Below are 56,076 nucleotides of genomic sequence, written 5' to 3'. Positions count from 1 at the left end.
GCGCTGAACATTAACATGGACTTGTCTCCTTTCCTGCGTATCAACCCATGCGGCTATGCTGGCATGGTGATGACCCAGGCCAGCGCACTGGGTGGCCCCCAGCGCGTCGCCGACGCGGCCCCGATCCTAGTGACCGAGCTGGCACGCCGTATCGGCTACCACACAATAACGAACACCGAGAGTGAATCATGAGCAAACCCATTCGTATGGAGCCGGGCGTCAAGCTGCGTGATGCCGACAAGATGGCCCTGATCCCGGTCAAGTTCATGCCGGATCCCAACGAGGAGATCCTGCGCAAGCCCGACTGGATGCGGATCAAGCTGCCGCCGAGCAGCCAGAAGATCGAGCACATCAAGAGCACCTTGCGCAAGAACAAGCTGCACTCGGTGTGCGAGGAGGCCTCCTGCCCCAACCTGGCCGAGTGCTTCAACCACGGCACCGCCACCTTCATGATCATGGGGGCCATCTGCACCCGTCGCTGCCCCTTCTGCGACGTGGCCCACGGCCGCCCGCTGGCGCTCGATCCCGATGAGCCCAGAAAGCTGGCCCAGACCATTAAGGAGATGAACCTGCGCTACGTGGTCATCACCTCGGTCGATCGCGACGATCTGCGCGACGGCGGTGCCCAGCACTTCGCCGAGTGCATCCGCGAGATCCGCGAGCACAGCCCGCAGACCCGCATCGAGATCCTGACCCCGGATTTCCGTGGCCGGATGGAACAGGCGCTCGAGGTGTTCCGTGAGACCCCGCCGGATGTGTTCAACCACAACCTGGAGACGGCGCCGCGCATGTACCGGCTGGCCCGCCCTGGAGCTGACTACAAGTGGTCGCTCGAGCTGCTGCGCCGTATCAAGGAGATGCACCCCGATGTGCCGACCAAGTCCGGTCTGATGATGGGCCTTGGTGAGACCAACGAGGAGATCGTCGAGGTACTCAAGGATCTGCGCGAGCACGGGGTCAACATGCTGACCCTGGGCCAGTACCTGCAACCGAGCCGCCACCACCTGCCGGTGAAGCGCTACGTGCCGCCCGCCGAGTTCGACCAACTCAAAGAGGTGGCGATGGAGCTGGGCTTTAGTCACGCCGCCTGCGGCCCCTTCGTGCGCTCCTCCTATCACGCCGACCTGCAAGCCAAGGGCGAAGAGGTCAAGTGATCGAAAAGGGGGCGCTGCGGCGCCCCCTCTTTTTCCCCCATCCGGGCGCAGTCACGCCACCCCATTTCACGTTATCATGGCCACTCTTGTCTCTGTATGGAGCCCTGCCATGCCCCGCGTCGTCGTCATCCATGGCTATACCGCCACACCTAGCGCCAACTGGTTTCCCTGGCTGCAACAGCAGTTAGCGCAGCAGGATGTCGAGTGCCTGGTGCCCGCCATGCCGGACTCTCATCGCCCCACCGCTCCAGCGTGGGATGCAGCGCTGGACGCCGTACTGGCAGCGCCCTCACCCGATACCGTGCTGGTCGGCCATAGCCTCGGCTGCATCACGGCGCTGCGCTATCTCGAGCGACAGCCGGCCAGCGTGCATATCGGCGGTCTGGTGCTGGTCTCCGGCTTCTCGCAGCCGGTGCCCACCCTGCCTGAGCTCGATCCCTTCATGGAGCCGGCCTACCACCCTCAACGCATTCGGCGTCAGGTGCCGCAGCGGCGGGTGATCGCCGCCAGCGACGATGACATAGTGCCGTTTTCCTACTCCCAACACCTAGCCTGGGAGCTGGCCGCCCCGCTGCACCGGGTCGAGCGCGGCGGACACTTCATCGACCGTGATGGCTTTACCCGCTTTCCCCTGCTGCTAGAGACGCTGCAACCCCTGCTGAGCTGAAATGCAAAAGGCCCGGCAATGCCGGGCCTTTTCACGTCATGGGGATGCTTAGGCGACCAGTTCGATGGCGTCGCGGGCGATCACCCACTCTTCGTTGGTCGGGATCACCAGAGCAGGACGGCTCTCCTTGGTGGTGATGAGTCCCTCACCACCCAGTACGGCGGCGGCGTTCGCCTCACTGTCTACCTTGAAGCCGAGCAGGCCGAGGCGCTCGAGGATCATCTCGCGGATCATGGCGGCGTTCTCGCCGATGCCACCGGTAAAGACCACCGCATCGAGACGACCATCCATGGCGGCCGCATAAGCGCCGACATACTTGGCCACCCGGTAGGTGAAGACATCCACGGCGCGCTTGGCACCGGCATCAGTCTCGTAGTTGCTGGTCGAATAGCGGCAGTCGCTGCTCGCCTCGGTCAGGCCGAGCAGGCCAGACTGCTTGGTCAGCAGGGTATTGATCTCATCGACCGAGTAACCCAGCTTGTCGTGCAGGAAGAAGACGATAGCCGGATCGATGTCACCGGAGCGGGTGCCCATGGCCAGCCCTTCCAGCGGGGTCAGCCCCATCGAGGTGTCGACCGACTTGCCGCCCTTGATGGCGCAAACCGAGGCGCCGTTACCCAGGTGGCAGTTGATGATGTTGACCTCATCGAGCGGCTTGCCGAGCGCCTTGGCGGCCTCTTCGGCGATGAAACGGTGGGAGGTGCCGTGGGCGCCGTAACGGCGGATGGCATGCTCCTGGTAGAGCTTGTAGGGCAGGGCGTAGAGGTAGGCTTCCTCTGGCAGGCTCTGGTGGAAGGCGGTGTCAAACACGGCCACGTTCTTGTCGGCCAGTTGCGGGAACACCTTGAGTGCGGCACGGATACCGATCAAGTGCGCCGGGTTGTGCAGCGGGGCAAACGGGATGGCGGCTTCGATACCGGCAATCACTTCGTCATCGACCCGTACCGAGCTGGAGAAGCGCTCACCGCCGTGTACGATGCGATGGCCGATGGCCACCAATTGGGCTGCCAGAGTGGGATCCTGGCTCAGGATCTGATTCACGATGAAGTCGAGTGCTTCCTGGTGGGCAGCGCCGGCCCCCAGCATGGCTTCCCCTTTCACGCCATGCAGTTTCCATTTGATGCGGGCGTCATCCAGGTTGAAGCACTCGGCCAGACCGGAGAGGCAGGCGTCACCGGTTGCGGCATCCATCACTGCAAACTTGAGAGAGGAACTACCGCAGTTCAGGATCAATACCAACTTGCTCATTTTCAGATTCTTCCTGTGGTGCGGCTCGTGCCGCGTTGTTTCATCCACATGGGACAGGATCCCCGAGCCGGGGTCGTGTATGGCCGCCCAGGCAGCCAATTTTTCAATTCGTTGCGGCCATCAGGCCAGCAGGGATTTGTGTACCTTCACCACCAGCTTGCGCACCGGCGCCGGCAGCCCCTGCGTGCAGAGCGGGCGATGCAGCTCACCCGGGTAGAAGATGGCGAAGTCACCGGGACGCATGGCCAGCCAGCTCTCCTGCTCCACCTCCACAAACCAGAGATCCGGATGGGGGTGGCTGAGCCCTTCCAAGCGGTACTGCTGGGGGCCGACCCCAATCCACTCGCGACCGGAGAGCAGCAACTGGATGTCCAGATACTCCTGATGAAACTCGCCGCGGCGCTCGTCGAACGGCTCGGTGAGATCCTCCTGCACCAGGCAAAAGAGATGATCGCCATCCACATCAACACGACCGATGGCGCGCCCCTCCCAATGCTCGACGGAGATCACCACCTCACGCATGATGCGCTCGAGGACGGGGGGTAAGGTGGCACGCTCGAGTGCCTGCAGGTTACCGGTTATCATCCAGGGCCTCACTAGGGTCCATTAATGGGGTGACGGGCCTTCCGCCGCGCTGATCACTTCGTACCAACTGAAACAATGTTACCACCATCTTGCCATAGGCAATATTGACCAGAAACAAAAACGGGAGCTTGCGCTCCCATTTTTATAAACTCGTGATGCAAATCATCAAATATTTTTTGAGTTTTCTACCGGTTTTGCATACATGGTACGCCAGAGATCACGTAATTCGGTCGGTACCTTGTCCAGCCGCTCGGCATAAGCAGCCGCCTCTTCGGCGCTGGCCTTGTCACGTTCACCGGCCGCCAGGAAGTTGTTTGCAAACAGGTGGTAGCTGCTCCAGATGGAGCGATCGATGAGAGCCGCCAACCCATCCGGATCGTCAAACCCATCCAAGATCGGGGCGCCGAAGGCGACATGCACCCGCCCCTTCTGGCCGACGATACCGGCCACAATGCTCTCGATGTCCTCGAACTCGCCCTTCTCGTAGCGGCCATGATGGGCCTTCTCGTACAGCTCGCGCGCCTTGGCCAGATCGGTCGGATCGCACTCGTAGGAGATGCTGACCGGCACTATGTTGAGACGGGCCATGTAATCGGCAAACGCCAGCTTCTGCTTCTTGCCTTCCATGTAGAACATCTTGAGGATGGCCGGATCGGTGCGATCATCCCCATCCTTGGCCCGCCCCTCTTTCTGCGCAATCCAGATGGAGTGACCGCCGGCGAGCGACTCGCCGATGTAAGCGGAGAGATCCCCAAGCGTCTTCATCAGCTCGCGCGGCCCCTTGGCGGAGCGCTTGACGATAAAGCTCTTGTTGAGCTTCATCAGCTCGGTGGCACAGGGCTTGCGAAGCAGGTTGTCGCCGATGGCGATGCGCACCGTGTCAAAGCCGTTGTTAAACAGCCCCCAGTTGACGAAAGCGGGGTCCATGGCGATGTCGCGATGGTTGGAGACAAACAGATAGCCCTTGCCCGGCTCAAGGTGTTCGAGGCCGGAGAAGGTCACGCCACGGGTCGAGCCGGCGATCATGTGCTCCATGTAGCGACTGACCCCGAGCTGCACCTGACGCACCGTCGTGACGCCCGCCCACTTACGGCGCAGCACAGCACGGATCAGCGGGCGGATCGCCCAACCAAGCCAGCCGACCAGATTGCCGAAGCGATAGCGGGCAATGGCGCCGATGAATTCGTCATCTTGGACGAGGCGTTCGATGGCGCCGGCCACCTCGTCATCGTTGTAAGGGCGGATCTCCGCAAATCTGTCTACTTCTGCCACTCTCTGAGCCTTTCTCTTCGGGGAAAGGGGGCCATCCCCCCATTGCAGGGCGCAATTTTACACGCTTTTCCCCGTCCGGGTACGTGGGGCAAACAGATATATGAGATCTGACGGAGGAATTGCCGAGCTAATCGGCCAGCGCCCGCACCACCGCCGCCTCGGCATGCAGCGTCGTGGTGTCGTAGAGCGGCACCGCGCTGTGGCACTCCCCAATCAGCAGGGCAATTTCGGTACACCCCAGGATCACCGCTTCTGCCCCCTCTTTCGCCAGCTGCGCGATGATATCGAGATAGGCTTGCCGCGAAGCCTCATGCACCTGTCCAAGGCACAGTTCGTCATAGATGATGCGGTGCACCCGCTCGCGTCCCACCTCGTCCGGCACCAGCACCTCAAGGCCGAAGCGCTCGGTGAGGCGTTCCCGGTAGAAATCCTGCTCCATGGTAAAGCGAGTGCCAAGCAGCCCCACCTTGCGCACCCCGTCGGCCACCAGCCGCTCCCCGGTTGCATCGGTGATGTGCAGCAGCGGGATCGCCACCGCCGCTTCGATAACACCGGCCACCTTGTGCATGGTGTTGGTGGCGATCAGCAGAAAATCGGCGCCGCCCAGCTCAAGGGAGCGGGCCGCCTCTGCCAGCGCCAATCCCGCCGCGTCCCATTGCCCTGCCACCTGCAACCGCTCAATCTCGGCAAAATCCACGCTGTGCAGCAGGACTCGCGCCGAGTGCAAACCACCGAGGCGCGCCCGCACGCCCCGGTTGAGCGCCTGATAGTAGCTCACGGTCGACTCCCAGCTCATGCCCCCCAGCACACCGATGCAACGCATAACCCACTCCTTATGAGCAAAAAAGGCCCCGCAGGGCCAACAAGACAGACGTCTAGATCCAGATCATCAGCACACAGGCCGCCGTGGCGATCCCCATGCCGAGGTTAAACCGCCGCCAACCGCGCGGCGTGCTGATGAGGCGCCGTACCTGGGCGCCAAACACCACCCAGAAGGCGCCGGTATAAAGGCCGGTACAGAAAAAGATGGCCAGCACCCAGAGGGCGGAAGGCCAGTAAGCCTCCCCGGCCAGGGTGAAACCGCCGATGGCAGAGAGCGCCATCATCCACGCCTTGGGATTGAGCAGTTGCAGCAGTGCTCCCTGATGGGCCGCAATGAGGGGGCGATGCCCCTCCGCCGGGCCCGATGCCGTGGCCACCTTCCAAGCTAGCCAGAGCAGATAGAGCGAGCCGGCCACCTTGAGCAGCGCATGCAGCAGCGGCAGCCGCTCGAAGAGCACTCCGAGCCCCAGTGCCGTGGCCAGGATCATCAGGTTGATCCCCCCCACCACCCCCACCAATAGGGGCAGGCTGCGGCGAAATCCTTGGGCGGCCCCACTGCTGGTGAGCAACATATTGTTAGGGCCCGGGGTGCCACAGGTCACCAAGGCAAACCCAGCTAGGGGCAGTAGCCAGTTCAGATCCATCTCAACCTCATTACTACGGAGCAAAGGCACTCAATATGCAGCACCGCCTTCATCAGACGCAAGCAGCCCCTACATCCAGAGCATCACCACACACAGGGCGGTCAGCCCGCCCAGGGTGCCGTTAAGGCGGCGCCAACCACGCTCGGAGCGGATCCAGTGGCCCAACTGCTGGCCAAACAGCACCCAGACTCCGCAACTTGGCAGCGCCACCAGCACAAAGGCCCCCATCACCACCAGCTGGCTCGGCCAGTAGCCGGCCCCCTCGCGGGTGAACAGGCTGATGGCCGAGATCCCCATCATCCAGGCCTTGGGGTTGAGAAACTGAAACGCCACCCCCTCGAGCAGGGTCAGCGGACGGCTGCGCCGCACCGGATCGCCGGGCGCCCCGGCCACGGCAATGCGCCATGCCAGCCACAGCAGATAGAGGCTGCCAAAACACTGCAAGGCGAGCCGCAGCAAGGGCCAGCGCTCAAACAGGGGATAGAGGCCGAGCGCCAGCACTAGCTGTAACACCGGCTGGCCGACACTGACGCCCAGCAGGTGTGGCAAGGTGCGCCGCATCCCGAAGTTAGCCCCCGAGGCGGTCAGCATCAGGTTGTTCGGCCCCGGCGTCCCGCAGGTGAGCAGCGCAAATCCAAACAGGGTAACCACCCATTCCATCGTCATCATCTCTCGCTCCCGAACTGTGATTGCATCGATACAATCCACGTATCGCGCTATTTATTGTCTCGAATTCACGCTATATTGCCGAAATAATCCGATCAATTGTTTTATTGTCACCATGACAATCTGGACTCCCAACCTCTCGGCCCACGAGGGCCCCCTCTACCTGCGGCTGGCCCAGGCCATCGCCCAGGCCATCGCCGCCGGCCAGTTGCCCCCCGGCAGCCGGCTGCCGACCCAGCGCGCTCTAGCCGACCGGCTGGGGGTCACGGTCGGCACCATCACCCGCGCCTATGCCGAGGCCGAGCGGCGCGGCCTACTCGCCGCCCGGGTCGGCAACGGCACCTGGGTTCGGGAGCACGGCGAGTCAAAGCCTGCCGACTGGCCGGTGCGTGAAGAGCTAGAGGGGCGCATCGAGTTGTGGCAAAACCTGCCTGTGCCCATCGACAGGGCCGCCATGCTGGCCCCCCTGCTGCATCAGGTGGCCGATGAGGGGGATCTCAACCGGCTGCTTGGTTACGATCAGGAAGCAGGCCGCCCCCACCAACGCCAGGCCTTCATCGACTGGCTAGCGGGGCTCGGTATCCCGGCCAGCCACGACCGCTTCCTGTTCTGTAACGGCGCCCAGCACGGCATCATGCTGACCCTGCTCGGCATCGGCTGTGTCGGGGAGGCGATCGCCTGTGAAGGGCTGACCTATCCCGGCCTGCTGGGGGCGGCGCGCCAGCTCAACTGCCAAGTGATAGCGGTGGCGATGGATGAAGAAGGCATGCTGCCCGAGGCCCTTGATGCGGCCTGCCGTCAGCGCCGGCCACGGCTGGTCTACCTCACCCCCACCCTGCAAAACCCCACGACCGGTATGATGGGCGAGGCGCGGCGCCGCGACATTCTGGCGGTGTGCGAGCGGCACGGGGTGTGGGTGGTGGAAGATGACGTCAACGGCTTGCTGCCTGCGGGGCGACCGGCCCCCATGGTGACGCTGGCGCCGGAGCGGGTGATCCACCTCGGCAGCCTGGCCAAGATCGCCTGCGGTGGGCTGCGAGTCGGCTTTCTGCTCTGCCCCCCTTCGCTGCGCATGGCGTTGGCCCAAGCGATGCGCCTGTCGAGCTGGATGGTGAGCCCCCTGCTGCTCGAGGTGGCCGCGCGTCTGTTGGGGCAAGGGCTGACCCCGCTGCTCGAAGAGCAGCGGCGCATCCTGCATCGCCGCGCTGAACTGCTGCTCCACCTGCTACCGGATGCCCGCTGGCAACACGGCGCCATGCACGCTTGGCTGCCACTGCCGCCCCCCTGGCGTAGCCAGGAGTTTGCCGCCGCCGCCGATGCCGCCGGGGTCGGGGTCACCAGCGGTGAGCTGTTCGCCGCCGGCCAGTTTGCCGCTCCTCAAGGGGTGCGCCTGAGCCTGAGCCAGCCATCGAGCGATGCCCTGCTCGCCGAAGGGCTCACCCGGTTGCGGGATCTGCTGGCCGGCGCGCCTCCCATCCACCCCCTGCTCTAGGCCTCCCCATGAAGCGACTGCCACTGCTGCTCACCTTGCTGCTGGCCGGTTGTGCCACCCCCCAGCAGCGCCAGCTCGGCCACGTCATCAGCGTCCTGGACGATGAGCTGCACCGGCTTGAGGAGCAGCTCGCCGCCCTGGGCGGCCTGCGTTACCAGAAGGCCATCGATGCCCCGCTCTCATTGCGCCAACGCCTGGCCACGCGGGAGCAAGAGGGCATTGGCGCCCGGCTCACCGATGGTCCCGAGCTGACCTATTACTACCGGCTGCCCCGTTCACCCGAAGGGGGGCGAGTGAGCGCCGAGCCGTGCCATGACTATGAGTTCGAACTGCGCCGCCTCGGCCACTTCGGCGTGCTACACCTGAGCTGGCAGAGCCCGGCAGGAGAGGGCCACCAGATCCAGTACCAGCGCACCTGCCTCTGGCCTGCGGTCGATGCTAGCTCCTCCACGCCATCGTAGGGCCCTTGCTGTCGAAGGGGCGCCCCCATGCGGGCGGTGCGCCGCGAACCCCGGCCAAGAGGGCCCACTTCCCCTCTTTGCGCCGGCCACGTTCGGCCCTAAAATGCCGCCATCCCGATGACCAGGAAGTCTCACCATGCCCTCACGTCTGTTGATCCTGACCCTCCCTCTGCTGCTTGGCGCCTGCTCGACCCTCTCTGAGGAGGAGTGCCGCAACGCCAGCTGGTACAACCTTGGCTACCAAGATGGGGAGCGCGGCCGCACCCAGCAGGAGATCCCCAAATACCGGGAGAGCTGTAACGAATATGGGGTGAAGGTGGACGAGACGGAGTGGAAGCGCGGCTACCAGAAGGGGCTTGAGCTGTTTTGCATCCCCGAGCTGGCCTACAGCAAGGGGCGCGATGGGGTCGAGTATCTCGGGGTCTGCCCGAATGACGCCAGCTTCCTCAAGCAATATCAGCGCGGTCGCGACGAGTACCTGCTGAACCAGCGTATTGCTGAGTTGCAAGATGAGCTGCGCCGCCTGGATGACGAAATAGGCGCCGTTGAACGAAAGATGCGTAGCAGCGATGGGGACGAACTCGACTACTACCGCAGCCAGCGTTACCGCATGATACGCCACGCCGAGGCGGTGCAAGAGGAGATCTGGCGCCTGCGCAACCCACCCAAGGTGATCGAGTTCAAGCTGTAACCCAAAGAGGGCGCCGCGCTCGCCCTCTTCGCCATCAGGCCAACACCCAGCGTTGCAGCGCCAGGGCGATGCCATCCTCGTTGTGATCCGCCGTCACCTTGTGGGCCTGCGCCCGGATCTGAGACGCCGCGTTGCCCATGGCCACGGCCAACCCGACTTGGGCAAACATGCTGATGTCGTTGTTGTTGTCACCAAACGCCACGATCTGCGCCATGTCGATCCCCTCACTGGCCGCCCACTGGGTCAGCCGGTTTCCCTTGCTGCATCGGCGGTCAACCAGCTCGATGGCATAGGGCGCGGCCCAATCCTGGTTAAGTGGCAGCGGCTGCACCCGGCTGGCCACCACGTCGTGCAACTGGGCAGGATCGTCACCAAACAGCTCGAACTTCCACACCGACTCAGCCAGCAGGTCGGGGCGCGCCTCAAGCGGCAACAGGGTGATGTTCAGGTGCTCGGGCTGACGCGCCGACCAGTTGCGCATCTTGGTCACCTGCTCCTGACAGCCGAGATAGGCAATCCCCTCTGAAAGATGGATAAGCGCCCCCATGCTCTCCCCGTCCAGCACCTCAAGCAGGGTCGCCAGCGCCGGTTTGGGCAAGGGATCGCCCCGCACTATGCCGTCATGCACCGGGTCATAGAGGTAGGCGCCGTTGCTACAGATGATGGGGGTATCAAGCCCCAGCTCGTGGTGAAAGGGGCGCGCCAGCATATAGTGGCGGCCAGTAACCAGGATCACCTTGATTCCGCGGCGACGCGCCTCTTCCAGCGCCTCTCTGGTGGCTGCCGAGATGCGGTGGTCCCGGGTGAGCAAGGTGCCATCCATATCCAGTGCGATGGCCTGATAGGGGGTCATACATCTCTCCCTGCTGAAAAATGGGAGTAATAAGCTAGACCAGAACTCCGCCTGCCACCAGCATCGATGCTCGCTCCTGTGAGGTGCGATAAAAAAGGGGCGCCACGGCGCCCCTTTCCAGCCCTGAGCAGGGTCAAACCCGAAAACGCTGCACCATATCTTGCAACTGGGTTGCCAGATGGTTCAGATCGTTGCACGCCTGGGCCATCTGATTGGCCCCGGCCGCGACCTCCTCCGAGGCGTGACTGATGTTAACCACATTGCGATTGAGCTCCTCACTGACCGCCCCCTGCTCCTCGGTGGCTGTGGCTATCTGGATGTTCATCTGGGAAATGCTGCCCACGGCGCCGCTGATTTCGGCAATCGCGCCGCCCGCCTCACGGGCGGTCAGTACCGTCTCGCTCATCATCTCCTGGCTATGCGCCATGGTGCTGCCGGCCTGCTCCGCCCGTTGCTGCAACTCGGCGATGATGGCGTTGATCTGGGTCGTGGAGTCCTGAGTTCGCTTGGCCAGAGTGCGCACCTCATCGGCCACCACCGCAAAACCACGCCCCTGCTCACCGGCTCGGGCCGCTTCGATGGCGGCGTTAAGGGCCAGCAGGTTGGTCTGATCGGCGATACCGCGGATCACCTCAAGCACCACGCCGATGTTGCGGCTGTCTTCGCCCAACTGCTCGATGACACGGGCGGTGCTCTCAATGGCCGTCGCGACCTGCTCGATACGGCGAATCGACTCCTGCACCGTCTGCGCCCCCTGCTCGGCGCGCTGGCTGGCCTGACCCGCCGCATCGGCGGCATCGCTGGTATTACGCGAGACCTCCTGCACCGTGGCCTGCATCTCATTCATGGCGGTGGCAAGCTGGTTCAGCTCGTGCTGCTGGCTGTTCATGTTGCCGGCCGACTGGCTCGCCACGGCGCTGATCTCTTCGGCGGCCGAGCCCAACTGCACCACAGAGCCGGAGACCTCGCTCACCAGCCGGCGCAGGCTGTCTTGCATCTCGCCAAAGCCATGGGCCAACTGACCCAGCTCGTCGTTGTTAAAGTGCTGGCGTTCAAGGCGGCTACCCAGATCGCCGGCAGCAACCTTGCGGGTCTGATCCAGCAGGGCCATCACGGGGCGGCGCACCTGCTAGGTCAGCCACCAGGCCAGCCCCACCAGCAACAGGATGGTCAGCAAGCTGGCCCCTAGCACCATATTGCGTGACTGGGTATAAGCGTGATGACTCTCATTGGTTTGATCGAAAGCGATACGCTCGTTGATCTCGCGCAGTTGATTGGCATACCCCATCGCCTCTTCCAAGGCCTGGCGGGTCTCATTTTTTCGCAGCGCCGTTACCTTGGACAGCTCCTGCTGGCGAATGGCCGCCACCACTTGCTCATGGAGCTGGAAGTAACGATTGGTCGCGCTGCGCAGCTTATCGTAATTGCTGCGCTCTTCCGGGGTGCTGAAGGGGAGAGAGCCGTAATGTGCCAGCTCGGCGTCAAAGGTCTCTTTGAGATGGTTGAACTTACTGATCCCATCTTCGATTTCGGCCGGGTCATTGCTAATCGCTCCGATCACCGACACCAGCTCAAGGCGACGAGTATCCAGCAAGTAAGCGTTGATCTTGCCTGAGCTAGCCACAGAGGGAAGCATATTGTCGGCCAGACGCGAGGTATCGTCGTTAAGGCGTGAGAGCTGGGCACTGGAAAACCACGCCAACCCCACCACCAAGAGAGCCAGCACGGCAAAACCACAACCTAATTTCTGACCAATCGACAGATTTTTGAACATAGCTGGCATCCTTTTGCTCTTCATACCGGCGAACACGACCGGCAACACAACAGAGCATAACGTAAGAGAGTAATACACTGAACGAATGTACGGGTTAACCCTCTCTTATCGGCCGGACGACCAGGATCCTGAGTCCGTTTATTTCAACTCACCACGCGCAACTGGGCTAGGAAGTGATCCGGCTCGCCAAACGAGGGCGATAGTGGCATCAGCACGCCATCCCGCTCCACCCCCAAGGTCGGGTAGCCGTGGCCCCCGAGGCGACGCAGCCATTGCTGACTTTGGGCTAGGTGCTCATCCAGTGGCGCCGCCGCATAAGCGGCGTGAAAGTCAGCCTCCTCCACCCCCTGCTCGGCAGCCAGTGCGGCCAGGAATGCCACATCGCCCACCCATAGACCATCCCGATAGTGAGAGGTTTGGATACGCTGCAACAGCGCCAAGCCATCGCCCCCCAGAGCGGTCACCGCCATGATGGCGCGGATGGGAGGTTCAGAATCGAGGGTCAGCCGAGTATCGAGCAGCAGCGAATTGAAATAGCGCTCACCAAAATGCTGGCCCGTCAGCGCCTCAATGCGTTCATCGTGGGGGCGTACATGCTGACGCAGCGTCGCCCCCATGGGCTGGCGGCGGGCGCCGAGCCACAATCCGCCAGCGTGCAACTCGATGGCAAGGCCCGGCACACCTGCCGCCGCCTTCAAGAGAGGAGCGGCGCCATAGCACCAACCACAGAGCGGGTCGTAAACATAGTGAAGGAGGGTCGGATTCATCATTGTGCTCTCATGAGGCCGGGCGATGCCCGGCCAGTCCCCGCTTACCACTTCATCTCACCGGTCGCGACCTTGGCGCCGATAGCCAGGCCATCGTCCACGGGCAGAGCCGGGTAAGCCTGCTTCATCGCATCGATAAGAGCCGCCGCGTCCTTGCTCTTGGCCAGCTCGGCCTCGAAACGCAGTACATAGTCACGGGTGAAGCTGACGGCCTCGGCCCCCTTCATCTCCTGACCCAGGAAGTGGCCGGGGATGACGCGCTCAGGTTGCAGTGCCAGCAGTTGCTCCAGGGTCTCAACCCACTGACCGCGCGCCGCCTGAGTCTGGCTATCCGCCATCCATACATGCACGCCGCTGGAGACCGCCACCCCACCAAAGGCGGTCTTGATCGAAGGGGCCCACAGGAAGGCGCTCGGGGTATTCATCGCCTTCACCTCTATGGTCTCACCCTCCAGGGTCAACTGGGAGGCGGTCAACACCTGCGGCACCGTCAGGCTCTTGGGCGCATCTTTGCCGAGGATCGGGCCCCAGTAGGCCAGCTTGGCGTCCTTGGTCTCCTTGATGTGGTCAACCACGTGCTGGCTGGCGAGTACCTTGACGTCGGGGAAGGCGGCCAGGATCGGCTCAAGACCAAAGTAATAATCGGGGTCCCCGGCGCTGATATAGATGGTGGTCAGTTGCTTGCCGCTCTGCTTGATGAGATCGACCAGCGCCTGGCCATTTTTCACATCAAACTGCGCATCCACCAAGATGGCCTCTTTCTCGCCGGTCACCAGCTCGGAGGAAACCGGGAATATCCCCTTGTCACCGGGGTTATAAACCTGGATGTTCAACGGCGCCGCAACGGCGCTGCCCAGGGTGGAAGCCAGAGTCAGGGTCAGCAGGGTGTGTTTCATGGTGTTGCCTCATCGTGGGTCGGTGTCGATGGGAACAGTCTATTGGATCATTTTTATGCCAAATACCGCATAATAGTGACTTCACCGTTGCATATATCGAGCAAATAACATGGATAGACTGACTGCGCTGCAGGTTTTTGTCACCGTCGTCGAGCAGGGCAGCCTCAGCGCCGCCGCCGAGCGGCTCGACATGTCCCGCGCCATGGTATCGCGCTACCTGGGGGAGCTGGAGGGATGGATGGGGGCCCGCCTGCTGCATCGCACCACCCGGCGTCTGAGCCTGACCGGCCCCGGTGAAGAGACGCTGGTTCGGGCGCGCAGCATGTTGGCGCTGGGCGAGGAGATGGAGCGGCTGGCCGCTCATGCCGGCGACGCCCCCAAGGGGCAACTGAGGGTCACTTGCAGCTATTCACTGGCTGATGCCTTTCTGATGCAGGCCGCTCAGGAGTATCTCTCCCGCTGGCCCGGGACGGCTATCGACATCCTGCAACTGGATCGCACCGTCAATCTGGTGGAAGAGCGCATCGATCTGGCATTGCGCATCACCAACGACCTCGATCCCAATCTGGTTGCTCGCCGCCTCGGTTGCTGCCGCTCCGTGGTCTGCGCCAGTCCGGCCTATCTCAAGGCTCACGGAACACCGCAGCGGGTACAGGATCTCGCCCTGCACAACTGCCTGACCTACTCCTATTTTGGCAAGAGCCTCTGGCAGTTTGAGGGGGCGGATGGCCCCGAATCAGTGCCGGTCAGCGGCAACCTGAGCGCCAACACCTCTAACCTGCTGCTCAAAAGTACCCTGTTGGGCAGCGGAGTCAGCATGCAGCCTCTCTATTCGGTGGCCGACCACCTTGAGCGCGGTGAGCTGCTTCCCTTGCTGACCAAGCTGGAGCCCCGCCGGCTCGGGGTCTATGGCATCTATACCACGCGCAAGCAGATGTCCCCCCTGCTGCGCAGTTTCATCGATTTTCTGGTGGAGCGGATGGCGCAAGATCCCCTGTGGCAGGAGCCCTCACAACGAAGCGCTTCCTGGGCCCCTTCCTCCCCCGGCGCGCAATAAAAAAGCCTATCCGGTCATGGATAGGCTTATGAAGTCGCAAAGAGAGCAAAGAGGCGCCGCGCTAGATTCCCGCGACCTCCTCATAGGCACGCAACCCTTCCGATTGCCTGCGCATCGCCTGCCACACTTTCAGGCTGCGCTCCATCTCGATACGGCACAACTCACGCGCTTCGGCATGCTCTGCCCGAATGATCTGGCGCACCGGCTCAAGGGCCTGCCACAGTTCAGGGTCCTTGGCCAGACGGCGAGCGGTCGCAGCCAAGGTCACATCCAGCGCCTGCACCGCACTCCATCCCCCGTTGCGGGCCTGGATCAGCAAGCGCTGGCTCAACGCACGCAGTTGCTGCCCGACTTTTGCCTGGTGCTCATTTAGTTTCATCAAGACTCTCCTTGCCAAGGGACAACACGGCCATCCGCCCACTCATTAGCGAGTCTGATGGCGCGCCATGCCTTCCCAACCGATGCGTAGCTCACCGATGATGTTGCGCACTTCCTGCAACCCCTCAACACGGTTGCTCACGCTCACCTCAAACAAACGCTGACCACAGTAGTCATACAATTTGTGTAAATTGAGCGCCAGCTCCCCCCCTTGCTCCATATCAAGGGCGCTGTCGAGACCACCGAGGATATCCAGACAGCGGGAGACCGATTGTCCTTTACGATCAAGCTGACGGGCAATGATGTGCCCCTCAACCCGGGAGATCTCATCGAGCAGACCATCGACCAGCATCAGCACCAACTGATGCGGATTCGCACTGGCCGCCTTGGCATGGGTTGCAGCCTGTTGATAGGCCGCAAACGGATCGTCTTGTTCAAACATTAGGTACTCACTTAGAGATACTGTGCACTTTCAACCATCTGGTTCAAGGCGGTGAACTGTTTCAAGTAGCGCTGGTAAGAAGCCTCCATGCGCATATCAAACGCCTCCATCTTCTCTTCCAGACGCTTCTGGCTACGCTCTATCGTCTCTTCCCGCTGCTTGATGATGCCATCACGAGCGGTGTAGCTGTCCAGGCTCTTTTCCATACGCTTGAGCAGACCATCATCCCCCAGCATGGCCTTACCGAGGACTTCCGGGTCTTTCTCCAGCGCCTTGTTAAAGTCAGTGGAGCTGAAACTCAGTTTACCTTCGCGGTCAGTCTTAATGCCGATATCGGAAAGCGTCATGCCATTGGGCAGATCCCGCACACTGTTGCGTAATGTACTCTTCAGACCACGGGCAGTGGAGTCACCATACAAGGCGCCACCGGAAGCCGTCATCTTGTTGAGGTCATCCATCAGCTCGTTGTAATCATCAACGAACTTCTTCAGCGCCTCGGTCATCTCCTCGCTGTCCTGGCTGACTGACACCTGCAAAGGGCCGCTATCCGCCGGCTGCGCCTTGGTCAGCTCAATGGTCAGGCCATCGACCACGTTCTCGAAGGTATTGCTGCCTTGCTTGATCTCCAGGGCGCCAGGACCGCAGCCCATGACCAGAATCGCATCTTGCGCCGGGCTCAGCTCACGCATGTTATCCACGGCGCTGGCAAACGCCTCGGAAGCCTCGCTCCCGGCAACCGGGGTATAGTTGACGCTGATCTGATTCGCTTCACCCGTCTCGGTGCTGGTCATGACCAAATTGGTCTTGCCATCGGTACGCACCAGCGTCGCCTTCACCCCAGGGTTGCTGCTGGAGTTGTTAATGGCGTCGGCCAAGTCCTTCGCATTGGCATTGGACGGCAGCGTCGAGAGATCAATGGCCATCTCCTCGTCACCCACGTTGACGGTCAGAATACCATCGTTGGGGATGGCCGAATCACCATCGAGCTCAATCCCCACCTGGTGGGAGGTCGCCACCTGCTTGGACTGGAAGTTGTATTGCCCCGAGCTGGCTTCACCATTGGAGGTGACAGTCAGAAACCCCTCATCGGAGATGGTCGTCTTCTGCGCCTGCATCTTGGCGGGATCGTTCAGATCCTTGAGCATGCTCTGGAAGGCTTTGGTCTTGCTACTGAGCGAACTGTAGGCAGAGCTCTGGGCTTGCAGGCTGCTCTGCTGTTTTTGATGCAACGCATCGGTATTGAGGCGTTCAGCGGCCACCAACTGGGCGGCCAGGGAAGCGGGATTGATCTGCATAACTTAAGTACTCCATTGAGTTTTATGCGGCAGTCATAACAAAGCCGCCACGAGGCGGCTTGGTTATGACCCCGAAATGGCGCAGAGAAGGCACCCAACGCGGATGAGGGGACCAAAACAACGGGCCACCACAAGTGGTGGCCCGCCAGCAACCGGATTAGTTCAGCAGGGAGGTTACCATGCTGGTCATCTGGTTGGACTTGGACAGAACAGACATGCCGGCTTGCATCAGCATCTGGTTCTTGGTCATGCTGGTGGTTTCCGCCGCGTAGTCAGCGTCCATCACGTTACCAAGGGCCACGTCGGTGTTTTCTTTCATGTTGGACAGGTTGCTGATGGTGTGCTCCAGACGGTTGATATTGGCACCGAACTGGGAACGGGCAGTACCGATATCGTCCAGGCTATCCGCGATCTTATCCATCAAGCCACTGAAATCAGCACTACCACCAACAGCGCGAGTACCACCTTCTTCCGGCTCCTCACTACCACCGAGCTTAGCGATTGCTTCCTTGGCGCCATCGATCAGAGCGTTGACCGCTTGTACGTTGGTGCTGGCATCCAGCTCCAGCTTCTCATCAGAGTTACCACCGATCTGGAAGGTTACGCCACCCTGTTTACCGAACTTACCGTCGTCGGTCAGCAGCTGATCGCCACCGAAACGGGTGTTGTCACGGATATTTTCCAGCTCGGCAGCCAGCTCGGTCATTTCATCCACAATCGCTTGACGGTCAGCCTCACTGGCCGTGTCGTTCGCGCCCTGGGTGGCCAGATCCTTCATACGCTGGGCGATGTTGGTCATCTCGTCCATGGCGCCTTCCGCGGTCTGCAGCATGGAGATGGCATCCTGAGCGTTACGCATGCCTTGTGCTTGACCGTTGGATTGGGCTTGCAGACGGGTGGCCATCTGCAGACCAGCGGCATCGTCAGCAGCGCTGTTGATGCGCAGGCCGGTACCCAGACGCTGCATCGCGGTGCTCAGGGAGCTGTTGGTGCTGTTCAGTTGGTTCTGGGTTACCAGGGAGGAGTAGTTGGTGTGGATGGAGATAGCCATTGTCTTGTTTTCCTTAAAGTTACACGCTGCAAAGCAGCTCTCGAGTCACAAAGAAAGAGAAACGACCGTCCCTTTGAAAAAATGAAGTCTTCTGACATTTTTTATAAAAAAATCTTCTTTCTCCCCGTGTTTTTCAGACTGAGATGACATGGCTAAAACCGGATGCCCCTAGTTGAACTCCCCGTGCCGCTACGCTGGAGCCTAGAGATCTGCCCGCCCTCGCCTTTTCACTATCGCGCCATACCGAGTGCTGACCCATGCCCAAAAAGAGCAATGCACTGCTCTTCACGAAGGGGAACAAGGTGGGCAGGGGAAAGAATAAGAGAAGCGCATTAACAGGCGGCGCCGCGCTCATTGGCCTGCGAGGCTCAACGCCACCAAGAAGCGGCGCGGCAACAACACGAAGAGAGCCGTCAGAACGCGATGAGGGGACAACCGATGGGCAAGGGTGAAGCCCCCTTCACAGGGCCAGCGCCATCACCATAAAAAAAGCCGCCCGATAGGGCGGCTTTTTCATGACAGAGCCTTACTCGGCGGCCGGCTCTTCGGCAGCAACCGGCGCCGCTTCGGCGGCGGCCGGCGCAGGAGCGGCGGCATCGGCATTGGCTTCCTTGATGGAGAGACGGACGCGACCCTGACGGTCCACTTCCAGTACCTTCACCTTGACCATGTCACCGATGTTCAGGTAGTCGGCCACATTCTGCACGCGCTCTTCGGTGATCTGGGAGATGTGTACCAGACCATCCTTGCCCGGCAGGATGTTGACGAAAGCACCAAAGTCGGCCAGACGCACCACCTTACCTTCGTAGATGCGGCCCACTTCCACCTCGGCGGTGATGGCCTCGATACGGCGGATCGCTTCCTTGGCGGCATCGCCGTCCACAGCAGCGATACGCACGGTACCGTCATCATCCAGCTCGATGTTGGTGCCGGTCTCTTCGGTCAGGGCGCGGATCACGGAGCCACCCTTGCCGATGACATCCTTGATCTTCTCCGGGCTGATCTTGATGGTGTGGATGCGCGGGGCGAAATCGGAGATCTCGGCACGCGGGGCGGCAATCGCCTCGTCCATCACCTTCAGGATGTGCAGACGCGCGTCACGGGCCTGCTTCAGGGCGATCTCCATGATCTCCTTGGTGATGCCTTCGATCTTGATGTCCATCTGTAGGGCAGTCACGCCCTCGGTGGTACCGGCCACCTTGAAGTCCATGTCGCCCAAGTGATCTTCATCACCCAGGATGTCGGACAGCACGACGAAGCCATCTTCTTCCTTCACCAGACCCATGGCGATACCGGCTACAGAGGCCTTGATCGGCACACCGGCATCCATCAGGGCCAGGGAGGTACCGCACACGGAGGCCATGGAGGAGGAGCCGTTGGACTCGGTGATCTCAGAGACCACGCGCACCACGTACGGGAACTCGTCGGCGCTCGGCATTACCGCAGCGACGCCGCGCTTGGCCAGACGACCGTGGCCGATTTCACGGCGCTTCGGGCTGCCCATCATGCCGGTCTCACCCACGCAGTAGGGCGGGAAGTTGTAGTGCAGCATGAAGCGATCGGCACGGTTGCCGGTCAGCTCGTCGATGTTCTGAGCGTCACGCTCGGTGCCCAGGGTGGCAACCACCATGGCCTGAGTCTCACCGCGGGTGAACAGGGCGGAGCCGTGGGTACGCGGCAGCACGCCGGTGGCCACATTCAGGGCACGCACCATGTGCGGATCACGACCGTCGATACGCGGTTCGCCACGCACCACGCGGCCACGGACGATGCGGCTCTCCAGGTTGTGGAACTCTTCGCCGATCTTCTTCGGATCCAAGGTGGCGTCAGCCGCAACCAGCTGCTCGATAACGCGCTGCTTGATGGCGCCGATGGTCTCGTAACGCACAGCCTTCTCGGTGATGCGGTAGGCTTCACCCAGTTCGGCGGTGGCCAGCTCGGCGACCTTGTCCTTCAGAGCCTGATTGACGGCCGGAGCAACCCAATCCCACGGCTTGGCACCGGCTTCGGCAGCAAACTCGTTGATGGCGCTGATGACGGTCTGCATCTGCTCGTGGCCATAAACCACGGCGCCCAGCATGACGTCTTCCGGCAGGACGGAGGCTTCGGACTCCACCATCAGCACGGCGCTGGCGGTACCCGCCACCACCAGATCCAGTTGGCTGTTGGCCAGCTCGCTCACGGTCGGGTTCAGCAGGTACTGACCGTTCATGTAACCGACGCGGGCGGCGCCGATCGGGCCATTAAAAGGAATGCCAGAGACGGCCAGCGCGGCAGAGGCGCCGATCATGGCCACGATGTCCGGGGAAACCTGCGGGTTAACGGACATCACGGTGGCAACCACCTGAACCTCGTTGAGGAAGCCTTCCGGGAACAGCGGGCGGATCGGACGGTCGATCAGACGGGCGATCAGGGTTTCACCCTCGCTCGGACGACCTTCACGACGGAAAAAACCGCCCGGGATACGGCCAGCAGCGTAGGTACGCTCCTGATAGTTGACAGTCAGGGGGAAGAAGTCACGGCTCAGATCGGCTTCTTTTTTGCCGACCACGGTAACGAACACACAGGTGTCGTCCATGCTGACCATGACCGCGCCGGTAGCCTGACGGGCCATCATGCCGGTTTCGAGAGTGACGGTATGCTGACCGTATTGGAATGACTTAACAGTAGGATTCACGTGAATTTCCTTTTATCAATTTGGCCTTTCAATTTCGCGCCCAAGTATACTTGATTCGAGTTAAAAGGTAAGCGGCGTCGCATCAGGGTTGCATACGCCGTAACGAAAAAAGGGGAACCTTTCGGTTCCCCTTTTTGCGTGAAATCTTGCCGTCGATTAGCGACGCAGACCCAGCTTGGCGATCAGAGCAGCGTAACGCTCTACATCCTTACGCTTCAGGTAGTCCAGCAGCTTACGACGCTGGGAAACCATGCGCAGCAGACCGCGACGACCGTGGTGGTCCTTGGCGTGCTGCTTGAAGTGGCCTTGCAGGTGGTTGATCTGGGCAGTCAGCAGGGCAACCTGAACTTCCGGGGAACCGGTGTCGTTAGCGCCACGAGCGTGTTCGGCTACGATTTGAGCCTTGATTTCAGCGTTTAGAGACATGAGTCTACTCCAACAGAGTGTTTAAAGGTTCACAGCCGATCTCTAATTCAGCCGTGAAATGAGGGCGGTATCATACCATTTTTGCCGTTCTTGGCAATCACCATGGCGATACCACCTAGCCATCAGGCCTCTTCGCCGCCGAGACGCACCAGACGACGCGGTGCAACCCGCCCCTCTTCGTCGATCTCGCCAACGCCGATGAACTCGCGCTCCGGGCCAACGGTCATACGCACCTGGCCCTCTTGCGGCGCCCCTGCCACCTGAACCGCTTGGCCCTGGTTGACATAGGCGGCAACCGCCGGCAGCAGATTCACCTCGGGCAAGGAAGCCACGGCAGTGTCCATCGGCAGCAGCAGCGGATCCAGATGCTCGCGTGGCGGCACGGTCTGGGCACGGGCATGCTCGAAGATGCACTCGAGCTGCTCCAGGGTCAGCATCCGCTCATAGGGATAGCTGGCCACCTGGGTACGGCGCAGGGCAGTCACGTGGGCGCCACAGCCGAGCAGCTCGCCAAGATCATCGACCAGGGAGCGGATATAGGTGCCCTTACTGCAATGCACCTCCATCTTCACCTCATCCCCTTCCACACTGATGAGCTTGAGCTCATAGATGGTGATGGGGCGGGCCTCACGCTCAATTTCAATGCCTTCGCGGGCATATTCATAGAGCGGGCGACCGTTGTGCTTGAGCGCCGAATACATGGACGGCACCTGCATGATGGGGCCGCGGAACTTGTCGAGCGCCTCGATGATGTCACCCATGGCAACATTGACCGGGCGCTCGCTGACCACCTCGCCATCCGCATCGCTGGTATCGGTGCGTACACCGAGTTTGGCGGTCACCTGATAACGCTTGTCAGCGTCGAGCAGGAACTGGGAGAACTTGGTGGCCTCACCGAGGCAGATCGGCAACATGCCGGTCGCCAGGGGATCGAGCGCGCCGGTATGACCCGCCTTGGCCGCGTTGTAAATCCGCTTGACCTTCTGCAACACATCGTTGGAAGTCAGGCCAGCCGGCTTGTCGAGCAGCAGGATACCGTGTACTTCACGGCCCTTGAAACGACGTCTGCGAGACATCTTCAGCTTTCATCCTCTTCATTGCGACCGGATTCGGCCATACGACGCTTGTCATCCCGGATGGTGTTGGTCACCAGATTGGACATGCGCATCCCCTCGACCAGCGTCTCGTCATAGAAGAAACGCAGCTCAGGCACCACGCGCAGACGCATGGCACTGCCGAGCAGGCTACGGATGTAGCCGGCGGCCTCGCCGAGGGCGGCCAGGGCTTCCTTAATTCGCTCGGCATCGTTGTCGAGCTGCAGGAAGGTGACATAAACCTTGGCATAGTTGAGGTCACGGGAGACCTCCACGTCAGAGACGGTCACCATGCCGATACGCGGGTCTTTGACCTCGCGCTGCAAGATCAGTGCGATTTCGCGCTGGATCTGCTGTCCGACCCGACGGGTCCGACTAAATTCTCTCGCCATGTTTTTACACCTGCGATAAAGGGGGGCCGAAGCCCCCCATCTTGAACCTTCGAATTACAGAGTACGCTGGATTTCAACGGTCTCGTACACTTCGATCTGGTCGCCAACGCGAACGTCGTTGTAGTTCTTCACCGCGATGCCGCACTCGTAGCCATTCTTGACTTCGTTAACGTCATCCTTGAAGCGGCGCAGGGACTCCAGCTCGCCTTCGTAGATCACCACGTTCTCACGCAGCACACGAATACGGTTGGAACGCTTGACCACGCCCTCGGTGACCATACAGCCGGCAACAGCACCGAACTTGGGCGACTTGAACACGTCGCGCACTTCGGCCAGACCGATGATCTCTTGCTTGTACTCCGGCGCCAGCATGCCGCTCATGGCCTGCTTCACTTCGTCGATCAGGTCATAGATGACGGAGTAGTAGCGCAGATCCAGGCTCTCGGCCTCGATCACCTTGCGAGCAGAGGCATCGGCACGAACGTTGAAGCCCAGCAGAATGGCGTTGGACGCGGCGGCCAGGGTGGCGTCGGTTTCGGTCAGACCACCAACACCGGAGCCAACGATCTTCACCTTCACCTCGTCGGTGGAGAGCTTGACCAGCGCGTCGCAGATGGCTTCTACAGAGCCCTGTACGTCGGCCTTGAGCACCACGTTCACTTCGGAGACTTCGCCTTCGGTCATGTTGGCAAACATGTTCTCCAGCTTGGCCTTCTGCTGGCGAGCCAGCTTGACCTCACGGAACTTGCCTTGACGATAGAGTGCCACTTCACGGGCCTTCTTCTCGTCACGTACGACAGTGGCTTCGTCACCGGCAGAGGGCACGCCGGACAGACCGAGGATTTCCACCGGCAGGGAGGGGCCGGCTTCCTTGATCTCTTTACCCAGCTCGTCACGCATGGCACGAATACGACCGTATTCGAGACCGCACAGCACGATGTCGCCCTGACGCAGGGTCCCTTCCTGTACCAGCACAGTGGCAACCGGGCCACGGCCCTTGTCGAGGAAGGATTCGATCACCACGCCATTGGCCATGCCGTCATAAACGGCCTTCAGCTCCAGCACTTCGGCCTGGATCAGGATGGCGTCGAGCAGCTCGTCGATACCTTGGCCAGACTTGGCGGAGACATGCACGAACTGGCAGTCGCCACCCCAGTCTTCGGACATGACGTCATAGCGAGCCAGCTCGGTCTTGACGCGATCCGGATCCGCTTCCGGCTTATCGATCTTGTTAACAGCCACCACCAGCGGTACACCCGCGGCCTTGGCGTGCTGGATCGCTTCGACGGTCTGCGGCATCACGCCGTCATCGGCCGCCACGACCAGCACCACGATATCGGTGGCCTTGGCACCACGAGCACGCATGGAGGTAAACGCTGCGTGACCCGGGGTATCCAGGAAGGTGATCATGCCGCTTTCGGTCTTAACATGGTAAGCACCGATGTGCTGGGTGATGCCACCGGCTTCGCCCGCCGCGACCTTAGCCTTACGGATGTAGTCGAGCAGCGAGGTCTTACCGTGGTCAACGTGGCCCATGATGGTGACCACAGGTGCACGCGGTTTGGCTTCGGAGGTCTCGTCACGATCAGACAGTACCGCCTCTTCCAGCTCGTTCTCACGACGCAGCACCACCTTGTGGCCCATCTCTTCGGCGACCAGTTGAGCGGTCTCCTGGTCGATGACCTGGTTGATGGTGGCCATGGCGCCCATCTTCATCATCGCCTTGATGACTTCCACGCCCTTGACCGCCATCTTGTTGGCCAATTCGGCAACGGTGATGGTTTCGCCGATCACGACGTCACGGTTCACGGCAGCAGCCGGCTTGTTGAAGCCGTGCTTCATGGCGTTCGGGGTCGCCATCTTGCCACGCTTACCCTTACGGGCACGCGGGTTGCGATCATCGCGGTCATCATCACGACGGCCGGTCTTCTTGGGCCCCTTGGGAGCAGCGGCGCTACGGCGGCGGCTCTCTTCTTTGCTGTCCTGTTCGTCTTCGGCAGCCTGAGCATGCTTGGAGGTGGTGACGTGATAGTCACTGCTCTCGCTGGCACGCTTGGCCTCTTCCTCGGCCCAACGGGCCGCGTTCTCTTCTGCCATCAGACGGGCTTCTTCCGCCTTTTTGGCTGCTAATTCTTCCGCCTTCTGAAGGGCGGCCGCTTCTTGTTGGCGCTTCAGTTCTTCTGCTTCGCGCTTGGCCATCTTCTCTGCCTCTTGCTGAGCTGTGCTACCGGCTGCTTTGGCGGGCTGCTGCTGAGCCTGTCGAGCCTTCTTATCTGCCTCGATTCGCGCCTTTTCCTCAGCTTCCAGGCGAGCCTGCTCAGCCGAACGGCGAGCCTTCTCTTCAGCCTCGATGCGAGCCTTCTCTTCGGCTTCGCTGCGGGCCTTCTCTTCCGCTTCCAAACGCGCTTTTTCTTCGGCTTCCTGACGCTGCTGATCTTCCAGCGCCGAGCGTCTCACATAGGTGCGAGATTTACGCACCTCAACCTGCACTTCTTTGTTCTTGCCGCCAGTCCCCTGAACACTCAGCGTGCTCTTGGTCTTGCGTTGCAAAGTCATGCGGGCCGGGGTGACATCGCCACCATGCTGTTTCTTCAGATGAGCCAGCAGAGTCTGCTTTTCAGACTCGCTAACCATATCGTCGGCCGCGCTCTTTTCGATGCCGGCCGCGACAAACTGCTGGAGAAGACGATCAACCGGTGTGTCGATGTCAGTGGCAAGTTGTTTTACCGATACTTCTGCCATTCATTTACCTCCGTTTGATCCTGTACTCAAGACTGCTCTCCGAACCAACAGATGTTGCGAGCAGCCATTATCAGCTCACCAGCCTTCTCGGCGGTCAGCCCTTCGATATCGGCAAGGTCATCAATGCCTTGCTCGGCCAAATCTTCCAAGGTGCCGATACCGCGCGCGGCCAGCGCATGAGCGGTTTCGTTGTCCAGCCCTTCGAGAGCCAGCAGCTCTTCACTCGGCTCGACAGCTTCCTTGGATTCTTCATTGGCCAGCGCCTTGGTGGTCAAAGCGGCTTTAGCACGGCCACGCAGCTCTTCGACGGTGTCTTCATCCAGGCCGTCGATAGCCAGCAGTTCGTTCACCGGTACGTAGGCAATCTCTTCTAAGGTGGAGAAGCCTTCTTCCATCAGCATCTCGGCGAAATCGTCGTCGATGTCGAGGGCAGTGGTAAACAGGTTCATGATGCGATCGTTTTCGGCCTGGTGCTTGGCACGCATGTCCTCAACGGTCATCACGTTCAGTTCCCAACCAGTCAGTTGGGAGGCCAGACGCACGTTCTGGCCGTTACGGCCGATGGCCTGAGCCAAGTTGGCCGCTTCCACGGCGATGTCCATGGTGTGGTTATCTTCATCCACGATGATGGAGGCCACGTCGGCCGGCGCCATGGCGTTGATCACGTACTGGGCCGGGTTGTCATCGTACAGCACGATGTCGGCGCGCTCGCCACTGAGTTCAGCAGAAACGGCCTGAACACGGGCACCACGCATACCGATACAGGCACCGATCGGATCGATACGGCGATCGTTGGTCTTTACCGCGATCTTGGCGCGGGAACCCGGATCACGAGCCGCGCCCATGATTTCGATCATCTCTTCGCCGATCTCGGGCACTTCGATGCGGAACAGCTCTTTGAGGAAGTCCGGGCTGGAGCGGCTGACAAACAGCTGGGAGCCACGCGCCTCGGGACGCACCGAGTAGAGCAGGCCACGCACGCGGTCACCGGGGCGGAACATTTCACGCGGCAGCATGTCGTCACGGAAAATCACCGCTTCGGCGTTGCTGCCGAGATCCAAGATGATGTTGTCGCGGTTACTCTTCTTCACCACGCCGCTGATGATGGTGCCTTCCTTGTCCTTGAACTGCTCAACGACTTGGGAACGCTCTGCTTCGCGCACTTTCTGCACGATCACCTGCTTGGCGGTCTGGGTGGTGATACGGTCGAAGGTGACAGATTCAATCTGATCTTCAACGTACTCGCCCAGCTGGATCTCGGGTTCTTCAACCTGAGCCGCTTCCAGGGTGATCTCGGCATACGGGTTTTCCATCTCAGCCTGGTCGGCAATCACTTTCCAGCGGCGGAAGGTATCGAAGTCACCCGTCTTACGATCGATGGCAACACGCACTTCGATCTCACCTTCGTACTTCTTCTTGGTCGCGGTGGCCAGCGCGGTCTCCAGAGCCTGGAAGATCTTCTCGCGGGGTACGGCCTTCTCGTTGGAAACTGCGTCAACGACCAGCAAAATCTCTTTGTTCATGTGGAAAAGCCTCGTTAACCGAAGTGCGGCACAATGTTGGCCTTCTGGATGTTAGTGAAAGCCAGCATTTCATCCTTACCATCTACCGTCAGGGTGATCAGGTCACCCTGTACAGCCTTAATTACGCCTGTGAACTTGCGGCGGTTATTGGTAGCCATCCGGAGCGTTACCGCCGCCTCTTGGCCAATGTATTTCTCGAAATGGGCGACCTTGAACAGGGCACGGTCGAGGCCAGGAGAGGAGACCTCGAGGTAGTACTCCTCGCTGATCGGATCCTCAACATCCAGCAGCGCCCCAGCCTGATAGCTCACTTCTGCACAATTATCGACAGAGACACCCTGTTCACTGTCGATATAAATGCGCAGAGTGGAGTGCTTGCCGGCACGGGCAAATTCGATTCCCCACAGTTCGAAGCCGAGGGCCTGAATTGGCGCCTCGAGCAGCTCGGTCAGACGTTGTTCCAACGTAGCCAAAGTCACCCTCCGAAAAAACAAAAAAAGGGCATAAAGCCCAGGTCTGATCAGGTCAGCATAAAGCGCACATGACAAAAAGCCCCGATATCAAATCGGGGCTTGTCGCTTTACCCTGATTGTCGCCTCGCAGCGACCGCCTTCCTGAGCAATGGAAAGCGTGAAATTTGGTTGCGGGGGCCGGATTTGAACCGACGACCTTCGGGTTATGAGCCCGACGAGCTACCAGGCTGCTCCACCCCGCGTCCGAAATCGTGCGAGATTATAGCCACATCAAAACTCAGGTTCAAGATTTGACGGGCTTCCCGAACTAAAGCATCGGGTTACTCTCAATTGGTGCCGTGGGCGGGACTCGAACCCGCACACCCTAGGGCACTACCCCCTCAAGATAGCGTGTCTACCAATTTCACCACCACGGCATTAACTCTTAGTTGGGTACGTCAGCGTCCTTTTTTACCGGCGCTTCAGTTTTCTCAACCTGCTGAGGTTGTTGCAGGTTTTCCCACTCGCCACTCTGTTTTACCTTGTGAGTAGACAGGTTACCAAGCACCAGGCTAATCACGAAAAACACAGTCGCTAAAATCGCAGTTGTACGGGTCAGGAAGTTTCCCGATCCGGAAGAACCGAAAATCGTATTCGATGCTCCAGCGCCGAAAGAGGCACCCATATCAGCTCCTTTACCCTGCTGAACCATCACCAAGCCAATCAGACCCAGCGAAACGAGCAGATAAAGAACCAACAAAATCTCGTACATTTCACTTACCCTTTAGGAATGAGGCCCACCGGCCTTCTCAGATTCTAGATTCCCCAGCAACTTACTCGCGCCAGGCTTGAATCCTCACTCCCTTGCGAAAGCGAGGCAGATAATATCGACCACACCCACCACTGACAAGCACTTTTTTGAAGTTTTTGAATCGTTTGAGCGAGATATAGGCAAGACGGCCAAAAAGCCGCCTTGCCTGCCCCTTAAATGGCCGATTTCACCTGTTCGGCAATGCGCTGGGCCATGGAGCGAACCTGCTCTTCATGCTCACCTTCAACCATGACGCGGATCAGCGGCTCAGTGCCGGACTTGCGTAGCAGTACCCGGCCACGACCGGCCAGCTCCTGCTCAACCTTGCTGACTTCATCATGTACAGCCTGGCAAGAGAGCGGATCTTGCCCTTCACCGTAACGGACATTGATGAGGATTTGCGGGAACTTGGACATGCCGGAGCGCAGCTTGGAGAGCGGCATCTCGGCAGCACGCATGGCCCCCAGCACCTGTAAAGCTGCGACGATACCATCCCCAGTGGTGGTCTGATCCAGGCAGATGATGTGACCGGAGTTTTCTCCTCCAATGCGCCACCCCTTCTGCTCCATCATCTCCAGCACGTAGCGATCGCCTACCTTGGCACGGGCAAATGGAATACCGAGCGTCTGCAGCGCCAGTTCGAGCCCCATGTTGGCCATCAGGGTTCCCACCACGCCACCTTTGAGGCGACCATTACGCAGCGCATCACGGGCGATGATGTAGAGAATTTCGTCACCATCGATGATGTAACCGGTACTGTCGACCATGACCACCCGATCGCCATCACCATCGAAGGCGATACCCAGATCCGCCTTGCACTCAAGAACCTTGGCCGCCAGCGCATCCGGAGCGGTAGAGCCGACACCGTCATTAATATTGAGGCCATTTGGCTCACAGCCAATGGCGATGACCTCGGCCCCCAGTTCGCGGAATACGGAAGGGGCGATGTGGTAGGTGGCGCCATGACCGCAGTCCACCACGAGACGCAGCCCATCCAGATTCAACAGAGAAGGAAAGGTGCTCTTGCAAAATTCGATATAGCGGCCGGCCGCATCATCGATACGCACCGCCTTGCCGAGCAGGGCCGACTCAACACACTCCAGATCGTGATCCAGCATGTCCTCAATGGCCTCTTCTACCTCGTCCGGCAACTTGGTGCCATCGGCAGAGAAGAACTTGATGCCGTTATCGTAGAAAGGGTTGTGCGAGGCACTGATGACGATCCCGGCCTCAGCACGGAAGGTGCGAGTCAAATACGCCACGGCGGGGGTTGGCATGGGGCCAAGCAGCGTGGCCTTGAGGCCGGCTGCGGAGAGGCCGGCTTCCAGCGCCGCTTCCAGCATATAGCCGGAGATCCGGGTGTCCTTACCGATCAATACCTTCTTGGTGCCCTTCTTGGAGAGTACCTTGCCGGCCGCCCAACCTAACTTCATCACAAAATCAGGAGTAATGGGGAACTCACCCACCTTGCCACGCACTCCGTCGGTGCCGAAATACTTTCTTGCCATTGTTATCGTGCTCGTATCATTTTTGGGAAAAATCCCGGCCAGTCATGGTCATCCACGCCACCCGAAGGGCATCCATGGTGGCCTGCACGTCGTGCACGCGGATAATGCGTGCCCCCTTCTGCATGCCGATCATGGCACAAGCCAGACTCCCGGGCAGCCGCTCATCAACCGGACGGCCCAGCAGGTTGCCTATCATAGACTTTCGCGACATTCCGACCAAGAGTGGCAGTGCGTAATCGAGCAGTTGCTCCTGACAGGCGAGCAGTTGGTAGTTGTGGGCGAGGTTCTTGCCAAAGCCATAGCCAGGATCGAGCAGGAGCCGGTCACGAACTATCCCAGCCGCTTCGCAGGCCTGGATCCGTTCATCGAAGAAGGCCCGCACCTCACCGAGTAAATCCTCATAATGAGGCGCCTGCTGCATGGTTCTCGGCTGTCCCTGCATATGCATCAGGCAGACGGGGACACCGGCCTCAGCCGCAGCCTGTAGTGCGCCGGGCTCCTGCAAGGCACGCACGTCGTTGATGAGATGGGCACCCGCACGGCAACCCTCGCGCATCACGGCGGCCTTGGAGGTATCGAGCGAGAGCATGACCTCACACTCGCGGGCCAGATGCTCCACCACGGGGATAACCCGATCCAGCTCCTCCTGCTCGCTCACAGCGGGGGCACCAGGACGAGTCGACTCCCCCCCGATATCGATCAGGGTCGCCCCCTCGGCCACCATGTGACGGGCGTGGGTCAGTGCCAGATCGAGTCGATTCCAACTGCCGCCATCCGAAAATGAGTCTGGCGTGACGTTGAGAATACCCATTACGTGCGGGCGTTCGAGAGAGAGAGAAATGCCCTTGCTTTCCAGCAACATAAAACTCCTTGATGCGTCCGGAACAAAGAAAAACCCCGGGCAAGCCCGGGGTTTGATGAGATCAGTGATTACTGGGCCGGTAGATCATTGGCCTTACCGATATCGGTATCACCCTTATCCTGCGGCTCGACCGTTGGCGTGCTGTCGCTCTCAGCAGAAGCGCCCCCTTGCGGGGTATCGCCATGCTCATCATGCCAGTTGCTGGGAGCACGTACCTCACGGCGCGCCATCAGATCGTCGATCTGCTTGGCGTCGATGGTTTCATACTTCATCAGCGCATCTTTCATGCTATGCAACACGTCCATATTATCGAGCAGGATCTGCTTGGAACGGGCATAGTTGCGATCGATGACTTGCTTGACCTCTGCATCGATGACGCGAGCAGTGTCGTCGGACATGTGCTTGGCCTTGGCCATGCTGCGACCGAGGAACACCTCACCATCTTCTTCTGCATAGAGCATGGGGCCGAGACGCTCGGACATCCCCCACTGGGTGACCATCTTGCGGGCAATGTCGGTAGCACGCTCGATATCATTTGAAGCCCCAGTGGATACCTTCTCGGCACCATAGATAAGCTCTTCAGCGAGGCGTCCACCATACAGACTGGAGATCATCGACTCCAGATGCTGCTTGGAGTGACTCCAGCGATCCTGTTCCGGCAGATACATGGTTACCCCCAGCGCACGACCACGCGGGATGATAGACACCTTGTAAACCGGGTCATGATCCGGCACCAGACGACCGATGATGGCGTGACCGGCCTCATGATAGGCGGTCATCTCCTTCTCGGACTCCTTCATTACCATGGAGCGACGTTCCGCCCCCATCATGATCTTGTCTTTGGCCTTCTCGAACTCGGCCATGGAGACCACGCGGCGGCTCTCACGGGCAGAGAAGAGAGCGGCCTCGTTGACCAGGTTGGCCAGATCGGCACCGGAGAAACCCGGGGTACCACGGGCAATCAGCGCCGGGTTGACGTCATCAGCCAACGGCACTTTGCGCATATGCACCTTCAGGATCTGCTCACGACCGCGGACATCCGGCAGGCCCACCACGACCTGGCGGTCGAAACGGCCCGGACGCAGCAGGGCAGGGTCAAGCACATCGGGACGGTTAGTCGCGGCGATGACAATGATGCCCTCGTTGCCTTCAAAACCATCCATCTCAACCAGCATCTGGTTGAGTGTCTGCTCACGTTCATCGTGACCACCACCCAGACCCGCGCCACGCTGACGACCGACCGCGTCGATTTCATCAATGAAGATGATGCAGGGCGAAGACTTCTTGGCCTGCTCGAACATGTCACGCACCCGGGAGGCACCCACACCGACGAACATCTCGACGAAATCAGAGCCGGAGATGGTGAAGAAAGGCACCTTGGCCTCACCGGCAATGGCCTTGGCCAGCAGGGTCTTACCAGTACCGGGAGGGCCCACCAGCAGTACGCCGGTCGGGATCTTGCCACCCAGTTTCTGGAATTTGCTCGGGTCACGCAGGTAATCAACCAGCTCCTTGACCTCCTCCTTGGCCTCATCGCAACCGGCGACATCGGCAAAGGTGGTCTTGATCTGATCTTCACTCATCAGGCGCGCCTTGCTCTTGCCAAAGGACATGGCGCCCTTGCCACCGCCCCCTTGCATCTGACGCATGAAGAACACCCACACACCAATCAACAGCAGCATGGGGAACCAGGAGATGAAGATGGAGGTAATGAGGGAAGGCTCTTCCGGCTTGACCCCCTCAACCTTGACGTTGTGGTTGATCAAGTCGTTGATCAGCTGATCATCCTGCGCAGGAATAACAGTCAGAAAACGCTCGCCACTACGCTTGACACCATTGATGACCTTACCGTCAATCCGCACTTCCCGGATCTGTTCCTGAGACACATCCTTGACAAAACTGGTGTAATCCAGCTGTCGCCCGGCGGTATCACTGGGGCTGAAGCTGTTAAACACCGACATCAAGACGACAGCGATGACCAGCCACAGGATTAAATTTTTCGCCATGTCACTCAAATCAGTAACCTCGCAGACTGACTGTTAACGACAAAAGTTAGGGTACTACAGTTTAAAACCGGTAGCCACAATGTAGACTTCCCGTGAACGGGCTCTCGACGAGTCTGGTTTCCGAATCTTGACTGTTTTAAAAATCTTACGAATTTCATTGAGATAGGCATCAAACCCCTCCCCCTGAAACACCTTGGCAACGAAGCAACCATCACTGCGCAATACCTGATGGCACATGTCCAGCGCCAGCTCCACCAAATACATGGAACGGGCCTGATCCACCTGCTGGGTACCACTCATGTTGGGCGCCATATCGGACATCACCACATCGACTTTATCGGGGCCGACTCGCTCCAGCAGGGCGCTTAGCACAGTATCTTCGCGAAAGTCCCCCTGAAGGAAATCGACACCGACGATGGGATCCATCGGCAAAATGTCACAGGCGATCACCCGGCCCTGCTCACCCACCTGGCTTGCTGCATACTGAGACCAGCCACCAGGGGCAGCCCCGAGATCCACTACCGTCATGCCGCTACGCAGCAGACGATCCTTTCCCTGAATCTCTTCAATCTTGAACACGGCGCGTGAGCGAAGCCCCATCTGCTGGGCCTTCTTCACGTACTGATCATCAAAGTGCTCTTTCAACCAGCGTGTCGAGCTGGCGGAACGTTTCTTCTGGGTCATGTTATCCGACTTCAAAAAACCGCAAGGGTTATTACTATTGAGGGCTAAGTGGGGTTAGAATACGCCCCTTTCAACCCAGACTAACGAAGAAAATGCCATGACGCTGAACAACAAACAGAAACAGTACCTGAAAGGTCTCGCCCACAGCCTCAAGCCGGTGGTCCTGCTCGGCCAACACGGTCTGACCGAAGGCGTACTGGCCGAGATCGATATCGCCCTAGCCCATCATGAACTGATCAAGGTCAAGGTGGCCACCTCGGATCGCGAAACCAAACAGCTGATCTTTGCTGCCATCGTGCGCGAAACCAAGGCGGAAAAGGTGCAGACCCTGGGTCATATTCTGACGCTCTACCGTCAAGCTCAAGAACCCAAGATCACCCTGCCCCGCAAGTAAAGGAGAGAGCTCTGCTCTTTCCTTCTCCTCTGCCGCTTGCCAAAGCGGTTGCCAAGCTAGCGTCAGGCCTCTTAACCTGTGATGAATGCAGTGTAAAGAGGCGATCATGGCTGACGAGCCGCTCCTTACCCCCGATGAACTGGCCATGCTGCTGGGTGATGTATCCATCTCTTCGCAGGATGTCAGTTCACTGCTACACAGCGAACTCGATGCCTCGCTCCTGAGTCTGTTGCAACGCTCCAATCACCTGACCCTGGAGGCGGAAGTCGCCTCTCACCGACTGCGCTTTCCTCTGGTACTGCAACGCCAACCGGGGGGAGAGATAGAACCCCAGTTGCGGCCCCCAGCCATAGAGGATCTCACCGGCCGCCAACCCAGACCCTGGCGTCTGCATGAAGAGGCTCACCTCATCTCGCCACAATTCTGCTGGCGGGTACTGGACATGTCAGAACGCGGCATGGTGGTCGATACCCAAGACGTTCAACCACAAACCGGCGCCCTGTTGGAAGCGGCTCTCTGCCTGCCTATGCAACCCGCGCTTCCCCTCACCGGGCGCTGGGTGCGCAAGGCCTATCCCCCATCGGATTGGGCCTTGACCTTCACCATGCCTGAGCCCGAGCTCACCACCCTCAAACAGTGGCTGTTCGAGCGTCATCAAGACACCTTCATCCGCACCGACTGCATTCAATGAATGCAAACGGGGAGCCGAAGGCTCCCCGTCACCATGGCATCACGCCACTTACAGATACTGAACGTCGAGGATCTCGTACTCCACTTCGCCGCCCGGAGTCTTAACCACAGCAACGTCATCGACTTCCTTGCCGATCAGGGCTCGGGCGATGGGGGAATTGATCGAGATGAGATTCTGTTTGATATCAGCTTCATCATCACCCACGATGCGATAGACCACTTCCTCTTCGGTCTCGGTCTTGAGCAGGGTGACGGTGGAGCCGAAGATGATGCGACCATTGCTGGCCATCTTGGTCACGTCGATGACCTGGGCGTTAGCCAATTTACCTTCGATCTCCTGGATCCGCCCCTCGCAAAATCCTTGCTGCTCGCGAGCCGCATGGTATTCCGCATTCTCTTTCAGGTCACCGTGCTCACGCGCTTCGGCAATGGCTTCGATAATCTGCGGGCGAAGCACCGTCTTGAGGTATTCAAGCTCTTCGCGCAGCTTCTCAGCGCCGCGCACAGTCATCGGAGTATGATTCATAGTCGAAACCTGGGTTATCTAGAATAGAGACAGCGGCCAAAAACCGGCCACCGTCATGTAATGTGGATGCTCATCTTAATATGAAGCCACCAGAAAACCAAGTTAGGTGGTCATTCCTTAGGCACGCCAATCGGTTCGGAGACACTCGGCTTACCCTGCATGATGGCAATTTCCACTCGCCGGTTCATGCCGCGTCGCTCCTCGCTGTCGTTGGCTACCAAGGGTTTACTGTCAGCCAATCCTTGCACCACCAGTCGATGTTGATCCAACCCCTGCACCTTGATCATCTGGTGGGCCACCGCTACGGCCCGCTGGGTGGAAAGATCCCAATTGGAGCGATAAAGCTCGTTCTCGGTCGGGCTATCATCGGTGTGGCCCGACACAGTGATCTCACCCGGCACATCCTTAAGCAGGGCCGCCACCTGGTGGATTACCGGCCAGAACTGGGGCTGCAAGAAGGCAGATCCGGCCGGGAAGGCAGCCTTCTCGCGAATACGAATGATCACCTGCTGACCGAGCGCCTCAATCTCAATCGAGTGATTTTGTACCTGGCTCTTCAACTGCTCCGCTAGCTGTTTGGCCAGTGCATTTGAACGAGCCTGGGCCACTGCCTGTTCCTGCTGGGCCTGTTCTCCTCCCTGACGGGGAGCCTTACTCTCCTGCCCCCCGGCAGTATCAGCGTCACCAGGCTGGAAATCGAGCTCGGTCTGGGTCAGATCGACCGTCTGTTGCATCACTGTGTCGATAGGGGTTGGTTCGGGACGCCCGGGGCGAAATTCCTGGGCGATGACTGACGTCCCTTTGGGGATATCCTTCACTTCGAGAATATTCTGCACCCCAAAGGCCTTCTCCATCGAGCCGGCGATCTGCTTAAACTTCTGCACATCCATCTCGGCAAACGAAAGCAGCAGAACGAAGAAGCACATGAGCAGTGACATCAGGTCAGCGAAGGTCCCCATGTAACCTGGCAAACCGGGCGGGGGGCATTTGCACTTGGACATGACTTCCCCTAAGCGGCCTCTTCGCCACGTTTAGACTGATTCAGGTAGTTTTTCAGCATGCTCTCGATGACCCGCGGATTCTGACCATCCTGGATCCCCATGATGGCGTCTAGCACTAGGCTTCGGGTCAACCGCTCCTCACCGCTACGCAGCTCAAGCTTGTCGGCAATGGGGATGGCGATCATGTTAGCCTCGATGGCCCCATACAAGGTGGTCAGCAGCGCCACCGCCATGGCGGGGCCGATAGACTTGGGATCGCTCATGTTCGAGAGCATGGCCACCAGACCGACTAGAGTACCTATCATGCCCATCGCTGGCCCAAGATCCCCGAGGGTGCGAAACACCTTAATGGCGATGACGTGCCGCTCGGCTGTCAGTTCGATATCTTTTTCCAGCACAGAACGCACCACTTCGGCATCGTGGCCATCGACCAGCATGTCGATCCCTTTTTTCATGAAAGGGTTGGGGATCTCGGCCGCCTCCAGCGCCAGAAACCCGCCCTTACGGGCAGCATCGGCCAGCTCGACCGCTTTGGCGATCAACTCTTCAATCTTGTCGCCCTTGTACATGAATGCTTTGCCCGCCACCTTGAACGCCAGCAGAAACTGACTCAGGTTGAACTTCATCATGGCGATGAAGATCGATCCCAAAATGGTAATGTAGACGGAGGGCATATCCAGGTACATGGTCACCGGTCCCCCCAGCAACATGCCGTAAATTACCACCCCAAAACCCAGCACTATGCCAATCAGACTACCCAGATCCACGCCAATACCTCTGTTGTTAGCAACTCGTGCCCTGTCTGTTGAAACGATGGAGAAGCCTTGTTTGCGAAGCACCAGACCCGCCCGCCACCGCGCAGCTCAGGTTATCTATCGGCACTCACGCCGGCAAGTTTATCCGAGTTTGCTTTTTCAGCCTCCCGCCACTTCCGCTCAGGTGTTAATATAAGGCGGTTTTTTCGCAGCCAGAGAGTGATGATGGTCAGCAAGAAAAGTGATCGCCTGAGTTTTGATGCCACCCTGGCGGAGTTAGAAGCCATCGTCCATCAGCTGGAACAGGGCTCACTCCCCCTTGAGGAGGCCCTCAAGCAATTCGAGCAAGGAATCCATCTGGTGCGTGCCGGCCAGCAGAAGCTGGAGCAGGCCGAGCAAAAGATCCAGATCCTGATGGATGAGGCCAACGGCAACCCGCAACTGGCTGATTTTAGCCCCGAGCAAGGAGAAGAGTGAGTGTCATTGGCAAGCTTCAGCGCGCTGTATCGCAGCCGCATCGATGCCGAGCTGGAGCGCCAGCTCGCAACCCTGCCGCTCACTGCTCCGCGCCTCAAACAGGCCATGTCCCACGGCCTGCTGCTCGGTGGCAAACGAGTGCGCCCCTTTCTGGTCTATGCCGTCGGTGAAATGCTGGGGGTGCCTACCTCCCTGCTCGATGGCCCGGCGGCGGCGGTGGAGTGTATTCACGCCTACTCCCTCATCCACGATGATCTGCCGGCCATGGATGACGACGATCTGCGTCGTGGTCAACCGACCGTGCACAAAGCCTTTGATGAGGCGACTGCCATCCTGGCCGGGGATGCCCTGCAAACCTTGGCCTTCACCATTCTGGCCGACCACCCGATGGGGCCAGAGCTGATGGCCAACCGGGTGCGCATGCTCTCCGAGCTAGCCCGCGCCTCCGGCTATGCCGGCATGTGCGGCGGGCAGGCTCTCGACATGGAAGGGGAACGTAAGCAACTGGGCCTCTCTCAGCTTGAAGCGATCCACCGCCACAAGACCGGCGCCCTGATCCGCTGCGCCGTTACCCTGGGAGCCCTGTGCCATGCCGACATGGACGAGGCAACTCTCAGCGCCCTGCGCGACTATGCCGATGCCATCGGGTTGGCCTTCCAGGTACAGGATGACATCCTCGACATCGTTGGCGATACCGCGACCCTAGGCAAACGCCAGGGATCGGATCTGGCCCACGAAAAGAGCACCTATCCGGCCCTCATCGGTCTCGAAGGCGCCCGTGAGCTGGCCCGCGAATTGCACCAACGCGCCTTAACGGCACTGCGGGGCTTGCCTTACAATACCGCCACACTGGAAGCGTTCGCCGACTACATCATAGAGCGAACCCACTGAGCGCCGGATAAGACTACATAAAATGAGCGTCGACATTAGCCACTACCCCAACCTGGCCTTGGCCGATACCCCGATCGAGCTGAGATCCCTCCCCCGCGAGCGCCTGCCCTTGCTGTGCAACGAGCTGCGGGAATACCTGCTGCGCTCGGTGAGCCGCTCCAGCGGCCATCTCGCCTCTGGACTCGGCACCGTCGAACTGACCGTGGCACTGCACTATGTCTACAACACCCCGTTCGATCGGCTGGTGTGGGATGTGGGCCACCAGGCCTATCCGCACAAGATCCTGACCGGACGGCGCCATCGCATGCACACCATCCGCCAGAAAGATGGCCTGCACCCCTTCCCCTGGCGCGGCGAAAGTGAGTATGACGTGCTCAGCGTCGGCCACTCCAGCACCTCCATCGGGGCTGCCCTCGGCATGGCGGTCGCCGCCGAGGAGGAGGGGCTGGGTCGCAAGGTGGTGGCCATCATAGGTGACGGCGCCCTGACCGCAGGGATGGCGTTCGAGGCCCTTAACCACGCCGGTGACGTGCACAAGGATCTGCTGGTGATCCTCAACGACAACGAGATGTCCATCTCGGAAAATGTCGGAGCCCTCAACAACAACCTGGCCCGCCTGATGTCGGGCAAGCTCTATACCACCATCCGCGAGGGGGGCAAGAAGGTGCTCTCCGGGCTGCCCCCGGTGAAAGAGCTGGCCAAGCGCGCCGAAGAGCACCTCAAGGGGATGGTGGTGCCCGGCACCCTGTTCGAGGAGTTCGGCTTCAACTACATCGGCCCCATCGACGGCCACGACATCGACGCCCTGACGGAGACCCTGCGCAACATGCGCAGCCTCAAAGGGCCGCAGCTACTGCACGTCAAAACCAAGAAGGGCAAGGGCTACGAGCCGGCCGAGAAGGATCCTATCGGTTATCACGGGGTGCCCAAGTTCAACCCCGACGAGCACTCCCTGCCGAAAAGCGCCGGGGGCAAACCGGGATTTTCCGCCATCTTCGGCCAGTGGCTGTGCGACATGGCGGCGCAGGATGAGCGCCTGATCGGCATCACTCCCGCCATGCGCGAGGGCTCGGGGCTGGTCAAGTTCAGCCAGCAATACCCTAGCCGCTACTTCGATGTGGCGATTGCCGAGCAGCACGCGGTCACCTTTGCCGCCGGCCTCGCCATCGAGAATAAAAAGCCGGTGGTCGCCATCTATTCGAGCTTCTTGCAACGGGCCTATGACCAGGTGATCCACGATGTGGCACTGCAAAACCTGCCGGTACTGTTTGCCATCGACCGGGCAGGTCTGGTCGGCGCCGACGGCCCAACCCATCAGGGGGCGTTTGACATCAGCTTCCTGCGCACCGTGCCCAACATGGTGATCATGACCCCCTCCGACGAGCGGGAGTGCCGTCTGATGCTCTCCACTGGCTACCGTCACCATGGCCCCGCCGCGGTGCGCTATCCGCGCGGCAGCGGCAGCGGGGTCGAGGCCGGCCAGGATCTCGAGACCCTGCCTATCGGCAAGGGACGCGTGGTGCGCGAAGGCAAACGGATCGCCATCCTCGGCTTTGGCACCCTGCTGGCGCAGGCCCAACTCGCCGCCGAGGCGCTGGATGCCACCTTGGTCGACATGCGCTTCGTCAAGCCACTCGATGAGGCGCTACTGCGCACGCTCGCCGAGCAGCACGAGGTGCTGGTCACGGTCGAGGACAACGCCATCATGGGGGGCGCCGGCTCGGCGGTGAACGAGTTCCTGATGGGCGAGCGCCTGCTGCGCCCCGTCCTCAATCTGGGTCTGCCCGATCAGTTCGTTGAGCAGGGCACTCAGGAGGAGATCTACGCCCAGCTCGGCCTCGATGCAGCCGGCATTCGCGCCGCCATCGAGCGCTATCTGGCTTGATGGCGCAAGCGCAGTGACAACGGGCCCACGGGCCCGTTTTTTTATGGCAAAGCCAAGTAACCCATGATGGAAGATGCGCCTCAAATCAGGGGTACCGCCTTGATGCGCCGGTGCTGACCCAGCAGGACAACCTTGATGTCATGCCCCCTGCTGCGATGACAGCACAGACTCCAGATGGCCACGGCTCACCATCCGCAGTGATCTACTCTACCAGGTATTCGGCTGAAAAGAGCAAGGCCTCCCGAAGGAGGCCTTGTCGCAGGCAATGCAAACGTTTGATTTTGTTTGCCAAAAAATCAGTCGATAAGACCGTAGCCACTCAGGATATCGATGATCTCCTGCTTCGGGTTGGCGCACAGCTCAATCTTGTGGCCGACCACCTTCTCGGCAATGCCGATGTAGGTGCGGGAGATGTCCATCATCACCTCGACCGGCAGCTGATTATCGCGAGCCAGGGCGAAGCGCTCTTCCATGCGGTTCTTGTTGAGCAGGATGTCCGGATCCGGGAAGTGATTCAGCAGCCACTGACGGAAGCCCTCTTTGGACTGCTCGACAATCTTGCCTTCGCGATGGGCCGCACCATCCCAAATACGGGAGCTGTCGGGGGTTCCCACCTCATCCATGTAGATGAGCTTCTCGTTGCCGGCGGCATCCTTGACGTAGCCAAACTCGAACTTGGTATCGACGAAGATCTGATCCAGCTGAGCCAGCGCCTCACCGATCACGCCAAAGCCCTGTTTGAGCAGGGTCTCATAGCCATCGATATCCGCCGGGGAGCGAAATCCAAAGGCCGCATAGTGACGCTCAAGGTCGGCGCGCGAGACGTTGACGTCATCGGCTTCCGGCACACCGTCCAGACCGCGCAGGATCCCCTTGGTAGAGGGGGTGATGAGCAGCTCAGGCAACTTTTGATCCTTAGTGAGCCCCTCCGGCAGGGTGATGCCGCAGAACTCACGCTCACCATTCTGGTAGGCGCGCCACATGGAGCCGGTGATGTACTGACGGGCAATCGCCTCGACCAGCACCGGGCTCGCCTTCTGCACGATCCAGACGAAGGGGTGCGGAATGTCGAGGATGTGGCTATCGGCCAGACCCTGCTCCTTGAACAGCTTGAACCAGTGGCTGGAGATGGCGTTGAGCGCCGCGCCCTTGCCGGGGACGCCAGCCAAGCCCTCTTCTCCCTGCCAGATGCAGTCAAAGGCAGAGATGCGGTCACTGATCACCATGATGGCGAGCGGGGTGTCGGCCGGGACGTTATAACCCTTTTCACGGATGAGGCGTGCACTGTCCTCGGCAGTCAGCCAGTAGACGCTGCGAACCTTGCCGGAGTGGACGGGACGGTCGGTGCGGATCGGCAGATCGTCATTCACCGCCAATACTTTGTCTGCAAGACTCATGGTATTAACACTTCCTGTTTGTGGGAGGGAACAAAACAGGGGCACAAGGCCCCTGTTTTTATTCGGATTGCTCTGCCAGCGCCTTGGCAAAGGCCTGGGAAAGCGTGATGTGCATCTGCGACACCACATCGGACTTGACCGGCTTCTTGTCCTCGTCGAACAGCGTGATGGAGGTCTTGCCCCCCGCCATTTCGCCAAGCTGGAAGCGGTACTTGCCCTCCTCCAGCTTGAACGGCTCGCCGCCGATCTCGCTCCAGAAGCCCTTGCCCGGATCGTCATACTCGACGTCGATCCAGCCGAGTGACTGCTGGGAGTCCTTAATGGTGAAACCATAGCGCGGCAGCATGCGATTCATCCGCTGCCAGACCTGATCGAACGGGGCGTCGGCCACCCAGGCGCTCAGGTCATTGTTATCAAAGCCCAGCGCAAGGCCCATGCCTTCGGTCGACTTGTGCTGCTCACGCGCCTTGATCTGCTGGTCGTAATAGAGGCTGAACTGGTTCAACGCCCGCACCGCATAACGGCGTGCCTCGGTCTCGCTCAGGGTGGTACGGGTCTCGCCGTCGACGGTCTCCTCGTGCTCCACCACCTTGGCCGTCACATTGATGCCATGGCGTACCGGATCGGCCTTGAGACTGAACAGGTAACGCTGACGGATCTGGAAGTCGTCATCTTCTTCGCCCCAGCCATCCAGCGCGGCGGTATTGGTAAACCAGCCGGTCTCCAAGGTGCCGGCAGCGCGATCGAGCTGCTCGGTGGTGACCTTGTATTTGGCGAGGAAGTTCATCAGGAAGGCCCAGGCATCGCTGCTCACATCCTGTGAGGTGCTCAGGGCATAGAAGGAGACGGTCGGATCGCCGCTGCTCTGTACCACCTGGCTACCGGGTACCACGGTCAGCAACTGAGCCGGTGGACGCACATCCACGGCCGCACCGACAGGGCCCTCACGATTGCCCTCGGGCAGGGGGGGCACATCGTAGTCGCTGCTAAAGCGGGGGGCCTGCAAACCGGCAGGAACCAAGAAGGCACGCCCTTCCAGCTTGGCCTCCTCGTAATCGAAACCGCGGTTGGCCATCTTACGTTCGGCCGGGCTGCTGCAGCCAGCCACGACAGCCAGGCTGAGCAGGGCCAGCCCCGCAGTGCGTACTCTTCCGTTTGCTTTAGACACTCGCAATCAACTCCGCAGTCTGCAGCGCCTGGCGCATCGCCGCCTCCCCCTCCGGGGTCAGGTCAGTGAGCGGCAGGCGCAGGGTCGCCGAGGCGATCAGACCAAGCTGGGCGCAGGCCCACTTGACCGGGATCGGGCTCGGCTCGATGAACAGGGTCCGGTGCAGCGGCATCAACCTCTCGTTGATGGCTCGGGCGGCATCAGCCTCTCGAGCCAGCGCGGCACGGCACATGTCGCGCATCAGGGCCGCTGCAATGTTGGAGGTCACGGAGATCACCCCGTCCCCTCCTTGCAACATGAAATCACACGCCGAGGCGTCATCACCACTGTACAGCGCAAACCCCGGACCGCACAGCTCGCGCAGCAAGGGTGTGCGGGTCAGATCGCCGGTGGCCTCCTTGAGGCCGATGATGTTGGCGTGGCCAGCCAGACGCCCTACCGTTTCCGGTTTGAGGTCACAGGCTGTTCGGCCGGGCACATTATAAAGGATCTGAGGCAGACCACTAGCGTCGGCAATCGCGCTGTAGTGGCGATAGAGCCCTTCCTGGGTCGGCTTGTTGTAATAAGGGGTGACGGAGAGGCCGGCCACCACCCCACTTTGCTCGAAGCGGCGCGACAGCTCAATGGCATGAGCGGTGCTGTTGGAGCCGCAACCGGCGATGACAGGAATACGTCCGGCGGCCAGCTCGACCGTCTTCTCGACCACGGCGATGTGCTCGGCCTCGGTCAGCGTCACCGACTCGCCGGTCGTGCCGACGGCAACGATAGCCGTGGTGCCGCTTGCCACATGATATTCGACCAGATGAGCCAGGCTGGCCCAGTCCACCTCGCCGGTGGGCAACATGGGGGTGACGAGTGCGACAAGACTACCGCTAAGCATGGACTTTTCTCCCGAAATTCAGGGCCGTAATGGTAAAGTGCGGCTACCGCAAAAACAAGGAGCCACGGTGGCAAGCGTGCTACCATGGGCCAAATTTCAGGACGAGATAAGACTCATGACCCACTACCTGGTAGTGACCGCCATCGGCTCCGACCGACCCGGCATCGTCAACGAGGTGACCCGTCATGTCGCTGACTGTGGCTGTAACATCGTCGACAGCCGGCTGGGTATCTTTGGACAGGAGTTCACCTTCATCATGCTGCTGTCAGGTAACTGGAACAGTTTGATGCAACTCGAGATCACCCTGCCCCTGCGCAGTCAGGAGTGGGATCTCATCACCATGATGAAACGCACCGAGCGTCATCAACCCCGTGACTATCCGCTCTCCGCCGAGGCGCAGTTGCTGATCCGTGACGAGCCGGGCATCGTCTGCCGCTGCACCCAGCACTTCAGCCAGCACGGCTGGGACATTCACGCCATGCAGTCAGAGACCATAGAGCAGACGCCCTATAACCTGCTGCGCGCCACCTTCGAGCTCAAGCTCGCCGTCGGCGAGAGCCATCTCGATCACGAGGCCGCCTTCGCCGACTTCTGTCGTGAACTCGGTGCAGAATCGTTCCGCTTCGCCCTCACTCGGCGCCATAACTGAACAAAGGAGCAGCCATGCCCATACTGCAAGCCGGAGCCAAGGCTCCCGACTTTACCCTGCCGGATCAGAACGGCACGCCAGTCTCCCTCAGCGATCTCCACGGTAGGAAGGTGCTGGTCTACTTCTATCCCAAGGCCATGACGCCGGGCTGCACCACCCAGGCCTGCGGCCTGCGAGACACCCGCAGCGAACTTGACGCCCACAATCTGGTCGTGCTCGGCATCAGCCCGGATGCCCCGCAGCGCCTGAAGAAATTTGCCGAACGCGACGGCCTCAACTTCACCCTGCTCGCCGACGAAGATCATGCGGTGGCCGACGCCTTTGGTGTGTGGGGCCCCAAGAAGTTCATGGGCCGGGAGTATGACGGCATTCATCGCATCAGCTTCCTCATCGATGAGCAGGGGCAGATCGCCCATGTCTTCGACAAGTTCAAGACCAGCAATCACCACCAGGTGGTGCTCGACTATCTGGCTGGCCGCTGATACCACAGGGGGCCCTCATCAGCCCCCTTGCTCCCCTTCATACCCTTCCTGCCTATCTGACACACCTGCCCCCCCAGATCAAAAAAACCATCCCAGATGTGGGTTATGGTGTTTGCAGACTCCATTTCCAGTGAGACCGCATCATGAACATGAGCCACACCGAGCGCCTGATCCTGAGCAACCAGTATGAGATCTTAAGCAAGCTCAATCCGGAGCAGGCTGACGTCTACCAAAGAGCCAAGACCATCATCGAGCGCGGCTACTGCCTGCAACTGCTGGAGCTGGAGAAATCCTTCGGTCATCTGGAGCGCGATACCTGCCAGGAGGTGATCGACACCCTCGAGATGCACCACGCCATGATGGTCTCTTTCGAGAACCTGCCGACCACCGAACAAGCGGAGTTCACCCCCGCCCGCTTCAAGTTCAATGGCTACAGCCGCAGTCAGGAGCGAGAGCTGGCCGACTACGTCTGCTTCCTGCTCGAGGTGGACAAGCGCTTCCCCGAGGTGGACTGCCCGTGCGAGGAGCTCTCGAGCGACATCGCCATGCGTGATAAGTATCAGCGTATGCTGGCGGCGTGGCGGGATTGCCCGCGCAGCTACAAGCTGTCGATCCAGGAGCTGCGCAAAATCCTCAATGCCTGATGCCGATCAGAAAAGGCGCCCTCGGGCGCCTTTATGCTATGCAGCGGTGTTACTCAAACAGGAAGGTCTTGTCGAGCTTGTCAAAGGCCGCTTTGAGGGTATCGGCCAGCTCTTGGTAGCGCGGTTTAGCCACCAGTTTGCGGGAAATGCCGGCCTGCTCACGCATCTTTTCGTTGATTTCGCGGTACCAGAGCGCCAGCGAGGGAGGCAGCGGTGTCTCGGCCCTGCGCCCCAGCCAATAGAAGCCTTGCAACGGCATGCTGAGCAGGAAGATGACCGACGTGAGCACAGAGGGCCAGTAGGCAGCATCGCCAAACTGGAACTGCAACATCAGGCAGATAACCACGATGGGGGGCAACACCCGGATACCATACTCGATGGCGAGAATGATGCGATTTTCCGGGAACAGGGCATTGAGTTCAGGGCGGCGTGGCCACACCGCCAGATAGTGGCGCCCACGCTGTAATTTACTTCCAATTATGCTCATGACTGCCTACCTCCCGCCGCCAAAACCAACACTGAAGGCGTAAAACCTCAACTTAATTTGATGCAGGCCAACTATCATTGAGGATGACTTTGTTATTTTCCAACATTCAGGTTATCCTCTACGCGCCTTTTCGTGCGTGTCTGGCGCCGCCAGCAACGCCCGTCATCGGAGCCTTGTCTTCACTATACAGGGCAACGGCTGCAAAATGCCAATCCTCCCGATGACTCAACTACCTGAAACGTCAGACGCCCCGCGCCCGGGCCGGACGCCTGTACAAACCCAACCTGTAATAGGATGAATTCATGAGTAAGCTGGTTCTTGTTCTTAACTGTGGCAGCTCTTCCCTGAAGTTTGCGGTCATTGACGCCAATACCGGTGATGACCTGCTCTCCGGCCTGGCCGAATGCTTCAACCTCGAAGACGCCCGCATCAAGTGGAAGCTGAACGGCGAGAAAGGCAACGCCGATCTGGGCGCCGGAGCCGCTCACCAGGAAGCCCTGGACTTCATCGTTCACAAGATCCTGCCGCTCAACCCGGCTCTGGCTGAAAACCTTATCGCCATCGGCCACCGTATCGTGCATGGCGGCGAGCGTTTCACCGCCTCCGTTGTGATCAGCGACGACGTGATCGCCGGCATCGAAGCCGCCATTCCGTACGCTCCGCTGCACAACCCGGCCCACCTGGTTGGCATTCGTGCCGCCCTGAAGGTATTCCCGCACCTGGCTGACAAGAACGTGGCCGTGTTCGACACCGCCTTCCACCAGACCATGCCGGAAGAGGCCTACCTGTACGCCCTGCCGTACAAGCTCTACAAAGAGAACGGCATCCGTCGCTACGGTGCCCACGGCACCTCCCACCGCTACATTGCCGGTGAAGCAGCTCAGATCCTCGGTAAGGATCTCTCCGAGCTGAACATCATCAACTGCCACCTGGGCAACGGTGCTTCCGTCTGTGCCATCAAGAATGGCCAGTCCGTCGATACCTCTATGGGTCTGACCCCGCTGGAAGGCCTGGTGATGGGCACCCGTTCCGGTGACATCGATCCGGCCATCATCTTCTTCCTGCACGACAAGCTGGGTTACTCCGTCAACGAGATCAACACCATGCTGACCAAGGAATCCGGCCTGCTGGGTCTGACCGAGGTCACTTCCGACTGCCGTTATGTCGAAGACAACTACGACAGCAAGGAAGAAGCCAAGCGCGCCATGGACGTGTTCTGCTACCGTCTGGCCAAGTATGTCGGTTCCTACGCCGCCGCCATGGACGGTCGTCTGGACGCCGTCGTCTTCACCGGTGGTATCGGTGAGAACTCCGCCCCGATCCGTGAAATCACCCTCAAGAAGCTGGCTCTGCTGGGCTTCGACATCGATCACGATGCCAACCTGGCCGCCCGTTTCGGCAAGGGTGGCGAGATCTCCAAGCCGGGCAGCACCAAGGCCCTGGTGATCCCGACCAACGAGGAGTGGGTGATCGCCCACGATGCGCTGGAACTGGTCGGCGCCTAATTTCGCTGTAATGCAAGGCCGCCCAAGGGCGGCCTTTTCCTAATCCCAATACAACCAAGGGGTATAAAGTGGCACGCACTATTATGCTTATCCCGGTCGGCACTGGTGTCGGCGTGACTTCCGTGAGCCTGGGCGTGGTTCGCGCGATGGAGCGTCACGGTGTCAACGTGAGTTTCTTCAAACCCGTCGCCCAGCCGCGTCCGGGCGAAACAGGTCCCGAGCGCTCCAGCGCCGTGATCCGCGCCGCCGCCAACATCAATCCGCCCGAGCCGTTCGCCCTCTCCTACGCCGAGAACATGATCACCTCCAGCAACACCGACATCCTGCTGGAAGAGATCGTGGCCCGCTTCGAAGAGCACGTGAAGGCCAGCGGCGCCGAGGTACTGGTGGTTGAAGGCCTGGTACCGACCGACAAGCAGCCCTTTGCCAACAAGCTGAACTATGACGTTGCCAAGGCGCTGGACGCCGACATGGTGTTCGTCACCCATCCGGGCAACGACTCCAGCCAGAAGCTCAAAGAGCGTATCGAGCTGGCCTGCTCCAACTTCGGCGGCGTGCACAACAAGCGCATCGTCGGCTGCATCATCAACAAGGTGGGTGCCCCGGTTGACGAGCACGGCGTGACCCGCCCGGATCTGACCGAGATGTTCGAGGCGCACCACCAAGGTGGTGATGCCGCCCACAACCTGGAAGTGCTGCAGGTGTTCGGCAAGAGCCCGCTGCGCATCCTGGGCTGCATTCCCTGGAACACCCAGCTGATCGCCCCGCGCGCCAAGGATCTCGCCAAGCACCTGGCGGCCCAGATCATCAACAAGGGTGAGCTGGATTCTCGTCGCCTTCAGACCGTGACCTTCTGCGCCCGCTCCATCCACAACATGGTTGAGCACTTCCGTCCGGGCAGCCTGCTGGTCACCTCCGGCGATCGTTCCGACGTCATCGTCTCCGCCTGCTTGGCCGCCATGAACGGCACCAAACTCGGCGCCCTGCTGCTGACCGGCAACTACCATCCGGAGCCGCAGGTGGTCGCCCTGTGCCAGCAAGCCATGGCCACTGGCCTGCCGATCATGATGATCGGAACCAACACCTGGCAGACCGCCGTCAGCCTGCAGAACTTCAATGTCGATATCCCCGAGGATGACCGCGAGCGGATCGAGCTGGTGCAGGACTACGTGGCCGGCCACATCGACAAGCACTGGATCGAATCCCTCTCTGCCAAGTCGACCCGTTCCCGCCGCCTGAGCCCGCCGGCGTTCCGCTACCAGCTGACCGAACTGGCCCGTCAGGCCAACAAGCGTGTCGTGCTGCCGGAAGGGGAAGAGCCGCGTACCATCAAGGCCGCCGCCATCTGTGCTGAGCGTGGCATCGCCCGCCCTGTGCTGCTGGGTAACCCGGAAGAGATCCGCCGCGTCGCCGACCAGCAAGGTGTATTGCTGACTGACCGCGTTGAGATCATCGACCCGGCCGAAGTGCGCGAGCGCTATGTGCCGCGTCTGGTCGAGCTGCGCAAGAACAAGGGCATGACCGAAGTGGTGGCCCGCGAGCAGTTGGAAGACAACGTGGTGCTGGGCACCATGATGCTGGAGCGTAACGAAGTCGACGGTCTGGTCTCAGGTGCGGTGCACACCACCGCCAACACCATCCGCCCGCCGATGCAGATCATCAAGACCGCCCCCGGCTCTTCCCTGATCTCCTCGATCTTCTTCATGCTGCTGCCGGATCAAGTGCTGGTCTACGGCGACTGCGCGATCAACCCGGATCCGACTGCCGAGCAGTTGGCCGAGATCGCCATCCAGTCCGCCGAATCTGCCGCCGCCTTCGGCATCGAGCCGCGTGTGGCCATGATCTCCTACTCCACCGGTACCTCCGGTGCCGGTGCCGATGTGGACAAGGTGCGCGAAGCCACCCGCATCGCCAAGGAGAAGCGCCCGGATCTGGTGATCGATGGCCCGCTGCAATACGACGCCGCCATCATGGAAAACGTGGCCAAGTCCAAGGCCCCGAACTCCCCGGTCGCCGGTAAGGCCACCGTGTTCGTGTTCCCGGATCTCAACACCGGTAACACCACCTACAAGGCGGTACAGCGCTCCGCCGAGCTGGTCTCCATCGGCCCCATGCTGCAAGGCATGCGCAAGCCGGTCAACGACCTCTCCCGCGGCGCCCTGGTGGACGATATCGTCTACACCATCGCCCTGACCGGGATCCAGGCTGCCCAGCAAGACAGCGCTGCCCAGGCCTGAGTGCCCCGATGATGAAAGCCCCGCTTTGGCGGGGCTTTTTTTATGCCTGATCTCATGGATCAACAATCTGGATCCAACGTCGGATCCTGCCCCCCTCTTCCATCAGGCTCTGCCATGACAGCGACCACTCACCTTCCGCCAAACCCTGTGCATTCAGGCCCCATTCGGTTTCAGTAGTCAATTATTCTTGTAAATCATGATGATGGATCGTGAAGCACGGCTAATCTACAGAGTTTTCCACAGAATTTGTGGATAGTTTTCAGATCGTTTGTAAGGAAGCAACACCGACAGGCGAAGATCAATACGTGCCAGACCGCGTCGATGAAGGATCCTACAAGCCTAATTAATACAATGACTTGTTGGCTCTAAAACGACTCACTAGAGTAAACATAAACAACTGTCAGGAGCGTCCATGAAGATCCTCATCACCGGCGGTACCGGCTTTATTGGCCGTGAAGTGGTCACTCGCCTCGCCCAGCACCGGCTGGTCATCCTGACCCGACATCCCCAGCAGGCCAAGGCGCTGCTGGGGGAAGAGCACAGCTTCATCGACAATCTCGATCGGCTCGACAACCTGGATGGTTTCGATGCGGTCATCAACCTGGCGGGTGAACCGATCGCCGATCAACGCTGGAGCGAGGCGCGCAAACAACTGCTGTGTGACAGCCGCTGGTTGCTGACCGAGCAACTGGTCGATCTGTTTCGCCTCTCCGGGCAGCCACCCCGGGTGCTGATCAACGCCTCGGCGGTCGGCTGGTATGGCCGGCAAGGGCCCGAGCCCATCGATGAGCGCTGCCAGACGCCTCACCTGGAGTTCACCCATCAACTCTGCCAGCGCTGGGAGGCGTTAGCGATGGAAGCCCAGAGCCAGCACACCCGGGTCTGCTTGCTGCGCATCGGCATCGTGCTGGGCAAGGAGGGAGGAGCACTGGCCAAGATGTTGCCCGCCTATCGGCTGGGGCTCGGTGGCCCCATGGGCAGTGGCGAGCAGATGATGAGCTGGATCCACCGGCAGGATCTGGTGCGCGCCATCCTGTTTCTGCTTGAACACGAGCTGTGCCACGGCGTCTATAACGGCACCGCCCCCCAACCGGTCAGCAACAGGGCTTTTAGCAAGACGCTGGCGGCCATCTTGCACCGCCCCCATCTGCTGAGCGTGCCAGCCCCCCTGCTGCGTCTGGTCATGGGGGAGGCCAGCGATCTGCTGCTGACCGGCCAGACCGTGGTGCCCACACGGCTGCTCGAGGCAGGCTTTCACTTCGACTACCCCCACCTGCCGGAGGCCCTCTCCAGCCTGCTCGCTCGCCAAGGATGACGTCAGGATGAAACAGGGGGCCAAGGCCCCCTGTTTTACTACAAGGTCCCCTGCCCCATGCCGCGCAGCCGCCCGCCCAGGGTGCCGCCGAGCAGATGGCGGCGCCACCCCTGCCCCACCAGGGTCACCAGCAAGGCGCCGAGCAGCGGCAGGCCAAACCAGAGGCTCGGATGCCAACTGAGCGAGCCGGAGAACCACCACTGCTGCAGGAACAATACGCACCCTTCTGCCACCAGCGCGGCGCACAATCCCGCCAAGGCGCCGGTCAGCATCAGCTCCCACCCCAGCATGCGTGACAGCAGTGGCCCTGGGGCCCCCAGGGTGCGCATCAGCACCAGCTCATTGCGCCGCGTCGCCAATGAAGCCTGAGTCTGAGCCAGCAGCACCAGCAACGCCGCCGCCGTCACCAGCCCCAGCATCACCGCGAGCGCTCGGCTCACTTGGGCCGAGATGGTGGTGAGGCGCGCGATGAGATCATCCACGTCGATGAGGCTCACGGTGGGGAACTCCCGCACCAGTTGCAGCTCGGCACGTTGCATACCATTTGGCAGGCGGTAGCTCCCCATCCAGGTGAGCGTGAAGGGCTCCAGCAGATCCGGTGAGAAGATCATGTAGAAGTTGGGGCGCATGCTGTCCCAGCGAATGGCGCGCAAACTGGTGACCTTGGCGCTGAAGGGGCGCCCCTCAATGGTGAAGCCCAGTTCATCGCCGAGCCGGATGCCGAGCCTTGCCGCCACCTCGGCATCGAGCGAGACCTGCCCAGGCCCGTTGAGCCACTCACCGGCCGTGATGCGGTTACCCGCCGGCAGAGTGTCGGTGGTGGTAAAGTTGAGCTCGCGCTCGATCCCCTCGCGCCCCGCTCTGCCCTCCTCGGCCACCGCTTCGCCGGCGATACGGGTAAGCCGGCCACGCACCATGGGATAGAAGTCAGAGGTCTCAGCGCCCGCCTCCTTGAGCAGGGCCAGCACCGGGATCCGCTCTTCCGGCATCAGGTTGACTAGGAAGCGGTTGGGCGCGTCGGCCGGCAGATGCTGGCGGATGTCGCCGATCAGATCGCTGCGCACCGCCCAGAGCAGCCCGAGCAGCAGCAATGCCAGCGAAAAACCGGCCAACTGGAACAGCCCGGAGCCACGCTCACGGGCCATATGCGCCAACGCCAAGCGCAGTGGCTGCGGCGCCCGCATCCGTCGGCCGAGGCGCAGCAGCGAGGAGCCAAGCAAGGCTAGCAGCCCCATCAGCCCCCCCATCCCTCCGATCAGCCCGAGCGCCAGCAGGGCATCCCCCATGAATCCCCACACCAGCACAAACAACCCGACCAACCCCACCGGGACTCCCCACCAGCTCGGAATATCGGCATCCAGCTCCCGGCGCAGCACCTTGAGCGGCGGAATGTGCAGCAGACGCAAGAAGGGGATCAACACCAGCATCAGGGTCACAAACAGAGCCACCGCCAGCGCCAGGGCAAACGGGCGCCAGGAGGGGGGCGGTAACTCAGAAGGCAGCAGGCTCCCGAGGAGTGAGAGGGCCAGCGCCTGCACACCGAATCCCAGCAGCAACCCGATGATCCCGCCGGTCAGGGTGAGCCCGAGCAACAGGCTGCCCAGCAAGCGCCACAACGACCCGCGCGTGGCCCCCAGCGTCTTGAGCAGAGCCATCATGCCGGTCTGGCGCTCGGCGAACTGACGCACGGCAATGGCCATGGCGAGCGTTCCGAGTAGCACACCGGTGAGCGCCGCGAGGCGGAAGAAACGCTCGGCGTTGGCCAGGGTCTTGCCACTGCGGCTCTCGCCGCTGTCGGGGGTAAGCCAGCGCTGCCCCGGTAGGGTCAGCCGCTCCCTGTCGAGGGAGGTCAATGCCTCGCGCGGCGCCTGGAGCAGATAGCGCCACTCCTGGCGACTGCCTGGCAACAGGGCGCCGATCTGCCCGAGATCGTCCACATGTACCAGAGCGCGCGGGGCCAGCTGAAAGGGGCTAAAGCCCTGATCCGGCTCCTCCAGCAGGGTGCCGGCCACCTTCAAGCTGGCGTTCCCCGCCTCCAGCTCGTCCCCCAGTCGGGTGCCAAGCAGCGCCATCAGTCGGGGCGAAAGCCAGATAGTGCCGGGAGTAACGGCCCCCTCCGGGGTGGTTTTGAGGGTGCCATAGAAGGGGAAATCGCCGGGTACGGCGCGCAAGGAGGCCAGCTGGAACGCCTCCCCATGAAACAGCATGGTGTTGAAGCTGACGGTGGCCTGCACCTTGGCGCCGGCCTGCTGCCAGCGACCGAGTTGCAGTGGCTCGACAGGGCGGGGGGAGACCAGCACTCGATCACCGCCGATAAACTCGCGCCCCGACGCCTTGAGCCCCGCATCGAGCCGATCGGCCAGCAGCGCCACACTCACCACACAGGCCACACACAGGGCCAAAGCCAGGATAAACCAGCGCAGCTCCCCCTGTAACCCTTCCCGGTAGAGCAGGCGCAGGGCGAGACGAGACGTTCCCCTCATGCGACCTCCTGCTCGAGCAGCCGGCCGGCACTGATCTCGATACGCCGCTCACAGCGCCCGGCCAGCACCGGATCATGGGTAACCACCACCAGGGTGGTGCCATGCTGCCGGTTGAGCTCAAACAGCAGCTCGATGATCCGGGCGCCGGTCTTGCTGTCGAGATTGCCGGTCGGCTCGTCGGCCAGCAGCAGGGCCGGCTGGCAGATAAAGGCGCGGGCAATGGCCACCCGCTGCTGCTCACCGCCGGAGAGGCGCGCTGGCAGGTGGTGCAGCCGCTCACCGAGCCCCACCCGTTCGAGCAGGGCGCGGGCCCTTGGCTCGGCATCGCGATCGCCGCGCAGCTCGGCGGGCAGCATGACATTCTCAAGGGCGGTCAGGGTCGGCAGCAACAGGAAGGACTGAAACACGAAGCCGATCTGCTCGGCCCTGAGCCGGGCCCGCCCCTCCTCGTCGAGGGCGCCGAGGGAGTGGCCGTGGATGAAGATCTCCCCCGCACTCGGCAGATCGAGTCCGGCCAGCAACCCCAGCAGGGTCGACTTGCCGGAGCCGGAGGCGCCAAGCAGGGCCACCGTCTCCCCAACCTTGACTTGCAACGAGATCCCCTCAAGGATGGTCAGCGTCTCCTGACCCAGGGTGACCTCTTTTCCAACGTTTCTGGCTTCAATCATGGGAGTAAATGTCATGGCGCGTGTCCTGCTTGCCTTGTTGTGCTACTTGGGGTCAATCGGCCTGGCGCAGGCGCAGAGCCTGCTGATCCTGGGGGACAGCCTGAGTGCAGGTTACCAGATGCCGCTGGAAAAAAGTTGGCCCTCACTCCTGCAGGAGCGCTGGGTCCGCGAGGGGGATATCCACCGCGCCATCAACGCCAGCATCAGTGGCGAAACAACTCAGGGGGCGCTGACGCGCCTGCCCGCCCTGCTCAAGGAGCACCAACCAGACTGGGTTCTGATCGAGCTGGGCGGCAACGATGGGCTGCGCGGGTTTCCTCCTCAGGTCACCGAGCGCAATCTCACCGCACTCATCGACAGGGCCACAGCGGCAGGAGCCAGGGTGATCCTGACCCAGATCAGACTGCCGCCCAACTATGGGGCGCGCTATGTCAGGCAGTTTGAACAGATTTATCCGAGCCTAGCCGAGCAGTACCGGCTGCCGCTCATGCCCTTCTTCCTCGATGATATTGCACTACACCCTGAACTCATGATGAATGATGGCATCCACCCCAAGCCAGAAGCTCAGCCACGCATTCGTGACACCGTGGCCCGCTTCGTCGCCCCCCTGTTGCAGGGGGAAGAGTAGATATCCCCATGTGAAGTGAGCGAAGGGCCTGGATGCGCAAACGCGTCTCCCCCTGACTTTCGGGCTGGCGGACCAAGAGCGCAACCATGCTCATCAAGCCACACGTACATTCGCTCGGGCAATAGATCGGTGATGGAAAAATAGCGTTCAGGAAAGGGACGACGAGCAATAAGCCGCGGGAATAGCAATCGTCTTAAAGAAGATCAGACATGGTTTAGCCATGCTCACGCCCCCTGGAATATCGAGGTGCGATGTCACAGGGGGCGTCGTACCACAGTGAGGGTCATTTCACTCGGATTGGTGAGGTATAAAAAAGGAGCCACTGGCTCCTTGTCGATTTTATTTTCCTCTGCGCAGTCGCTCTTGTACGGCCTGCACCAATAAATCGGGCTGGAATTTTGAAATCAGGAGATCGCATCCCACTTTCTTCACCATCTCATCATTAAAGCTCCCCGTCAGCGAGGTATTGAGCGTGATGAAAAGATTGGCCATGCGGGCATCACTGCGCACCTCTTTCGTCAAGCGGTAGCCATCCATCTCCGGCATCTCCGCATCGGTGATCATCAGCAGGATCTCATCCGTGACGCTCTTGCCAGCATCGCACCACCCTTGTAGCAGCGAGAGCGCCTCTTGACCATTGCTGCAAGAGATCACCTCGATCCCCAGTTGCGACAAGGTGGCCTTGACCTGCGAATGGGCCGTGGCCGAGTCATCGACCACCAGCACCTTAGTCCCCGACATCAGGGGGACTAAGGTCTCATCGAGCACCCCTTGCGAAATAGAAACATCATAAGTGACGATTTCAGCCAGCACTTTCTCAACATCGATAATCTCAATAAGGCTGGAAACCCCTTTATCCTCCACCTGAGCGATGGCAGTCAGATAATTTGAACGACCGGTTGAGCTGGGGGGCGGCTGAATATTTTTCCAAGAGACATTGACGATATTGTCTACCTGTCCGACTAAAAATCCCTGAATGCTCCGGTTGTACTCGGTGATGATTAAATTTCGCTCCCCACCGTCATTCATAGGACGCATGCCAATTGATGTTCTTAAATCGATCACAGGAACAGATACACCGCGGATATGAGCGATACCACTGACATTTGGACGTGAACCAGGAAGGCGAGTAAGAGGCGGCACTTTCACGACCTCTCGAACCTTAAAGACATTAATGGCAAACAATTGTTGATTACCAAGGCGAAACATCAGCAACTCGAGCCGGTTTTCTCCAACGAGTTGGGTACGCTGATCCACAGAGTCCAATATGCTTGCCATAGAGTGAATGATGCTCCTACGCGCTGATGAAGTGAATAAGGTGGAAAAGCTACGTGGTTCGCAGACACTTCCTTAACTTCATACTAAAGCGACCAAAAAAGAGCGGGGCTCCAGCCCCGCTACTTATTTTTCTGCTATTCGTAGCTACACACCAGCTTCCAGCTACCATCGCTCGCCTTGGGCTCGCTGCTGGTCCACCAGTTGGCCTGCCACACCCCCTTGTTGTGGGTGATGCGATCGCCAG

General features: G+C 60.4%; 55 protein-coding genes, 2 tRNA genes and 1 pseudogene (2 of these 58 cut by a window edge). 19 read left to right on the top strand and 39 right to left on the bottom strand.

Translation table 11 applies throughout. The features are described from left to right. From lipB to FE240_RS03040, 3 genes are all read left to right on the top strand, one after another. Positions 1-192, top strand: the 3' portion of a protein-coding gene (gene lipB, locus FE240_RS03050) for a lipoyl(octanoyl) transferase LipB (RefSeq protein ID WP_193003329.1). 465 nt of this gene lie to the left of the window's left edge; 192 of the gene's 657 nt are visible here — the last part of the coding sequence; its start codon lies off the left edge, out of view; the stop codon is at positions 190-192. Continuing rightward, a complete protein-coding gene (gene lipA / locus FE240_RS03045) occupies positions 189-1,154 on the top strand; it encodes a lipoyl synthase (RefSeq protein WP_042046831.1) in 966 nt (321 codons plus the stop codon). Before lipB ends, lipA begins: the two co-directional genes overlap by 4 nt. 109 nt (positions 1,155-1,263) lie before the next feature. Next, positions 1,264-1,821 (top strand): RBBP9/YdeN family alpha/beta hydrolase, encoded by a 558-nt coding sequence (locus tag FE240_RS03040; RefSeq protein WP_193003328.1) that lies wholly within the window; start codon positions 1,264-1,266, stop codon positions 1,819-1,821. A 48-nt stretch (positions 1,822-1,869) separates the two neighbouring features. Here the strand turns inward: FE240_RS03040 and FE240_RS03035 are convergent, their stop codons facing one another. The 6 genes from FE240_RS03035 to FE240_RS03010 all read right to left on the bottom strand — a co-directional run bounded on the left by FE240_RS03035 (position 1,870) and on the right by FE240_RS03010 (position 7,058). After that, positions 1,870-3,069: an acetate kinase gene (locus tag FE240_RS03035; RefSeq protein ID WP_193003327.1), complete on the bottom strand. Its 1,200-nt coding sequence runs from the start codon at positions 3,067-3,069 to the stop codon at positions 1,870-1,872. 120 nt (positions 3,070-3,189) lie between these two features. Continuing rightward, positions 3,190-3,654 carry a YhcH/YjgK/YiaL family protein gene (locus tag FE240_RS03030; protein WP_193003326.1) on the bottom strand — a complete coding sequence of 155 codons (465 nt, stop codon included), beginning with the start codon at positions 3,652-3,654 and terminating at the stop codon, positions 3,190-3,192. A 165-nt stretch (positions 3,655-3,819) separates the two neighbouring features. Then, a complete protein-coding gene (locus FE240_RS03025; protein WP_193003325.1) occupies positions 3,820-4,926 on the bottom strand; it encodes a 1-acyl-sn-glycerol-3-phosphate acyltransferase in 1,107 nt (368 codons plus the stop codon). 127 nt (positions 4,927-5,053) lie between these two features. Further along, positions 5,054-5,749, bottom strand: coding sequence for an aspartate/glutamate racemase family protein (locus FE240_RS03020; RefSeq protein WP_193003324.1), 696 nt, complete (start codon positions 5,747-5,749; stop codon positions 5,054-5,056). Between the two features lie 52 nt (positions 5,750-5,801). Then, the gene (locus FE240_RS03015) at positions 5,802-6,392 is read right to left on the bottom strand and encodes a LysE family translocator (protein WP_193003323.1); all 591 of its coding nucleotides are present in this window, start codon (positions 6,390-6,392) and stop codon (positions 5,802-5,804) included. Positions 6,393-6,461: 69 nt separating this feature from the next. Continuing rightward, positions 6,462-7,058 carry a LysE family translocator gene (locus FE240_RS03010; protein WP_193004423.1) on the bottom strand — a complete coding sequence of 199 codons (597 nt, stop codon included), beginning with the start codon at positions 7,056-7,058 and terminating at the stop codon, positions 6,462-6,464. A 115-nt stretch (positions 7,059-7,173) separates the two neighbouring features. On the opposite strand from FE240_RS03010, the gene FE240_RS03005 reads away from it, so the two are divergent. The 3 genes from FE240_RS03005 (at position 7,174) to FE240_RS02995 (ending at position 9,702) form a co-directional block, all read left to right on the top strand. Next, the gene (locus tag FE240_RS03005) at positions 7,174-8,550 is read left to right on the top strand and encodes an aminotransferase-like domain-containing protein (RefSeq protein ID WP_193003322.1); all 1,377 of its coding nucleotides are present in this window, start codon (positions 7,174-7,176) and stop codon (positions 8,548-8,550) included. Positions 8,551-8,558: 8 nt separating this feature from the next. Further along, positions 8,559-9,011 carry a hypothetical protein gene (locus tag FE240_RS03000; protein ID WP_193003321.1) on the top strand — a complete coding sequence of 151 codons (453 nt, stop codon included), beginning with the start codon at positions 8,559-8,561 and terminating at the stop codon, positions 9,009-9,011. A 136-nt stretch (positions 9,012-9,147) separates the two neighbouring features. After that, positions 9,148-9,702 carry a DUF2799 domain-containing protein gene (locus FE240_RS02995; protein WP_193003320.1) on the top strand — a complete coding sequence of 185 codons (555 nt, stop codon included), beginning with the start codon at positions 9,148-9,150 and terminating at the stop codon, positions 9,700-9,702. A gap of 34 nt (positions 9,703-9,736) precedes the next feature. Here FE240_RS02995 and FE240_RS02990 read toward each other — a convergent pair whose 3' ends face one another. The 4 genes and pseudogenes from FE240_RS02990 to FE240_RS02975 form a co-directional block, all read right to left on the bottom strand. After that, positions 9,737-10,555 (bottom strand): Cof-type HAD-IIB family hydrolase, encoded by an 819-nt coding sequence (locus FE240_RS02990; RefSeq protein WP_193003319.1) that lies wholly within the window; start codon positions 10,553-10,555, stop codon positions 9,737-9,739. A gap of 133 nt (positions 10,556-10,688) precedes the next feature. Then, positions 10,689-12,329 (bottom strand): annotated as a pseudogene (locus FE240_RS19035) (methyl-accepting chemotaxis protein). A gap of 143 nt (positions 12,330-12,472) precedes the next feature. Next, the gene (locus tag FE240_RS02980; protein WP_193004420.1) at positions 12,473-13,096 is read right to left on the bottom strand and encodes a DsbA family protein; all 624 of its coding nucleotides are present in this window, start codon (positions 13,094-13,096) and stop codon (positions 12,473-12,475) included. A 44-nt stretch (positions 13,097-13,140) separates the two neighbouring features. Beyond that, positions 13,141-13,992 carry a Vmh family MBL fold metallo-hydrolase gene (locus tag FE240_RS02975; RefSeq protein ID WP_193003318.1) on the bottom strand — a complete coding sequence of 284 codons (852 nt, stop codon included), beginning with the start codon at positions 13,990-13,992 and terminating at the stop codon, positions 13,141-13,143. A 109-nt stretch (positions 13,993-14,101) separates the two neighbouring features. Here FE240_RS02975 and FE240_RS02970 point away from each other — a divergent pair, with 109 nt between their 5' ends. After that, positions 14,102-15,049: a LysR family transcriptional regulator gene (locus FE240_RS02970; RefSeq protein ID WP_193003317.1), complete on the top strand. Its 948-nt coding sequence runs from the start codon at positions 14,102-14,104 to the stop codon at positions 15,047-15,049. A gap of 61 nt (positions 15,050-15,110) precedes the next feature. Here the strand turns inward: FE240_RS02970 and FE240_RS02965 are convergent, their stop codons facing one another. The 18 genes from FE240_RS02965 to rlmE form a co-directional block, all read right to left on the bottom strand. Beyond that, the gene (locus FE240_RS02965) at positions 15,111-15,428 is read right to left on the bottom strand and encodes a LafX (protein ID WP_193003316.1); all 318 of its coding nucleotides are present in this window, start codon (positions 15,426-15,428) and stop codon (positions 15,111-15,113) included. Positions 15,429-15,473: 45 nt separating this feature from the next. Beyond that, entirely contained in the window at positions 15,474-15,869 is a 396-nt protein-coding gene (fliS, locus tag FE240_RS02960; RefSeq protein ID WP_193003315.1) for a flagellar export chaperone FliS, read from the bottom strand. Between the two features lie 11 nt (positions 15,870-15,880). After that, on the bottom strand, positions 15,881-17,164 hold the full coding sequence (gene fliD, locus FE240_RS02955; RefSeq protein ID WP_193003314.1) for a flagellar filament capping protein FliD: 1,284 nt from the start codon (positions 17,162-17,164) through the stop codon (positions 15,881-15,883). A gap of 157 nt (positions 17,165-17,321) precedes the next feature. Continuing rightward, entirely contained in the window at positions 17,322-18,215 is an 894-nt protein-coding gene (gene lafA, locus FE240_RS02950) for a lateral flagellin LafA (RefSeq protein WP_193003313.1), read from the bottom strand. Positions 18,216-18,741: 526 nt separating this feature from the next. Then, entirely contained in the window at positions 18,742-20,892 is a 2,151-nt protein-coding gene (pnp, locus tag FE240_RS02945) for a polyribonucleotide nucleotidyltransferase (protein ID WP_193003312.1), read from the bottom strand. A gap of 156 nt (positions 20,893-21,048) precedes the next feature. After that, positions 21,049-21,318: a 30S ribosomal protein S15 gene (rpsO, locus tag FE240_RS02940; protein ID WP_042046764.1), complete on the bottom strand. Its 270-nt coding sequence runs from the start codon at positions 21,316-21,318 to the stop codon at positions 21,049-21,051. A gap of 122 nt (positions 21,319-21,440) precedes the next feature. Further along, positions 21,441-22,394 carry a tRNA pseudouridine(55) synthase TruB gene (truB, locus tag FE240_RS02935; RefSeq protein ID WP_042046765.1) on the bottom strand — a complete coding sequence of 318 codons (954 nt, stop codon included), beginning with the start codon at positions 22,392-22,394 and terminating at the stop codon, positions 21,441-21,443. Positions 22,395-22,396: 2 nt separating this feature from the next. After that, positions 22,397-22,804, bottom strand: coding sequence for a 30S ribosome-binding factor RbfA (gene rbfA, locus FE240_RS02930; protein ID WP_042046766.1), 408 nt, complete (start codon positions 22,802-22,804; stop codon positions 22,397-22,399). A gap of 54 nt (positions 22,805-22,858) precedes the next feature. Further along, positions 22,859-25,546, bottom strand: coding sequence for a translation initiation factor IF-2 (gene infB, locus FE240_RS02925; RefSeq protein WP_042046767.1), 2,688 nt, complete (start codon positions 25,544-25,546; stop codon positions 22,859-22,861). A 26-nt stretch (positions 25,547-25,572) separates the two neighbouring features. Further along, positions 25,573-27,069, bottom strand: coding sequence for a transcription termination factor NusA (gene nusA, locus FE240_RS02920; RefSeq protein WP_193003311.1), 1,497 nt, complete (start codon positions 27,067-27,069; stop codon positions 25,573-25,575). A 14-nt stretch (positions 27,070-27,083) separates the two neighbouring features. After that, entirely contained in the window at positions 27,084-27,542 is a 459-nt protein-coding gene (gene rimP, locus FE240_RS02915) for a ribosome maturation factor RimP (protein ID WP_042046770.1), read from the bottom strand. 165 nt (positions 27,543-27,707) lie between these two features. After that, positions 27,708-27,784, bottom strand: a tRNA-Met gene (locus FE240_RS02910). 89 nt (positions 27,785-27,873) lie between these two features. Further along, positions 27,874-27,958, bottom strand: a tRNA-Leu gene (locus FE240_RS02905). Positions 27,959-27,966: 8 nt separating this feature from the next. Further along, a complete protein-coding gene (secG, locus tag FE240_RS02900) occupies positions 27,967-28,293 on the bottom strand; it encodes a preprotein translocase subunit SecG (RefSeq protein ID WP_193003310.1) in 327 nt (108 codons plus the stop codon). Positions 28,294-28,505: 212 nt separating this feature from the next. Further along, positions 28,506-29,840 (bottom strand): phosphoglucosamine mutase, encoded by a 1,335-nt coding sequence (gene glmM / locus FE240_RS02895; RefSeq protein WP_042046773.1) that lies wholly within the window; start codon positions 29,838-29,840, stop codon positions 28,506-28,508. 16 nt (positions 29,841-29,856) lie between these two features. Beyond that, on the bottom strand, positions 29,857-30,702 hold the full coding sequence (gene folP / locus FE240_RS02890) for a dihydropteroate synthase (RefSeq protein ID WP_193003309.1): 846 nt from the start codon (positions 30,700-30,702) through the stop codon (positions 29,857-29,859). A gap of 68 nt (positions 30,703-30,770) precedes the next feature. After that, positions 30,771-32,717, bottom strand: a complete 1,947-nt coding sequence (gene ftsH / locus FE240_RS02885) for an ATP-dependent zinc metalloprotease FtsH (protein ID WP_193003308.1) — start codon at positions 32,715-32,717, stop codon at positions 30,771-30,773. A gap of 45 nt (positions 32,718-32,762) precedes the next feature. Continuing rightward, positions 32,763-33,392, bottom strand: a complete 630-nt coding sequence (rlmE, locus tag FE240_RS02880) for a 23S rRNA (uridine(2552)-2'-O)-methyltransferase RlmE (RefSeq protein ID WP_042046778.1) — start codon at positions 33,390-33,392, stop codon at positions 32,763-32,765. A 97-nt stretch (positions 33,393-33,489) separates the two neighbouring features. Between rlmE and yhbY the strand changes: the two genes are divergently transcribed. Next, positions 33,490-33,786, top strand: a complete 297-nt coding sequence (yhbY, locus tag FE240_RS02875) for a ribosome assembly RNA-binding protein YhbY (protein ID WP_042046779.1) — start codon at positions 33,490-33,492, stop codon at positions 33,784-33,786. A 106-nt stretch (positions 33,787-33,892) separates the two neighbouring features. Beyond that, positions 33,893-34,477 carry a PilZ domain-containing protein gene (locus tag FE240_RS02870; RefSeq protein WP_193003307.1) on the top strand — a complete coding sequence of 195 codons (585 nt, stop codon included), beginning with the start codon at positions 33,893-33,895 and terminating at the stop codon, positions 34,475-34,477. Positions 34,478-34,525: 48 nt separating this feature from the next. Here the strand turns inward: FE240_RS02870 and greA are convergent, their stop codons facing one another. The 3 genes from greA to pomA form a co-directional block, all read right to left on the bottom strand. After that, positions 34,526-35,002 (bottom strand): transcription elongation factor GreA, encoded by a 477-nt coding sequence (gene greA, locus FE240_RS02865; protein WP_042046782.1) that lies wholly within the window; start codon positions 35,000-35,002, stop codon positions 34,526-34,528. Positions 35,003-35,112: 110 nt separating this feature from the next. Then, the gene (locus tag FE240_RS02860; protein ID WP_193003306.1) at positions 35,113-36,003 is read right to left on the bottom strand and encodes a flagellar motor protein MotB; all 891 of its coding nucleotides are present in this window, start codon (positions 36,001-36,003) and stop codon (positions 35,113-35,115) included. Positions 36,004-36,011: 8 nt separating this feature from the next. Continuing rightward, positions 36,012-36,770, bottom strand: a complete 759-nt coding sequence (pomA, locus tag FE240_RS02855) for a flagellar motor protein PomA (protein WP_193003305.1) — start codon at positions 36,768-36,770, stop codon at positions 36,012-36,014. Positions 36,771-36,983: 213 nt separating this feature from the next. On the opposite strand from pomA, the gene xseB reads away from it, so the two are divergent. Genes xseB through dxs form a run of 3 tightly spaced genes read left to right on the top strand, consistent with a single transcriptional unit; the run spans position 36,984 to position 40,011 of the window. Beyond that, the gene (xseB, locus tag FE240_RS02850) at positions 36,984-37,235 is read left to right on the top strand and encodes an exodeoxyribonuclease VII small subunit (RefSeq protein ID WP_193003304.1); all 252 of its coding nucleotides are present in this window, start codon (positions 36,984-36,986) and stop codon (positions 37,233-37,235) included. Next, entirely contained in the window at positions 37,236-38,126 is an 891-nt protein-coding gene (ispA, locus tag FE240_RS02845; RefSeq protein ID WP_193003303.1) for a (2E,6E)-farnesyl diphosphate synthase, read from the top strand. It abuts the gene before it with no gap. Between the two features lie 22 nt (positions 38,127-38,148). After that, entirely contained in the window at positions 38,149-40,011 is a 1,863-nt protein-coding gene (gene dxs, locus FE240_RS02840) for a 1-deoxy-D-xylulose-5-phosphate synthase (protein ID WP_193003302.1), read from the top strand. 296 nt (positions 40,012-40,307) lie between these two features. On the opposite strand, the gene FE240_RS02835 is transcribed toward dxs, so the two are convergent. Genes FE240_RS02835 through dapA form a run of 3 tightly spaced genes read right to left on the bottom strand, consistent with a single transcriptional unit; the run spans position 40,308 to position 43,456 of the window. After that, the gene (locus tag FE240_RS02835; RefSeq protein ID WP_042046793.1) at positions 40,308-41,408 is read right to left on the bottom strand and encodes a phosphoribosylaminoimidazolesuccinocarboxamide synthase; all 1,101 of its coding nucleotides are present in this window, start codon (positions 41,406-41,408) and stop codon (positions 40,308-40,310) included. Positions 41,409-41,466: 58 nt separating this feature from the next. Continuing rightward, entirely contained in the window at positions 41,467-42,576 is a 1,110-nt protein-coding gene (gene bamC / locus FE240_RS02830; protein ID WP_226798953.1) for an outer membrane protein assembly factor BamC, read from the bottom strand. Beyond that, positions 42,569-43,456 (bottom strand): 4-hydroxy-tetrahydrodipicolinate synthase, encoded by an 888-nt coding sequence (dapA, locus tag FE240_RS02825; RefSeq protein WP_193003301.1) that lies wholly within the window; start codon positions 43,454-43,456, stop codon positions 42,569-42,571. Before dapA ends, bamC begins: the two co-directional genes overlap by 8 nt. 115 nt (positions 43,457-43,571) lie before the next feature. Between dapA and FE240_RS02820 the strand changes: the two genes are divergently transcribed. From FE240_RS02820 to FE240_RS02810, 3 genes are all read left to right on the top strand, one after another. Then, positions 43,572-44,105: a glycine cleavage system protein R gene (locus FE240_RS02820; protein ID WP_193003300.1), complete on the top strand. Its 534-nt coding sequence runs from the start codon at positions 43,572-43,574 to the stop codon at positions 44,103-44,105. A gap of 14 nt (positions 44,106-44,119) precedes the next feature. After that, a complete protein-coding gene (gene bcp, locus FE240_RS02815; RefSeq protein WP_042046800.1) occupies positions 44,120-44,587 on the top strand; it encodes a thioredoxin-dependent thiol peroxidase in 468 nt (155 codons plus the stop codon). A gap of 143 nt (positions 44,588-44,730) precedes the next feature. Continuing rightward, entirely contained in the window at positions 44,731-45,231 is a 501-nt protein-coding gene (locus tag FE240_RS02810; protein WP_193003299.1) for a YfbU family protein, read from the top strand. Positions 45,232-45,280: 49 nt separating this feature from the next. On the opposite strand, the gene yfbV is transcribed toward FE240_RS02810, so the two are convergent. Next, entirely contained in the window at positions 45,281-45,718 is a 438-nt protein-coding gene (yfbV, locus tag FE240_RS02805; RefSeq protein ID WP_084214767.1) for a terminus macrodomain insulation protein YfbV, read from the bottom strand. 302 nt (positions 45,719-46,020) lie between these two features. Here yfbV and FE240_RS02800 point away from each other — a divergent pair, with 302 nt between their 5' ends. From FE240_RS02800 to FE240_RS02790, 3 genes are all read left to right on the top strand, one after another. Continuing rightward, complete coding sequence (locus FE240_RS02800) at positions 46,021-47,223, top strand: acetate kinase (RefSeq protein WP_193003298.1); 1,203 nt, start codon at positions 46,021-46,023, stop codon at positions 47,221-47,223. Positions 47,224-47,291: 68 nt separating this feature from the next. Then, positions 47,292-49,460, top strand: a complete 2,169-nt coding sequence (gene pta / locus FE240_RS02795; RefSeq protein ID WP_042046805.1) for a phosphate acetyltransferase — start codon at positions 47,292-47,294, stop codon at positions 49,458-49,460. Between the two features lie 412 nt (positions 49,461-49,872). Next, complete coding sequence (locus FE240_RS02790; protein WP_193003297.1) at positions 49,873-50,775, top strand: TIGR01777 family oxidoreductase; 903 nt, start codon at positions 49,873-49,875, stop codon at positions 50,773-50,775. Between the two features lie 38 nt (positions 50,776-50,813). On the opposite strand, the gene FE240_RS02785 is transcribed toward FE240_RS02790, so the two are convergent. Together FE240_RS02785 and FE240_RS02780 are read right to left on the bottom strand one after the other, a co-directional pair. After that, complete coding sequence (locus FE240_RS02785) at positions 50,814-53,258, bottom strand: ABC transporter permease (RefSeq protein ID WP_193003296.1); 2,445 nt, start codon at positions 53,256-53,258, stop codon at positions 50,814-50,816. Continuing rightward, complete coding sequence (locus FE240_RS02780) at positions 53,255-53,941, bottom strand: ABC transporter ATP-binding protein (RefSeq protein WP_042046808.1); 687 nt, start codon at positions 53,939-53,941, stop codon at positions 53,255-53,257. Before FE240_RS02780 ends, FE240_RS02785 begins: the two co-directional genes overlap by 4 nt. Between FE240_RS02780 and FE240_RS02775 the strand changes: the two genes are divergently transcribed. Then, positions 53,940-54,554: an arylesterase gene (locus FE240_RS02775; protein ID WP_193003295.1), complete on the top strand. Its 615-nt coding sequence runs from the start codon at positions 53,940-53,942 to the stop codon at positions 54,552-54,554. The genes FE240_RS02780 and FE240_RS02775 overlap by 2 nt on opposite strands. Before the next feature lie 339 nt (positions 54,555-54,893). Here FE240_RS02775 and FE240_RS02770 read toward each other — a convergent pair whose 3' ends face one another. Together FE240_RS02770 and FE240_RS02765 are read right to left on the bottom strand one after the other, a co-directional pair. Next, positions 54,894-55,832: a chemotaxis protein CheV gene (locus tag FE240_RS02770; RefSeq protein WP_193003294.1), complete on the bottom strand. Its 939-nt coding sequence runs from the start codon at positions 55,830-55,832 to the stop codon at positions 54,894-54,896. 134 nt (positions 55,833-55,966) lie between these two features. After that, positions 55,967-56,076, bottom strand: the 3' end of a protein-coding gene (locus tag FE240_RS02765) for a glycosyl hydrolase family 18 protein (protein ID WP_193003293.1). 2,929 nt of this gene lie beyond the right edge of the window; 110 of the gene's 3,039 nt are visible here — the last part of the coding sequence; its start codon lies off the right edge, out of view; its stop codon occupies positions 55,967-55,969.

Source organism: Aeromonas simiae (assembly GCF_014892695.1).
Lineage (GTDB): Bacteria > Pseudomonadota > Gammaproteobacteria > Enterobacterales > Aeromonadaceae > Aeromonas > Aeromonas simiae.
Note: the sequence above shows the minus strand (reverse complement) of the source record. Positions and strands in the feature narration are given on the sequence as shown.

What these genes read in the sequence shown, in the direction of transcription:
- glmM (WP_042046773.1), bottom strand. Translation starts at nt 29,840, where the DNA reads ATGGCAAGAAAGTATTTCGGCACCGACGGAGTGCGTGGCAAGGTGGGT.
- FE240_RS02975 (WP_193003318.1), bottom strand. Translation starts at nt 13,992, where the DNA reads ATGAAACACACCCTGCTGACCCTGACTCTGGCTTCCACCCTGGGCAGC.
- yfbV (WP_084214767.1), bottom strand. Translation starts at nt 45,718, where the DNA reads ATGAGCATAATTGGAAGTAAATTACAGCGTGGGCGCCACTATCTGGCG.
- FE240_RS03020 (WP_193003324.1), bottom strand. Translation starts at nt 5,749, where the DNA reads ATGCGTTGCATCGGTGTGCTGGGGGGCATGAGCTGGGAGTCGACCGTG.
- FE240_RS02870 (WP_193003307.1), top strand. Translation starts at nt 33,893, where the DNA reads ATGGCTGACGAGCCGCTCCTTACCCCCGATGAACTGGCCATGCTGCTG.
- lafA (WP_193003313.1), bottom strand. Translation starts at nt 18,215, where the DNA reads ATGGCTATCTCCATCCACACCAACTACTCCTCCCTGGTAACCCAGAAC.
- FE240_RS03010 (WP_193004423.1), bottom strand. Translation starts at nt 7,058, where the DNA reads ATGACGATGGAATGGGTGGTTACCCTGTTTGGATTTGCGCTGCTCACC.
- nusA (WP_193003311.1), bottom strand. Translation starts at nt 27,069, where the DNA reads ATGAACAAAGAGATTTTGCTGGTCGTTGACGCAGTTTCCAACGAGAAG.
- greA (WP_042046782.1), bottom strand. Translation starts at nt 35,002, where the DNA reads ATGAATCATACTCCGATGACTGTGCGCGGCGCTGAGAAGCTGCGCGAA.
- FE240_RS02810 (WP_193003299.1), top strand. Translation starts at nt 44,731, where the DNA reads ATGAACATGAGCCACACCGAGCGCCTGATCCTGAGCAACCAGTATGAG.
- bcp (WP_042046800.1), top strand. Translation starts at nt 44,120, where the DNA reads ATGCCCATACTGCAAGCCGGAGCCAAGGCTCCCGACTTTACCCTGCCG.
- rpsO (WP_042046764.1), bottom strand. Translation starts at nt 21,318, where the DNA reads ATGTCTCTAAACGCTGAAATCAAGGCTCAAATCGTAGCCGAACACGCT.
- folP (WP_193003309.1), bottom strand. Translation starts at nt 30,702, where the DNA reads ATGTTGCTGGAAAGCAAGGGCATTTCTCTCTCTCTCGAACGCCCGCAC.
- FE240_RS02770 (WP_193003294.1), bottom strand. Translation starts at nt 55,832, where the DNA reads ATGGCAAGCATATTGGACTCTGTGGATCAGCGTACCCAACTCGTTGGA.
- lipA (WP_042046831.1), top strand. Translation starts at nt 189, where the DNA reads ATGAGCAAACCCATTCGTATGGAGCCGGGCGTCAAGCTGCGTGATGCC.
- xseB (WP_193003304.1), top strand. Translation starts at nt 36,984, where the DNA reads ATGGTCAGCAAGAAAAGTGATCGCCTGAGTTTTGATGCCACCCTGGCG.
- FE240_RS02785 (WP_193003296.1), bottom strand. Translation starts at nt 53,258, where the DNA reads ATGAGGGGAACGTCTCGTCTCGCCCTGCGCCTGCTCTACCGGGAAGGG.
- fliS (WP_193003315.1), bottom strand. Translation starts at nt 15,869, where the DNA reads ATGTTTGAACAAGACGATCCGTTTGCGGCCTATCAACAGGCTGCAACC.
- FE240_RS02775 (WP_193003295.1), top strand. Translation starts at nt 53,940, where the DNA reads ATGGCGCGTGTCCTGCTTGCCTTGTTGTGCTACTTGGGGTCAATCGGC.
- fliD (WP_193003314.1), bottom strand. Translation starts at nt 17,164, where the DNA reads ATGCAGATCAATCCCGCTTCCCTGGCCGCCCAGTTGGTGGCCGCTGAA.
- FE240_RS02780 (WP_042046808.1), bottom strand. Translation starts at nt 53,941, where the DNA reads ATGACATTTACTCCCATGATTGAAGCCAGAAACGTTGGAAAAGAGGTC.
- FE240_RS02800 (WP_193003298.1), top strand. Translation starts at nt 46,021, where the DNA reads ATGAGTAAGCTGGTTCTTGTTCTTAACTGTGGCAGCTCTTCCCTGAAG.
- FE240_RS02970 (WP_193003317.1), top strand. Translation starts at nt 14,102, where the DNA reads ATGGATAGACTGACTGCGCTGCAGGTTTTTGTCACCGTCGTCGAGCAG.
- FE240_RS03005 (WP_193003322.1), top strand. Translation starts at nt 7,174, where the DNA reads ATGACAATCTGGACTCCCAACCTCTCGGCCCACGAGGGCCCCCTCTAC.
- dxs (WP_193003302.1), top strand. Translation starts at nt 38,149, where the DNA reads ATGAGCGTCGACATTAGCCACTACCCCAACCTGGCCTTGGCCGATACC.
- FE240_RS02790 (WP_193003297.1), top strand. Translation starts at nt 49,873, where the DNA reads ATGAAGATCCTCATCACCGGCGGTACCGGCTTTATTGGCCGTGAAGTG.
- FE240_RS03030 (WP_193003326.1), bottom strand. Translation starts at nt 3,654, where the DNA reads ATGATAACCGGTAACCTGCAGGCACTCGAGCGTGCCACCTTACCCCCC.
- FE240_RS03040 (WP_193003328.1), top strand. Translation starts at nt 1,264, where the DNA reads ATGCCCCGCGTCGTCGTCATCCATGGCTATACCGCCACACCTAGCGCC.
- FE240_RS02990 (WP_193003319.1), bottom strand. Translation starts at nt 10,555, where the DNA reads ATGACCCCCTATCAGGCCATCGCACTGGATATGGATGGCACCTTGCTC.
- FE240_RS02980 (WP_193004420.1), bottom strand. Translation starts at nt 13,096, where the DNA reads ATGAATCCGACCCTCCTTCACTATGTTTACGACCCGCTCTGTGGTTGG.
- rbfA (WP_042046766.1), bottom strand. Translation starts at nt 22,804, where the DNA reads ATGGCGAGAGAATTTAGTCGGACCCGTCGGGTCGGACAGCAGATCCAG.
- FE240_RS03015 (WP_193003323.1), bottom strand. Translation starts at nt 6,392, where the DNA reads ATGGATCTGAACTGGCTACTGCCCCTAGCTGGGTTTGCCTTGGTGACC.
- FE240_RS02835 (WP_042046793.1), bottom strand. Translation starts at nt 41,408, where the DNA reads ATGAGTCTTGCAGACAAAGTATTGGCGGTGAATGACGATCTGCCGATC.
- FE240_RS02995 (WP_193003320.1), top strand. Translation starts at nt 9,148, where the DNA reads ATGCCCTCACGTCTGTTGATCCTGACCCTCCCTCTGCTGCTTGGCGCC.
- FE240_RS02860 (WP_193003306.1), bottom strand. Translation starts at nt 36,003, where the DNA reads ATGTCCAAGTGCAAATGCCCCCCGCCCGGTTTGCCAGGTTACATGGGG.
- FE240_RS02965 (WP_193003316.1), bottom strand. Translation starts at nt 15,428, where the DNA reads ATGAAACTAAATGAGCACCAGGCAAAAGTCGGGCAGCAACTGCGTGCG.
- FE240_RS03035 (WP_193003327.1), bottom strand. Translation starts at nt 3,069, where the DNA reads ATGAGCAAGTTGGTATTGATCCTGAACTGCGGTAGTTCCTCTCTCAAG.
- dapA (WP_193003301.1), bottom strand. Translation starts at nt 43,456, where the DNA reads ATGCTTAGCGGTAGTCTTGTCGCACTCGTCACCCCCATGTTGCCCACC.
- truB (WP_042046765.1), bottom strand. Translation starts at nt 22,394, where the DNA reads ATGTCTCGCAGACGTCGTTTCAAGGGCCGTGAAGTACACGGTATCCTG.
- infB (WP_042046767.1), bottom strand. Translation starts at nt 25,546, where the DNA reads ATGGCAGAAGTATCGGTAAAACAACTTGCCACTGACATCGACACACCG.
- rlmE (WP_042046778.1), bottom strand. Translation starts at nt 33,392, where the DNA reads ATGACCCAGAAGAAACGTTCCGCCAGCTCGACACGCTGGTTGAAAGAG.
- FE240_RS03000 (WP_193003321.1), top strand. Translation starts at nt 8,559, where the DNA reads ATGAAGCGACTGCCACTGCTGCTCACCTTGCTGCTGGCCGGTTGTGCC.
- yhbY (WP_042046779.1), top strand. Translation starts at nt 33,490, where the DNA reads ATGACGCTGAACAACAAACAGAAACAGTACCTGAAAGGTCTCGCCCAC.
- FE240_RS02820 (WP_193003300.1), top strand. Translation starts at nt 43,572, where the DNA reads ATGACCCACTACCTGGTAGTGACCGCCATCGGCTCCGACCGACCCGGC.
- secG (WP_193003310.1), bottom strand. Translation starts at nt 28,293, where the DNA reads ATGTACGAGATTTTGTTGGTTCTTTATCTGCTCGTTTCGCTGGGTCTG.